This window comes from Paracholeplasma morum (genome assembly GCF_016907055.1).
GTDB lineage: Bacteria > Bacillota_I > Bacilli_A > Acholeplasmatales > UBA5453 > Paracholeplasma > Paracholeplasma morum.
In genome coordinates this window covers 1-45,944 of record NZ_JAFBBG010000012.1, presented here as the reverse complement: position 1 = coordinate 45,944, position 45,944 = coordinate 1, and the positions used below count along the sequence as shown (strand labels likewise).

Annotated in this window: 39 protein-coding genes, 1 tRNA gene and 1 other RNA gene; 33 read left to right on the top strand and 8 right to left on the bottom strand. The window is 35.8% G+C overall.

Annotated features, from left to right (window positions below):
• Positions 1–279: 279 nt before the first annotated feature.
• Positions 280–628: a transfer-messenger RNA gene (gene ssrA, locus JN09_RS06070) on the bottom strand.
• 278 nt (positions 629–906) lie between these two features.
• Here ssrA and potA point away from each other — a divergent pair.
• From potA to recN, 10 genes are all read left to right on the top strand, one after another.
• A complete protein-coding gene (gene potA, locus JN09_RS06065; RefSeq protein ID WP_204433778.1) occupies positions 907–1,965 on the top strand; it encodes a spermidine/putrescine ABC transporter ATP-binding protein in 1,059 nt (352 codons plus the stop codon).
• 1 nt (position 1,966) lies between these two features.
• Positions 1,967–2,803, top strand: coding sequence for an ABC transporter permease (locus tag JN09_RS06060; RefSeq protein WP_204433777.1), 837 nt, complete (start codon positions 1,967–1,969; stop codon positions 2,801–2,803).
• Entirely contained in the window at positions 2,800–3,585 is a 786-nt protein-coding gene (locus JN09_RS06055; protein WP_204433776.1) for an ABC transporter permease, read from the top strand. The genes JN09_RS06060 and JN09_RS06055 overlap by 4 nt, the downstream gene beginning before the upstream one ends.
• The gene (locus tag JN09_RS06050) at positions 3,585–4,658 is read left to right on the top strand and encodes an ABC transporter substrate-binding protein (RefSeq protein WP_204433775.1); all 1,074 of its coding nucleotides are present in this window, start codon (positions 3,585–3,587) and stop codon (positions 4,656–4,658) included. The genes JN09_RS06055 and JN09_RS06050 overlap by 1 nt, the downstream gene beginning before the upstream one ends.
• 128 nt (positions 4,659–4,786) lie before the next feature.
• A complete protein-coding gene (gene nusB / locus JN09_RS06045) occupies positions 4,787–5,158 on the top strand; it encodes a transcription antitermination factor NusB (RefSeq protein WP_204433774.1) in 372 nt (123 codons plus the stop codon).
• A 4-nt stretch (positions 5,159–5,162) separates the two neighbouring features.
• The gene (xseA, locus tag JN09_RS06040) at positions 5,163–6,515 is read left to right on the top strand and encodes an exodeoxyribonuclease VII large subunit (RefSeq protein WP_204433773.1); all 1,353 of its coding nucleotides are present in this window, start codon (positions 5,163–5,165) and stop codon (positions 6,513–6,515) included.
• On the top strand, positions 6,503–6,715 hold the full coding sequence (gene xseB, locus JN09_RS06035) for an exodeoxyribonuclease VII small subunit (RefSeq protein WP_204433772.1): 213 nt from the start codon (positions 6,503–6,505) through the stop codon (positions 6,713–6,715). Before xseA ends, xseB begins: the two co-directional genes overlap by 13 nt.
• Before the next feature lie 4 nt (positions 6,716–6,719).
• On the top strand, positions 6,720–8,567 hold the full coding sequence (gene dxs, locus JN09_RS06030; protein WP_204433771.1) for a 1-deoxy-D-xylulose-5-phosphate synthase: 1,848 nt from the start codon (positions 6,720–6,722) through the stop codon (positions 8,565–8,567).
• 10 nt (positions 8,568–8,577) lie between these two features.
• Positions 8,578–9,246, top strand: a complete 669-nt coding sequence (locus JN09_RS06025; protein WP_204433770.1) for a TlyA family RNA methyltransferase — start codon at positions 8,578–8,580, stop codon at positions 9,244–9,246.
• 9 nt (positions 9,247–9,255) lie between these two features.
• Positions 9,256–10,917: a DNA repair protein RecN gene (recN, locus tag JN09_RS06020; protein ID WP_204433769.1), complete on the top strand. Its 1,662-nt coding sequence runs from the start codon at positions 9,256–9,258 to the stop codon at positions 10,915–10,917.
• 20 nt (positions 10,918–10,937) lie between these two features.
• Here recN and JN09_RS06015 read toward each other — a convergent pair whose 3' ends face one another.
• A complete protein-coding gene (locus JN09_RS06015) occupies positions 10,938–11,114 on the bottom strand; it encodes a hypothetical protein (protein WP_204433768.1) in 177 nt (58 codons plus the stop codon).
• 72 nt (positions 11,115–11,186) lie between these two features.
• Between JN09_RS06015 and dinB the strand changes: the two genes are divergently transcribed.
• From dinB to JN09_RS06000, 3 genes are read left to right on the top strand one after another with little or no spacing between them, the layout of a single operon-like run.
• Positions 11,187–12,362, top strand: coding sequence for a DNA polymerase IV (gene dinB, locus JN09_RS06010; RefSeq protein ID WP_204433767.1), 1,176 nt, complete (start codon positions 11,187–11,189; stop codon positions 12,360–12,362).
• Between the two features lie 48 nt (positions 12,363–12,410).
• Complete coding sequence (locus JN09_RS06005; protein ID WP_204433762.1) at positions 12,411–14,645, top strand: ABC transporter ATP-binding protein/permease; 2,235 nt, start codon at positions 12,411–12,413, stop codon at positions 14,643–14,645.
• 8 nt (positions 14,646–14,653) lie between these two features.
• Positions 14,654–16,867, top strand: a complete 2,214-nt coding sequence (locus tag JN09_RS06000) for an ABC transporter ATP-binding protein/permease (protein ID WP_204433761.1) — start codon at positions 14,654–14,656, stop codon at positions 16,865–16,867.
• A 39-nt stretch (positions 16,868–16,906) separates the two neighbouring features.
• Here JN09_RS06000 and ispH read toward each other — a convergent pair whose 3' ends face one another.
• Positions 16,907–17,839, bottom strand: a complete 933-nt coding sequence (gene ispH / locus JN09_RS05995; RefSeq protein WP_204433760.1) for a 4-hydroxy-3-methylbut-2-enyl diphosphate reductase — start codon at positions 17,837–17,839, stop codon at positions 16,907–16,909.
• 94 nt (positions 17,840–17,933) lie between these two features.
• Between ispH and JN09_RS05990 the strand changes: the two genes are divergently transcribed.
• The 3 genes from JN09_RS05990 (at position 17,934) to JN09_RS05980 (ending at position 21,001) form a co-directional block, all read left to right on the top strand.
• Entirely contained in the window at positions 17,934–19,175 is a 1,242-nt protein-coding gene (locus JN09_RS05990) for a DEAD/DEAH box helicase (protein WP_204433756.1), read from the top strand.
• On the top strand, positions 19,175–20,062 hold the full coding sequence (locus JN09_RS05985; protein ID WP_204433754.1) for a deoxyribonuclease IV: 888 nt from the start codon (positions 19,175–19,177) through the stop codon (positions 20,060–20,062). The genes JN09_RS05990 and JN09_RS05985 overlap by 1 nt, the downstream gene beginning before the upstream one ends.
• Positions 20,063–20,128: 66 nt before the next feature.
• Positions 20,129–21,001 (top strand): DegV family protein, encoded by an 873-nt coding sequence (locus JN09_RS05980; protein ID WP_204433752.1) that lies wholly within the window; start codon positions 20,129–20,131, stop codon positions 20,999–21,001.
• A 35-nt stretch (positions 21,002–21,036) separates the two neighbouring features.
• Here JN09_RS05980 and JN09_RS05975 read toward each other — a convergent pair whose 3' ends face one another.
• Both JN09_RS05975 and JN09_RS05970 read right to left on the bottom strand, forming a co-directional pair.
• Positions 21,037–22,266, bottom strand: coding sequence for a glucose-1-phosphate adenylyltransferase (locus JN09_RS05975; RefSeq protein ID WP_204433750.1), 1,230 nt, complete (start codon positions 22,264–22,266; stop codon positions 21,037–21,039).
• A 12-nt stretch (positions 22,267–22,278) separates the two neighbouring features.
• Positions 22,279–23,703, bottom strand: a complete 1,425-nt coding sequence (locus JN09_RS05970; RefSeq protein ID WP_204433748.1) for a glycogen synthase — start codon at positions 23,701–23,703, stop codon at positions 22,279–22,281.
• A 165-nt stretch (positions 23,704–23,868) separates the two neighbouring features.
• Between JN09_RS05970 and JN09_RS05965 the strand changes: the two genes are divergently transcribed.
• The 5 genes from JN09_RS05965 to JN09_RS05945 all read left to right on the top strand — a co-directional run bounded on the left by JN09_RS05965 (position 23,869) and on the right by JN09_RS05945 (position 28,434).
• Positions 23,869–24,408 carry a DUF6568 family protein gene (locus JN09_RS05965; protein ID WP_204433746.1) on the top strand — a complete coding sequence of 180 codons (540 nt, stop codon included), beginning with the start codon at positions 23,869–23,871 and terminating at the stop codon, positions 24,406–24,408.
• Positions 24,409–24,458: 50 nt separating this feature from the next.
• Complete coding sequence (gene argS / locus JN09_RS05960) at positions 24,459–26,129, top strand: arginine--tRNA ligase (protein ID WP_204433736.1); 1,671 nt, start codon at positions 24,459–24,461, stop codon at positions 26,127–26,129.
• The gene (locus JN09_RS05955) at positions 26,129–27,160 is read left to right on the top strand and encodes a lysylphosphatidylglycerol synthase transmembrane domain-containing protein (RefSeq protein ID WP_204433734.1); all 1,032 of its coding nucleotides are present in this window, start codon (positions 26,129–26,131) and stop codon (positions 27,158–27,160) included. The genes argS and JN09_RS05955 overlap by 1 nt, the downstream gene beginning before the upstream one ends.
• A gap of 2 nt (positions 27,161–27,162) precedes the next feature.
• Complete coding sequence (gene mgs, locus JN09_RS05950; protein WP_204433732.1) at positions 27,163–28,335, top strand: alpha-monoglucosyldiacylglycerol synthase; 1,173 nt, start codon at positions 27,163–27,165, stop codon at positions 28,333–28,335.
• 12 nt (positions 28,336–28,347) lie between these two features.
• Positions 28,348–28,434, top strand: a tRNA-Leu gene (locus JN09_RS05945).
• A 184-nt stretch (positions 28,435–28,618) separates the two neighbouring features.
• On the opposite strand, the gene JN09_RS05940 is transcribed toward JN09_RS05945, so the two are convergent.
• From JN09_RS05940 to JN09_RS05930, 3 genes are read right to left on the bottom strand one after another with little or no spacing between them, the layout of a single operon-like run.
• Positions 28,619–28,828: a hypothetical protein gene (locus JN09_RS05940; RefSeq protein WP_204433730.1), complete on the bottom strand. Its 210-nt coding sequence runs from the start codon at positions 28,826–28,828 to the stop codon at positions 28,619–28,621.
• Positions 28,829–28,836: 8 nt separating this feature from the next.
• Positions 28,837–29,583 carry a TPM domain-containing protein gene (locus JN09_RS05935; RefSeq protein ID WP_204433728.1) on the bottom strand — a complete coding sequence of 249 codons (747 nt, stop codon included), beginning with the start codon at positions 29,581–29,583 and terminating at the stop codon, positions 28,837–28,839.
• 3 nt (positions 29,584–29,586) lie between these two features.
• Positions 29,587–30,177 (bottom strand): LemA family protein, encoded by a 591-nt coding sequence (locus tag JN09_RS05930; RefSeq protein WP_204433726.1) that lies wholly within the window; start codon positions 30,175–30,177, stop codon positions 29,587–29,589.
• 444 nt (positions 30,178–30,621) lie between these two features.
• Here JN09_RS05930 and JN09_RS05925 point away from each other — a divergent pair, with 444 nt between their 5' ends.
• From JN09_RS05925 to JN09_RS05870, 12 genes are all read left to right on the top strand, one after another.
• Entirely contained in the window at positions 30,622–32,052 is a 1,431-nt protein-coding gene (locus tag JN09_RS05925) for a pectate lyase family protein (RefSeq protein WP_204433724.1), read from the top strand.
• Between the two features lie 11 nt (positions 32,053–32,063).
• Complete coding sequence (locus tag JN09_RS05920) at positions 32,064–33,392, top strand: ABC transporter substrate-binding protein (RefSeq protein WP_204433722.1); 1,329 nt, start codon at positions 32,064–32,066, stop codon at positions 33,390–33,392.
• 1 nt (position 33,393) lies between these two features.
• Positions 33,394–34,275: a carbohydrate ABC transporter permease gene (locus JN09_RS05915; protein WP_204433721.1), complete on the top strand. Its 882-nt coding sequence runs from the start codon at positions 33,394–33,396 to the stop codon at positions 34,273–34,275.
• A gap of 4 nt (positions 34,276–34,279) precedes the next feature.
• Positions 34,280–35,164: a carbohydrate ABC transporter permease gene (locus JN09_RS05910; RefSeq protein ID WP_204433719.1), complete on the top strand. Its 885-nt coding sequence runs from the start codon at positions 34,280–34,282 to the stop codon at positions 35,162–35,164.
• Between the two features lie 9 nt (positions 35,165–35,173).
• Positions 35,174–36,031: a hypothetical protein gene (locus JN09_RS05905; protein WP_204433717.1), complete on the top strand. Its 858-nt coding sequence runs from the start codon at positions 35,174–35,176 to the stop codon at positions 36,029–36,031.
• Positions 36,032–36,033: 2 nt separating this feature from the next.
• Positions 36,034–37,800, top strand: coding sequence for a hypothetical protein (locus JN09_RS05900; protein WP_204433715.1), 1,767 nt, complete (start codon positions 36,034–36,036; stop codon positions 37,798–37,800).
• A gap of 10 nt (positions 37,801–37,810) precedes the next feature.
• On the top strand, positions 37,811–38,275 hold the full coding sequence (locus tag JN09_RS05895) for a hypothetical protein (protein ID WP_204433713.1): 465 nt from the start codon (positions 37,811–37,813) through the stop codon (positions 38,273–38,275).
• A 16-nt stretch (positions 38,276–38,291) separates the two neighbouring features.
• Positions 38,292–42,674 carry an InlB B-repeat-containing protein gene (locus tag JN09_RS05890; RefSeq protein ID WP_204433710.1) on the top strand — a complete coding sequence of 1,461 codons (4,383 nt, stop codon included), beginning with the start codon at positions 38,292–38,294 and terminating at the stop codon, positions 42,672–42,674.
• A 156-nt stretch (positions 42,675–42,830) separates the two neighbouring features.
• Positions 42,831–43,043, top strand: a complete 213-nt coding sequence (locus tag JN09_RS07640) for a heavy-metal-associated domain-containing protein (RefSeq protein ID WP_204433707.1) — start codon at positions 42,831–42,833, stop codon at positions 43,041–43,043.
• Between the two features lie 107 nt (positions 43,044–43,150).
• Entirely contained in the window at positions 43,151–44,899 is a 1,749-nt protein-coding gene (locus JN09_RS05880) for a heavy metal translocating P-type ATPase (RefSeq protein ID WP_204433706.1), read from the top strand.
• Positions 44,874–45,557: a Crp/Fnr family transcriptional regulator gene (locus JN09_RS05875; protein ID WP_204433705.1), complete on the top strand. Its 684-nt coding sequence runs from the start codon at positions 44,874–44,876 to the stop codon at positions 45,555–45,557. The genes JN09_RS05880 and JN09_RS05875 overlap by 26 nt, the downstream gene beginning before the upstream one ends.
• Before the next feature lie 225 nt (positions 45,558–45,782).
• Positions 45,783–45,944: transposase (locus JN09_RS05870; RefSeq protein WP_204433784.1), on the top strand; the 162-nt coding region annotated here is incomplete at its 3' end.

The window sequence follows — 45,944 nt, the reverse complement described above, 5'->3', positions numbered from 1 at the left end:
GGTCACCTTGGCTTTCAGTAGAGTGCAGAAACGTGTATGAATACACCTTTATTATAACATTATTTATTATGTTTTGTAAATATAAAATAAGTCAATTCATCCCACCACCTATAGAGGTAGGGGACTTCTTGATTGGGGTGTTAAAACGATAGTTCATCGATATATTTAATCAGTATTTTACCATAAAAACATGTAATATTATAGTTTATAAAACAAAAAAGCTTCGATATTTGAGGCGAATGCTAATTCGCTTATATATCAAAGCTTTACTTATTGAATTGGTGGAGATGAGGGGAGTCGAACCCCTGTGCAAAGCCCTAAACAATGATACTTTCTACATGTTTAGTCAATCAGTTAAATTCATCTAGGAGACATAGATTGACATATTTCTCATAGACTAACCTTGTTAATTCGTTTAGTCGCTTAAGGTGGCAGCAGCTAAATATATCTTACTGAGTTGTACCGCGTCTAAGTCGTAAGAATACTTAGAGTAGGCTCGCACTTTTTCTTAAGCAGCGAAAGCTAAATTTTGGTTTCCGGTTATTTAGAACCTCGTGTGTTTTTACTTGCACCACCAAGACATGCTTATATCATTTTCAAAACCCTGACGAATCCAGAAAACATCCCCAGCAAAAGCATTATAGTCTATTTAATCGTATAAATCAATCAAATCATGTTATTAATCCCTTGTTATTTTAGAAGGGATAAAAGTAGAAGATTATTGTTAGAAAAAAATATCTGTTACTTTTTGATTGACATCTTTTTGAATTACTATATAATAGTATTGAATTTGGTTTATAATTGCTTAACCTAAAGTTTAATTATACTAAACATAAGAAAATGTAAGCATACCACTAAGCCATTTAAAGATTTTTTGTTTAATCTTGATAAACAGTGGAGGATAACATGAAAAAAGTAATCGAATTAAAAAATGTAACCAAGGCTTTTAGTAGCCAAGTGGTACTAAAGGGGATAGATTTAGACATCTATGAAAATGAGTTTGTGACATTACTAGGTCCTTCTGGATGTGGTAAAACAACAACTTTAAGAATTATTGGTGGTTTTGAAAAACCTTCTAAAGGTGAAGTTTTATTCAATGGCGTTTCGGTGGTAGATTTACCTCCACATAAAAGACCAACGAATACGGTGTTTCAACGCTATGCTTTATTTCCACATCTTGATGTGTATGAAAACGTTGCTTTTGGACTTAGATTAAAACTGAAGAAGTCAAAGCTTTCCAGTAAAGAAAAAGAAGCAGAGATTGAACGTAAAGTATCTAAGTATCTTCAAATGGTTGGTTTAGTGGGCTATGAGAAAAGAAGCATTAATAAGCTTTCTGGTGGGCAACAACAACGTGTTGCCATCGCACGTGCGCTAATTAATGAACCAGAAGTACTATTACTAGATGAACCACTTGCTGCACTTGACTTAAAACTTAGACAAGAAATGCAATACGAACTTAAAGAGATTCAACGCAATGCAGGAATTACCTTTATCTTTGTAACTCATGATCAGGAAGAAGCGCTAACGATGAGTGATAAGATTGTTGTAATGAATGATGGTGAGATCCAACAAATAGGAACACCTGAGGATATTTATAATGAACCAATTAATAGATTTGTCGCTGGGTTCATCGGTGAATCAAACATCATTGAAGGCATTATGAAAGATGATTATCTAGTTCATTTTGATGGTAAGGATTATGTCTGTGTTGATAAAGGGTTTAAGCGAAATGAAGAAGTGGACATTGTCCTACGTCCTGAAGATTTAGATATTGTTGCACAAGGCGAAGGCTTTATTGATGGGGTGGTTGATTCGATCATCTTTAAAGGTGTTCACTATGAAATTGATGTTAAGACCAAAGACCGTTTATATACCATTCATACGATAAAGTATCACGAAGAAGGCTCTGACGTATCCATCATTTTTGACAAAGAAGATATTCATGTCATGGAGAAGTGGTAATATGTTTAGAAACCCTGTATACAAGGAGAAAAGTCCTAAAAAGAAGCTCACAATTAATTCGACTCAGTTAATGGGTATTCCTTATTATGGTGTATTGATTGCACTCATTTTAATTCCAGTAATTCTGATTGTATTCTATGCAGTTACTGAAAGGGTAAATGACCTTTTCATCACGTTTTCCTTAACTTATTTCAGACAGTTTATAAATGAACCAGCGTTCATTAAAACCATGTTTGATTCAATCAAACTTGCGGTTTATACAACGGTTGTTGCTTTAATGATTGGGTACCCTACAGCTTACTTAATCACGAAGACAAAGAAGAAAACCCAAAGCTTACTTATATTAATTTTAACTGCCCCTATGTGGGTAAATATGTTATTAAGAACACTCGCGTGGAAACAACTTTTTGAAATGTTTAATGCCGATTTACTCGGCACAGATTTCGCGATTATCACAGGGATGGTTTATGTATTCTTACCATTCATGGTGTTGCCTATTTACACCGTTTTATCAAAGATTGATCCCAAACTTTATGAAGCTGCAGATGATTTAGGGGCTTCTAAGGTAGAGACATTCTTCAAGGTGACATTACCCCTTTCAATAAGTGGGATTTTATCAGGAATCACAATGGTGTTACTTCCAGCAGCAACCACGCTAGTTATTCCTAAATACTTAGGTAAGAATCGTTATCTTATTGGTAACTTAATCGAAAATAGGTTCTTACAGTTTGGAGATTGGGGTTATGGGTCTGCAATTGCAATCATCCTTTCAGCACTCATCATGGTTCTTGTATACTTAACAAGAAAACTTGATAGAAATCCGGAGGCAAAAGAATGAAAAAACTTCATAAGCCACTGGCAAAAGGATTCATGGGGTTATTGTTAGTATTCATATACGCACCAATCGTATCCTTAATTGTATTCTCATTTAATGAAAATAAGAGTTTAACCAATTGGGGAGGTTTCTCCTTAAAATGGTATACGAAACTCTTTGATTCAACAGACATTATGACAGCAGTCGTAATGACCCTATTAATCGCAGTATTAGCGACACTGATTTCAACTGTGATTGGGACGTTTGCGGCAATTGCTTTAAGTAAGTCAAAAAAACTGGTAAAAGATATGGTTTTAACGGTTAACAACATTCCTATCGTTAACCCAGAAATTGTTACCGCAGTTGGGTTATTGTTATTGTTTGTAAGCTTTCAAATAGATAGAGGCTATACAACAATGTTATTGGCTCATATAGCGTTTTGTACCCCTTACGTCATCATTACGGTTTACCCTAAGGTTAGATCATTAGATCCTAACTTAGCAGAAGCCGCGAACGACCTTGGGGCAACCCCACTACAAGCTTTAAGAATGGTCATACTACCTGAGATTAAAGTGGCTGTGGTTGCTGCTGCCGCAATCGCATTTACGATGAGTTTTGATGACTTTGTTATTTCGTATTTTACTGCAGGTTCTGCAACCAATATTAGCATTTATTTATACACGTTAAGACGCGGTGTTGAACCGACGATCAATGCGTTATCGACCATCATCATTTTGGTCATTGGACTTTTAGTTACTTATCGGTTCTTTAAGTCAAGCGAAGAAGAGAAAAAGGAGATTGATTAATGAAAAAAATTATTGCATTATTAGCACTTGTGCTCACTGGTGCCACTTTATCAGGGTGTGGTATTGTTAGATCATTTACCTGTTCAAGCAAAGAAAAACTAGCTTTATTTAACTGGGGCGAATATATTGATCCAGACCTAATTAAAGCATTTGAAAAAGAAAATGATGTATGTGTAAACATGTCAACATTTGATTCGAATGAGTCAGCCATCACAAAGATGAAGACTCAATCGTTTGACTTAATTATTCCAAGTGATTATGCGGTTGAACAAATGGTTGAAGAAGATTTGATTGCTGAAATCGACTGGTCAAAAATCACAGATTTCGATAAAGAAACAGAATTAGCTACAGGCTTAGTTTCCATTCTGGAAAACGTAGATTTTGACATTCTAAAATATGGTGTACCTTATTTCTGGGGTAATGTTGGTGTTTTATATAATAAAGACAAAGTCTCATTAGAAACCCTAGAAGCAAAAGAGTGGGAAATATTCAACGAGGATTTAGAAGTCGCATTCTATGACTCTTCTAGAGATGGCTTTATGGTTGCCTTAAAAACATTAGGGTATTCTATGAATACTACAGTAACTTCTGAATTAGAAGAGGCAGAAGCATGGCTAACTGCTCTTGCTAAGAAGGACAATGTTGTATTCCTAACTGATGAAATCTTGGATGACATGGTTAAACTGACTTATGACATTGCTTTAACGTATAGCGGTGATGCAATCTATTTAATGAGTGAACAAGAAAAACTCGGATTCTATGTACCAAATAGCGGAACCAACGTTTGGGTAGATACCATGGTGATTCCTAAGAATGCGAAGAATGAAGATTTAGCATACAAGTTCATTAATTTCATGCTTTCTTATGATTCACAAAAAGCGAATACAGAATACGTTATGTATACAACTGTAAGAAAAGATCTATATGAAGAATTGATTGTAGAAGGCTCTGACTTCTATGATTATGTAGAGGCTTATAACGTCGTTATTCATGAGAATGATGAAGTTTATGGCTTTAATTCAACAACCAAAGCTATCATGAGCGATGCTTGGGCAAGAATAAGAGTACTTTAATAGTGGGGATGCAACTTGCATCCCTTTTCTTTTGATTTTGTTATGTTTAGAAAGCCTATATACTATGTATATTGTGCTATAGGATTTACAATGTTTATGGTAAAATAGTATAGAATTGAGGTTTTATTATGGAAAAAACAAAACATGAACTACGTGTTGAAGCAATGCATTTGCTTTATCAACAAGATTTACGCGAAGATTTAATCGTTGAACCATTTAAATTAGGGTTCGAACTATATCAAGGGGTAATGGACCACTTGAGTGAAATTGACACACTTATCAAAGACAACCTTTTCAACTATTCAATTGAAAGACTTTCTTTCGTCGACCGCGCCATTATTAGACTGGCTGTATACGAAATCAAATATACCGATACACCAAATCCGGTAGTCATCAATGAGGCAGTTAGACTTACTAAAAAGTTTTCAAACTTAGATGATGAGAAACAAAGTGCGTTTACCAATAAACTACTAGACACAATAGCCAAAAGAGTAGGGTGATTCTATGCAAGACGTTAGATATCTAACCGTCAGTGCTTTAACGAAGTATTTAAAAAACATCTTAGAGAATGATACCCATTTAAGACAAATATACATCAAAGGTGAAATCTCGAACTTGACCAAACATTCTAGAGGTCACTACTATTTCACACTTAAAGATGATAAAGCTCAAATTCGCGTAACCATGTTCGCGAATTATGTGATGAAGCTGAATTTCAACCCAAAAGATGGGGATAAAGTCAAAGTTTTAGGCGCAATGAGTTTGTATGAAGCTGGTGGGTCTTATAACATTAACTGTTTCCAAATGGAAAAAGATGGTGTTGGAGATCTCTTTTTGGCTTATGAAAAGCTTAAAAATGAACTTCAAGAAAAGGGCTATTTTGACCCATCTAAGAAAAAACCAATCCCTGCTTACCCTAAAGCCATTGGCGTAGTAACCTCACCTACGGGCGCGGCCATTAGAGACATTATTCATACAATTGAACGTAGATACCCATTAGCTAAACTTATCTTATACCCAGCGTTAGTTCAGGGTGAAGGAGCTAAACAATCGATCTCTAGCCAGATCAAAAAGGCAAATGACGATAAACTCGTTGACACTTTAATCGTTGGTAGAGGCGGTGGGTCTATTGAAGACCTTTGGGGATTCAACGAACTGGAAGTCGTGCTTGCAATTTATCAATCAGAAATTCCAGTGATATCCGCAGTTGGACATGAAACAGACTTCACTTTAAGTGATTTTGTTTCAGATTTAAGGGCACCAACCCCTACAGCAGCTGCAGAGCTTTCAACCCCAAATATCATCGATATATACGAACTGGTTAATAACTACCGAGATACGTTAACCAAGGTAATGAACTCATACATTCAAAACCAAAGTATGAGGTTAATGAACTTAGATGAACGCTTGAGCAATGCCTCACCTAAGTCCCATATCATCAAACTAAAAGAACGCTATGAAAATAATGATTACTTGTTGAAACGTAATTACTTATTACAGCTTGAACGTAAAAAAGAAAGACTAACTTACTTAGATTCCAAACTAAAATCATTTGATATATCTCATTTAATCAAGCTGAAACGTGAAAAATTAAGTCTTTTGGATGGGTCTTTATCTAGAAATGCAACTTATCTAATCGAAAAGAAAAACAACCAATTTGGATTATTGGTAGATGCTTTAAAACACTTAAACCCTTTAGCCTTAATGGATAAAGGATATACTTATACAACTAAAGATAACAAACGAATAGAGTCCGTCAATGAGTTATCCATAAACGATACACTCATTACCCGAGTTAAAGACGGACAAATCCATTCGGTTGTTACTAAGAAGGAGACACTATCATGGAAAAAATGAGTTTTGAACAAGCCATTCAAGCTTTAGAGAAAACCGTTAAGGCACTCGAAAACAAGGACATCGCTTTAGATGAAGCTGTAAAACTTTACAATGAAGGTTTAGCGCTATCTAAACTATGTTATGAGTTATTAACTGAATCTGAAAAACTAGTCGTCAAAGAAATGAAACCGGAAGGCGAATTAGACTTTAGTCTTGAATAAACCTATGGAATTAAAAGACATTAAAGACCCTGCATTCTTAAAAGAACTATCGATGAAAGAATTAGAAACCCTAGCAGAAGAGATTAGGGTCTTTTTGATAGAAAATATCTCCAAAACTGGGGGGCATTTAGCCTCTAATTTAGGTGTGGTTGAATTAACGATTGCGATGCACTACGTGTTTGACTCTCCTAAAGACCCCTTTATCTTTGATGTTGGACATCAAGCCTATACCCATAAAATCCTTACCGGTAGGGCTAAAGATTTTTCAACTTTAAGACAACATCGAGGCTTATCAGGTTACATTAATTACGATGAATCAGAACATGATTTATGGGAATCCGGTCATGCAGGGACTTCAATCTCTGCGATGCATGGGTTCTTAAAAGCTAAAGAACTCAAAGGTGAGTCTTGTGACGTCATTGCGTTAATTGGTGACGGCTCTGTTACATCAGGTATGAGCTTTGAAGCACTTAACCTCATCGGTTCAGACCCAAACCATAAAGGCATTATCATCCTTAACGATAATAATATGTCTATTTCTAAAAATGTCGGATCATTGTCTAAAGTCCTTACCTCACTTAGAGGCAATAAGTTCATTAGTAAGACAAGAAGACTATTAGAAAAAATATCCCCTAACTTTGTATATAAAGTCTATAGACGCCTAAAAAGAGTTTTTAAAGCATTCTTCCAAGCGAATAATGTCTTTGAAGATCTAGGGTATGTATACATCGGTCCAGTCAATGGAAATTCGATGAAAACAATGATTAAGACATTGAAAATGGCTAAAAAAATGAAAAAGAGCGTTGTGATTCACGCAGTTACTGAGAAGGGTAAAGGCTTTGAAGTAGCTGAAATGGACCGTAAAGGCACTTATCATGGTGTATCGCCATTTGACTTAAATACAGGTGAAATGGTTAAAAAAACTCAAGCAGGGTATGCTTCTTTTAGTGAAGTTATCAGCGAAGCAATGATAGAACTACAAAAAGAGATGAATACATTTGTAGTGATGCCAGCCATGCTTGTAGGTACTAAATTTGAAAAATTCTATAGTTTATACCCAGACCGTCTAATCGATGTTGGGATTGCAGAAGAACACGCAGCTACCATGGCAAGCGCCATGGCTAGAGAAGGTATTAATGTGTTCTTACCCCTATATGCGACATTCGCCCAACGAGCTTATGACCAAATCATGAACGACATCGCTAGATCAAACACTAAAGTCATCTTTGGTATTGACCGTGCGGGGTTTGTTGGTGACGATGGGTCAACCCACCAAGGCTTATATGACGTATCGATGTTTTATAGTATGCCTAATGTGGTAATCACCATGCCTAAGGATGCCGAAGAAGCCTTTAACTTATTAAGATACGGGTTTATGCAGGATAAGCCATTTGTCATCCGTTACCCTCGAGCAGAAACGATGTTTGACAAACAAAACTTACCTAAGTTTGAAGACATTAAACCTCTTTGGACAACGGTTCAAAAAGGTGAAGAGATTGCGTTAATCTCCTATGGTCCTGGGGTTTCTTTAATGGAAGAAGTAGCGAAAGAACTTGGCTTAAACGGAACGATCATTAATGCTAGATTCATTAAACCGATGGATTTAGAAACACTAGATGAAGTCCTTAAAACACACAAGAAACTACTGGTTTATGAAGAAGCTTATGGAAGTGGATCTTTGTATCCTCAAATTCTGAAATATATGGCTAAAATGCTGTATAAAAATGACATCAGAGGGATGTCAGTAGAAGAAATCATCCATCATGGGACTCGCCTAGATAATCAAAGGGATGCCAAACTCACCAAAGAAGATGTCATTAAAGCCATCAAAGGTTTATATGAGACTCGATAGGTATATGGTTATGGTCTTTAATAAAACCAGAAGTCAAGCTCAAGATTTAATCAAACAAGAAAAAGTCTTGGTTAATGGCGTGGTTGTAACTAAGACAGGGTATGAACTTAAAGAGGAAACTGTAACCATCATTGATGACCTCCCTTATGTTTCAAGAGGTGGATTAAAACTCAAAGATGCTATCGACAGTTTCAAGATCGATATCAAGGGTTTAGTGATGGCAGATATCGGTTCTTCTACAGGCGGATTTACGGATTGTGCCCTACAAGAAGGGGTATCGTTGGTTTATGCTTACGATGTTGGTAGTAACCAACTTCATGATTCATTAAGAAACCATCCTAAGGTCAAACTATTTGAACAAACCAACATATTAGATGTCACACTTGACCCATCAATTAGGCTTTTTACAGTGGATGTGTCGTTTACATCAGTTAAACCCATATTAACCCATATCAAAGATACACAAGGTCTTTACATTGTTTTGGTCAAACCTCAGTTCGAGGTTGGCCCAAAATACATCAAAAATGGCATTGTTACTAACCCTTTAAAGCAAAAAGAAGCTTTAAATGGTATTATCGAATATGTAAGTGCATTAGGATTCAAAATCATAGGCAGTAAGAAAAGCGACTTAAAAGGCAAAATGGGTAACCAGGAGTATTTATTAATCCTTAACAAATAGAGGTGTCGTATGCTAAAACGTTTAAAAATCGAAAACTTAGCGATTATTGAAGATTTGGAAATTGGATTTCAACAAGGCATGACTGCATTAACCGGTCAAACTGGTGCGGGTAAGTCATTGTTAATTGATTCACTCAAACTCCTATTTGGGGCTAGAGCTGACCAAGATCTCATTCGTTTCGGTAAAGAAGAAGCCATTGTTGAAGGGTTTTTTACCAATTTAAATGATAGACTTAAAATAGAACTTGAACGTCTAGGGCTGAACAGTGATGAACTGATCATTAAAAGACAAATCAACAGAGCTAATAAAAACCTGTTGTCGGTCAATCAAAAATCCATTACGCTTCAAGAACTTAGAAGACTCACCTATTTTCTAGGAGATATCCATGAACAACACGATATTACTAAACTCCTAGACCCAAAATTACAGTTATCTTTAATCGATCAAATCGCATATGAAGATATCGAACCTTTATATAACACTTTTGTGATTCAAAAAGACAAATACAACCAATCCAAGCATAAATACGAACTCGCATTAAAAGATAAACAAAAGAAAGAAACTGAACTGGAATCTTTAAAAGATCAATTCGATGAACTCACAAAAATGAAGTTAATTGAAAATGAAGAAGAAACATTAACGATTCAGATCGAAAAACTATCCCATCAAGAAAAAATCCTTAGTAACGTTAACAAAGCCTTTGAAGTATTGGATGAACTCTATCAAAAAGGCGATTTATACGAAGCAGGGGATGCCTTGGGAGAAATCAAACATTATGATCCACTTTATCTAGAGGGTTCAAATAGATTAAAAGAAATATATTATGAACTGGAAGGGTTTAGAAGTGATCTTAAAAAGAGCTTAAACATGTTCGATTATTTTAGCGACTCTGAACTCAACAGCTTAGAAGAAAGACTACATGAGATTAAGACGCTTGAAAAGAAATATGGAAAAACAGTTTCTGAATTAATAGAGTATAAGGCAGAATTAGAAGAAAAAATCCTCATTTCCGAGGATTATGAAGGCTATTTAAAGAAGCTTAAGACAGAGTCGACCGAAGCCCATAAAACGCTTATTAAAGCGGGTATGGCCCTAAGAAAAGAAAGAATGAAGTTATCCAAAGCACTTGAACAAGAATTGATAAACGAACTCAATCAACTTGACCTAGATAAAGTTAGATTCGAGATTACCTTTGAACCTTTAAAAGAAGACGTTGAACTATACGATGACGGCATTGATTTTGTCACGTTTAATATCGGACTTAATGAAGGTGAACCACTCAAACCTCTTTATAAAACAGCATCAGGTGGGGAACTCTCTAGATTTATGTTAGCGCTAAAGATTGTTTTCGCGAAGACACTTGGTTTAAACCTAGTGGTATTTGATGAAATCGATATGGGTATTTCAGGTAAAGCAGCTTCAAAAGTGGCTTTAAGAATTAAAGCACTAAGTAATCTTTTACAGGTCTTATCGATTACCCATTTACCTCAAGTAGCCTCTAAAGCGGATCATCATTATCATATTAAAAAAGAAGTTAAAGATCATAGAACTCAAACCCATCTTGAGCCCCTTTCTTATGATAGAAGGGTAGAAGTTTTAGCAGAAATGCTTTCCGGTGAACGAATCGATCTTTACGCCATCGAACATGCGAAAGCCTTACTTGTAAAATAAAAAAAGGCTTTCGCCTTTTTCTATGCTTTTTCAATCAACATGATGATTAAACCAACTACAGGTAGTAACACCATTCCAGCTAGGATAATAACAACGATGATTTTGCCCCATAAAGTTTTTAGTGGATTCTTTAGTGTAGGAACATCATAACCAGTTGATGAAGTATTCTTTTTGTTCTTTTTGTCTTTGTCTGCCATAAATTTCACCTCAACTTGAATTTTACTCAAAATCATTATAATATAAAACCACTTAAAAAGAAAGGGATTTCAATGAAAAAACCTGTTCGGATCATCTTTCATGTCGACTTAAACGCTTTTTTCGCTTCAGTCGAGATGATTGAAAACCCACAACTAAAAAATAAAGTATTCGCAGTTGGCGGTGGGCTCAACTTTTTTAGAGGTGGAATTTTGACGACAGCAAGCTATAAAGCGCGTAAGTACGGCATAAAAAGTGGGATGTCAATCACAGAGGCTTTAAACATTTATCCTAAACTCATCGTGGTTCCTAATAGGCACAACATCTACAGTAAGTACTCTAGACTCTTTATAACTTATTTAAGAGGATATACTCCTCTTGTATTACAAGCATCCATTGATGAAGCATATATGGATGTCACATCGATTACGGACATACACCCGCTTGAGTTGGCCAAGAAAATCCAAAAAGATTTAATTGAGTTATATCAACTACCTTGTTCGATTGGAATCGCCCCAACCTTATTCTTAGCGAAGATGGCATCAGACATGAAAAAACCCCTTGGAATTACTGTATTAAGGAAAAGAGACATCAAAGACAAACTTTATCCACTCAGTATTAGTGAGATGTTTGGAATAGGGAAGAAAACTCAACCAAGACTTAAGCGATTAGGCATTTTAACAATTAAGGATTTCATCGATCCGATTAATAAGGAAAAACTGTTGTCTGTAATGAGTGAAAAGAGTTATTACAGTTATTTGAGTGATTTAGAGGGTTCAAGCAATGACATCGTAGACCCAAAAAAATATGCAATACCAAAAAGCATATCCAACGAAACTACGTTCTCATTCGATACCGATGTGGAAGACATGATTCTAACCCAAATTAAAGATTTAGCGAATGAAACCTATGAACGCATGATTTCTGATGATATGCTTACAAAAACCATCGGAATCAAGATTCGTTACGAAAACTTTAAGACGGTTCAAAAATCGCATACACTATTAGAACATACTAATAGTAAAGACATAATTATGGAACAAGTTATTAATCTTTTTGAGACATTCTATTCTGGTAAGCCAGTTAGGTTAGTTGGAGTATCTTTAGGACAATTAGAACAAAAAAAACTCATCAAGGAAACATACGATCTTTTCACTTATGAAAAGATGGAGACTAAGAAAAACACACTAAATGATACGATAGAAGCCATTAATTCAAAATTTGGGAAAAATACCATTAAAAAACCTTGATAAATAGTTGACATTTGTATATTATAGAAATAATGAGGTGAACGCAAAATGATAAAGTTAGAAGGAATTTCGAAATACTATAACTCCGATGCAAACGTAGTTTTAGGATTAAGAAAAGTTAGTCTTGAACTAAAACTTGGAGAGTTTGTTGCGATTACTGGGGAGTCCGGTAGTGGTAAATCTACGCTTCTTAATGTGATTTCGGGTTTAGATAAATACGATGAAGGGGAAATGTTCGTTAATGGCGAAGAGACCTCTTATTTTAGCATTGAAGAACAGGAGCAATACCGTAAACAATATATTGGATTTGTATTCCAAAATTATAATATTATCGATTCATTTACAGTGTTAGAAAACGTAATGGCAGCCTTGATGATTCAAGGATATGACCCTAAAAAACGTAAAGCTAGAGCACTAGAACTCATCGATAAAGTGGGATTAACTTCTCATAAGAACCATAGAGCTAGTAAGTTATCAGGTGGTCAAAAACAAAGAGCCGTTATTGCAAGAGCTCTTGCTAAAGACTGTCCTATTATTGTTGCCGATGAACCAACCGGGAACTTAGATTCCAAAACAGGGTTAATGATTATGGCACTCCTTAAAGAAGTGTCTAAGGATAAACTCGTGGTGGTTGTAACACATAACTATGAACAAGCAGAACCTTATGTTACTAGAAAGATTAGATTATCCGATGGTGAGATTGTTGAAGATAAACCAATTAAGCCAAAAGAAGAGGTTAGTGCTTACGAGCCAAAACCAACCGTCAATCTTGCCTTATTAGATGTGTTAAAGCTAGCTTTTATCTCGATTTTTAGAATGCCAAAGAAAAGCATTCTCTTATTCATTACGCTTCTATTTGCATTAGTAAGTTCGGCAAGCCTTTTATCGCTGAATAATTTCATCCCCGAGTTTTTAGCGGGTGGGGGGGCTGATGGTGGTTATACATATAATAGAATATTTAACAATAACTACAAAGAACGCTTGATCGTTAAGAAAAAGGATAACTCAAAAATTACTCAAGCAGAAATAGACGAACTATATAATATCACCGGAGTTAAATCAGTCATTCATAACGATTATTTGAATGATATTGATTTTGAGATCAAAACAGCTGGAGATAGCGACTCATTCTACAGTAATTCAGTCAAGGCATTGCCTGTGAGTGCTGCTAGAGAGTCCATGCTTGCTGATGGCACTTTGCCTACGGATGATAAGACAATCGTTGTATCAGAATGGTTAGCGATGGCTTACCCAATTGGAACAGAAATTGAATTGATTACAAGGAATCTATTGTACGGAAGTAACTTCGAAGTCTATGGAAAATATAAAATGACGGTTTCAGGGGTGGCAAAATTAACCGGCAACGGAAATGTTATCGTTCATGATTCATTCCTAAACCAGTCTTTAACAAACCTATTTAATCCCAATAACATGATACCGATCTTATCGAAATATGACTCTTTTAATCTTACCTATGATAATTATCAGATAGATAGAGACTATATTTTTAGTTATTGGATTGATAATTCGATCGAAGATGACTATGTATTTTTGGGAGAATCAGCATTTTACTCACTTGCCTCATACATTTATCAGGATCAAGAACCTGATTACAGCGCCCTTAAAGACACACTCCTAGAAATTGGTTTAACTAAACGAGCATTTGAAAAAGAACCTCGTGTAGCAACAGTTAAAGTAGCCAATGAACCAACACTTCCACATGAGCGTAGAATGAATTTTGATACGTTCATTAAACTTTTTGGATATAACGACATGTATCAAGTTACATTGGTTTTAGATAATGTAGATAATTTAGCCAGTGTGAGAAGCAAAATCGATGACTCGTTGATCACTTTTCATCCAGCTTCAGCAAAAACACAACCAAATTATAGTGCAGTAGGTTTCACTACGATGACTAATTTTGTCTTTGTGGTATTAGCAATATTCATTTACATCATTTTAAACTTAGTCTTGAAATCAATCATCCAATCGAGAAAGAAAGACTTTGTCATCTTTAGATCGATTGGAGCAAGCCAAATTGACTTAAAACGCATGCTAATGCTTGAACAAGTTCTTTATGTTTCCATTGCGTTTGTCTTAATGTTTATTCCATTAGTGATTATGAATATCAAGATTGAAGAGTTTAAAGTATTAGAATACTTGAAGTTTAGATCGTATCTCCTGATCTATGGTGCATTCTTAGTAATTCTTCTTATGATTGCCCGCAAGTTCTCTATTAGATTATTTGGACGTAGTGTGATTACCACACTTAAGTCAGAGTAGGTGATGACATGATAAAAACAGCGAATTTACATAAATATTTTAATAAGCGTAAGAAAAACGAAATTCATGTCATGAACGACATTTCTATTGAACTGCCAGATTCAGGGTTAGTGGTGTTGTTTGGGCCATCAGGCTCAGGTAAAACAACCCTTCTAAATGTCATTGGTGGTCTAGATAGAGCGTCCGGTAAGATTGAACTAGATGGTGCAGTATTAGATCGATATGACATGGGTAAATGGGATAAAATCCGTAATGAGAAGATTGGGTATATCTTCCAAAACTATATGTTGTTGGAACACTTATCAATCTATGAAAACATTAGACTTGTCCTAAATATGGTTGGGATTACCGACAAAGAAGAAATCAACAAACGTGTGGAATACTTACTTGAATCGGTAGGTATGAAAAACTTCAAAAAACGTAAAGCGGGATTACTGTCTGGTGGTCAACAACAAAGGGTTGCCATCGCCAGAGCTTTAGCTAAAAATCCCAGCATCATCATCGCGGATGAACCTACGGGGAACCTTGACTCTAAAAATACTGTAGAAGTCATGAACATCATCAAGAAGATTTCTAAAACTAAGCTGGTTATCTTGGTGACACATGAACGTGATATTGCAGAGTTCTATGCCGATAGAGTCATTGAATTGTACGATGGTAAAGTCGTAAATGACCGCACAAATGAGGCAACTGGCTCACTGGATTTAAAACATGAGTCTGATATTTACTTAAAAGATTTAAACAAAGTAGAAGTCCAACAAGATGAAATTGACTATAAGTTCTATTCGGATCAACCAAGTGAAAAGTTTAAAGTCAGACTTGTCTATAAAAACGGAACTTTATACATCGACTTAGGTGATAACAACTACAAGAATGTAAAGATCTTAGATGGCAATACAACAGTTAAACTGATTGATGAACACTATAAGGCTGTTTCAAAAGAAACCGTTAATGACCTTGGAAACTATGATTTTGAATCGATCATTGATGAGACCAAGCGTAACAAGCGTCAACCTATCATTACCGTCAAGCACGCAGTTAAACTCGCATTCAATAAAATCCTTAATCAAACTAAAAAACGTCGAATGTTGTTTGTTGGATTTGCCTTAGCGGGATTCCTTTTAACGATTGCTTCAGGGCTAGTAACAAGATTAAATACAGAAATGATTAACCCTTATCAGTCATATCCGGAAAACTATGTAGAGGTCCAAAACATTAATACATGGGATAAATATAAAAAGCTTCTTGATGATCCTTATACCATCCACGTTAGATCGGCTTATTATTCTGTTCCACTTAAGTTTGAGTTTTTAGAAGTCTATCAATTAGGAGATTTTCAACGAGACATGTTCCTCTCAATTGAGTATGCAAATACAGTCTCTAATAAAGATATTGTCTATGGTAGAAACATTGAGTCACCCAATGAAGTCCTTATGGATGTCGTTCTTTTTGAAGGGTATTATACTTCAGTTACTCAAGTTACCCGCTCTTTTGGAATTAACGATTATAAAGAGGTGCTCAATAAAACGCTTTTAGTCAATGGTAAACCTTTTGAGATTGTCGGATTTACCAATAGAGGATTTGAAGTACTCATTATACAAGAAGAGGCTTTCTTGAGAGCTAGAAGTGATCTTGGGCCAACAGCTACCATTGAAGAACTTCAAAAAGATTTCTATGATACTAGTGATATGAGATTCTCCAATATCATTGTGTATTCAAGTAATCCTGAAAAATCTGTAGAAAGTTTAAACGAAACAGAAAGCACATTTAATGCTTACTATCTATTCCCTGAAAACCAAAAGGAGTATGAAGAAAGCATGCGTATGACAACGATTATCTTTACAGTGTTTATTGGAGTTATCGTAGGCATTACGTGGATAAGTCTATTTTTCGTAATGAGAGGATCATTGCTTGAAAGAGTCTCTGAAATCTCTGTTTATCGCGCACTTGGTGTTAGACGAATAGACATCCTCAAGAGCTATGTGATTGAAATCTTAATCATCACCTCAGTCTCATTTGCGATTGGATACGTATTTGGTTTCTATTATTTCACAAATATGAACAAAGCATTGATTAATGGTGATATCATCAAGTTTACACCAATTACCGTAATTCTATCACTAGTAGTAATATATGGTGGGAACCAATTAATTGGACTATTGCCAGTATTTGGATTACTAAGAAAGACACCTGCTCAAATTATGAGTAGCTATGATGCATAAAAATAAAGGCACTTAAGTTTTCGCTTAAGTGCCATTTTTTTAGCCTAAAATATCCAAATACGTGAGTTTTGAAGTAGTATCCCAAGTGGATTTGTCTTCATAATTGAATTGTCTTAAGAAACCTAGTATCTCATTGGTAACAGCAGTAGGTGTAGAAGCACCACTAGTCAGTGAGATTTTTTTTATGCCCTTAAACCATTCTGGGTTGATTTCAGAAATATCCTCAACACGGAATGATTTGATATTGCGCTCGTGTTCTGAAACAAATTGTAGCTTGTTAGAATTGGATGATAAGGTGTCTCCCACAACAATACATAACTCAACTTGAGGTTGGTCAATGACTGCTTTTTGTCTTAAAGTAGTTGCATCACAAATGTCATCATCAAAGATTAAGTCAGGGTATTTAAGTCTTAATACATCTAAGACCACATTGATGTCATATCTAGACAGGGTAGTTTGATTGGTTACAAATAACTTATGGTGTGGGTTTCTCATTTGATAGTTCATCGCATCAGTCTTGTTTGTTAAGAAAGTAATCTCTTTACTAATCCCTAATACGCCTTCTGGTTCAGGGTGGTTCTTATGACCAATATATACGATTTCGTAACCCTCTTTTAGATGATTCTTGACAGCATCATGAACTTTAGTTACATCCTTACAAGTCGCATCAATAACGTTGAGTGACTTATTTAGTGCTTTCTCTTTTACACCATCGGACACACCATGAGCGGTCATAATCACAGTACCTTGATCTACTAAATCAAGCAACTCTAAACGCGTCTTGTTAGGGGTATCTAAACTGATGACGCCAAGTGATTTAAACGCTTCAGTTATTTTTTTATTGTGAACGATTAACCCCAGCACGTAAATAGGCTTTGGGATTGATTCGTCTAGGGATGCTTTTTTTACCATGCTTAGCGCTTTAGCTACGCCATGGCAATAGCCTCTAGGTCTTAAGTCATAAACTTCCATATTATCACCAAATCTATTATAACAAGAACAATTCATAAATGCGAATGTTAGGAAAAATAGTCTTATTTTGATATAATTAAAAGAAGGTGATTTTATGTTTAAACAAGAAATAAAAAATGCAATTGAAAAACTAGGGTATCATACGTTTACACCGATTCAAAAAAGTATGTTTGATGCCTATTTGAAACACGAACACATTATTGGATTGGCTCCAACCGGCACGGGGAAGACCCATGCGTATTTGTTGCCAATCATGAATGAGATAGATCCTAATTTAAAGGCCGTTCAGGCAGTCGTTTGTGTCCCAACCAATGACTTAGTCATCCAAGTAGAAAAGATGGCTAAAACCTTAGGTTTAGAAGTGGATATCAAAGCTTATGTCTCTGGTAAAGACCGCCTAAGAGAACTGGATCAACTAACTAAAAGACAACCTCAACTGGTTATCGCTACGCCAGGGAAACTTGAAGATTATGCGATTAAAGAGAATAAATTAAAAATCCATACTGCCAACTATTTTGTCTTAGATGAAGCGGATATGATGTTAGATCTAGACTTTATCACAACTTTAGATAAAGTATTCTACTCAGTCAAGGCCTCTCACTTATGGATGTTTTCAGCAACCCTTCCAGATGGTTTAGATAAGTTTATTACTAGATACTTTGGACAGTCTTACCGAATTGATCTTAAGGACCCATCTGTACTGAATATTACCCATGGATTAATTATGACCAAAATGGAAAATAAAGACAAAGATTTTCTAGATATCATTAGTAAGATAAACCCATACATCGGAATGGTTTTTGTCTCAAAAAGAGAAACCATCGATCACGTCTATAACCTGCTTACAGAATCAGGGTATAGCGCAGTTAAAATCTCAGGAGAGACCAAAGTCAAAGAACGTAAACAAATACTAGATCAAGTAAGAAACTTGAAGTACCGTTTTATCGTATCTTCAGACATTGCTTCAAGAGGGATTGACCTTGAAGGTGTAACGCACGTTATCAACTATGAACTCCCTTATCAATTAGAATTCTACATTCACCGTTCAGGTAGAACTGGTAGAGCCAATCGCAGCGGCATCGTTTATACACTTTATACCAATGAACAAGCAAGAAAGATAGAATCTATTGAGAAAAAAGGCATTCGCTTTAAGAAATTCCAACTCACTAAAGATGATATTGTTGAAATCATTAAAAAGCCAAAAGGATTAAGTGAAGAAGAACTGGATGCCATCAAGAAAATCAAGAAACCAACTAAAGTAGCACCAAACTACAAAAAGAAAAACGCAGAGAAAATAAAAAAAGCGAAACGTATCGCTAGGTATGGAGGTAAGTAATGTTAAAAATTGGTTCACATGTTGCCCTATCAGGTAAAGACATGTATGAAGGTTCAGTTAAAGAAGCCTTATCTTACGGGGCAAACGCATTCATGGTTTATACAGGTGCACCTCAAAACACCATTAGAAAAAAGATTGAAGACATGAACATCGAAGGGGCTGAAAGGCTGATGGCAGAAGCTGGGCTATCGTTTGATAATGTTGTCGTGCATGCGCCTTACATCATCAACCTCGCGAACCCAGACCCTGAAAAGCGTCAATTTGCCGTGGATTTCTTAACAAGTGAAGTGATTAGAACTGCAAAAATGCATGTTAACCAAATTGTATTACATCCAGGTTCAGCTGTGGGTAAAGATCGAAATGAAGCTCTTCACTGGATTGCAGAAGGCATAAATCAAGTCATTTCAAACACTAAAGACTTAAACGTTAGAATTGCGATTGAAACCATGGCTGGTAAAGGCAATGAAATGGGTAAAACCTTTGAAGAGATTAGAGATATGATTAACCTCATTGAAGATAAATCTAGAGTATCTGTTTGTTTTGATACATGTCATACTAGTGATGCAGGTTACCCGATCAAAGATGATTTTAAAGGCGTTATTGAACAGTTTGATCAAATCATTGGTAAAAAATACATTAGTGTATTCCACATTAACGACTCCAAAAACCCTCAAGGTGCTCGAAAAGACAGACACGCGAATATTGGTTATGGTGAAATCGGCTTTGATAGTCTCTTAGAAGTTATTTATCACGAAGACTTTAAAGATATCCCTAAAATACTTGAAACCCCTTATATCAATGATAAAGCGCCTTATAAAGCTGAAATTGAAATGATTAGAAAGAGAGTATTTAACGAAAACTTAATTTCTGAAGTAAGCGAGAATTAAAGCATATTGAAATATAATTGAAAAATAGTATAATTAGATTACAATAATAATAAAAGGAGGCATTATATGAATAAGTATGTCATTATTACAGATTCAGCATGTGATTTAACCGATGAAGTAGCAAAGAAGTTCGATTTACAAGTTTGTCCATTGAAGTTCGTGATCGAAGGCGTTGAATACCCGGATTATTTAGATCACAGGGCAATGTCACCAGAGGATTTTTATGCAAAAGTAAGAAGTGGCTTAATGCCATCTACTGCGCAAGTCAATACAGAAGAATACATAGAGATAGCTGAACCATTCTTGAAAAAAGGCGATGATGTATTAATCATTGCGTTCTCAAGTGCACTATCTGGAACATATAACAGCGCTAGAATTGCAGTAGAACAATTGAAAGAAATGTATCCGACCCGAAAAGTGATGTTGGTCGACTCAAAAGCAGCTTCACTAGGTCAAGGATTATTAGTATACCATGCAGCAACAATGAGGGCTAATAATCACTCCATCGAAGAAGTAACAGAATTCTTAGAAGCACACAAACTTCATTTAGCTCATTGGTTTACCGTATCTGATATTCAACATTTAAAGCGTGGGGGAAGAGTAAGTGGGGCAGCAGCGTTAGTTGCTGGCATGTTAAACATTAACCCAGTCTTACACGTTTCAGATGAAGGTAAACTCATCTCAAGAATGAAGCCGATTGGACGTAAAAAAGCACTTAAGGCGTTGTTTGAAAAAATGAAAGAAACGTATGATCCAACGATCTCAAATGTTTGTTTCATTAGTCATGGAGATGACCTTAAAGATGCAATCATTTTAAAAGAAATTATTGAAAAAGAACTAGATGTCGATATTAGATTGATTAACCATATTGGACCAGTCATTGGTGCCCATTCTGGACCTAATACGATTGCATTATTCTTCTTTGCGAAACATAGATAATAAAAGCCCTCACATCATTTTGTGAGGGCTTTACTTTATCTTATGGTTGAACCAGATTTAATTTCTAATTGATCAAACTTGGCATTTCTATAAATTCTACAGTTACGTGGAATCTTCGCACCATCTGGAACGAAGCCATGTTTTTCAATGACATTAATACCAGATGATAGGACATTTGGTCTTTCTTCATTTGGTGTATAGTCTTCACCAAACCCAATAATTGCGTTTCTACCAACATAGACTTTCTTATCGAGAATGGCTTTATCAACAACCGCATTCTCACTGATAATCGTATTGTTTAGAATAACAGAATCTCTCACTACAGCGCCTTTTTCAACACGAACGCCTGGGCTTAATACACTATTGATTACTGTGCCATCGATAACAGAACCGTTAGAGATTAATGAGTTAACAATTTTCGCATTATTGCCAACTCTTACAGGTGGCATTTCTTCGCTTCGCGTATAGATCTTCCATTGATCACTATAAAGGTCCAGTCTCGGTTCTTGCATATTAAGGAGTTCGATATTGGTTTGAAGGTAGGAATCATAGGTACCTACATCGCGCCAATAACCATTAAACTCATACCCATAGACAGGGGTATTATGGTTGTTGATTAGACTTGGAATAATATGTTTACCAAAATCTAGGTTAGGGTCTTTAATGGTTTCTAAAGCATTGTATAACACTTCAGCGGAAAATACATAAATACCCATGGATGCTTGGTTAGATTTAGGTTGTTTTGGCTTTTCTTCAAACCCGATGATTCTTGAGTTTTTGTCGGTTTCCATGATTCCAAAACGGTGTGCCTCTTCGAAGGGTACTTGTTGAGTTGCAATCGTAAGTTTTGCACCTTTTTCAATGTGGAAATCAATCATCTTTTTATAGTTCATTTTATAGATATGATCGCCAGAGAGTATTAAAATGTACTTTGGGTCTCTACGCTTAACGAAATTCAAGTTTTTTAACACAGAGTCTGCAGTTCCCATATACCATTCATTATGAGGTTGAAGTAGTGTGACTTGAGAATCTCTTCTGTCTAGATCCCATGGTTTACCGGAACCGATGTGTTCGTTAAGTGAGAATGGTAAGTATTGTGTTAGGATTGCGATATCATAAATGCCTGAGTTCGCACAGTTTGAAAGTGAGAAGTCGATGATTCTAAATTTACCAGCAAATGGTACAGCCGGTTTACTGCGTTTTTCTGATAATATATCTAGTCTAGAGCCTTTTCCTCCAGCTAAAATCAATGCTAATGTTTCCATAGGGTTTCTCCTTTATGATTTAAGTATTCTTTCGTATAGTTCTAGGTATTCCTTGCCCATTTGTTCAAGCGAATGGTCTTGTTTCATTGCGTTTCTAACTAATATCTTCCAATCGTCTTGATTGTTCGCATAAAGAAGGATTGCATCTAGTAACACTTGTTTGAGTTCATGTGCATTGTAGTTTGAGAAGCTAAATCCATGACCATCCTTCGTGTATTTGTTATACGGTGTTACGGTATCTTTAAGACCACCCGTTTCTCTTACAAGCGGTAAGCATCCATAACGCATAGCCATCAATTGACCAAGCCCACAAGGCTCAAACTGACTTGGCATCATTAAGATGTCAGCACTTGCATAGAGTTGATGTGCAAGGGTGTTGTTAAACCCGATAAAACTATAGACTCTTGTACGGTATTTTTCTTGAAGTTTTCTGAAAAAGTCTTCATATAAAGGGTCACCACTACCGATAAATACGAATTTAGCAGTGCTTTCAGCTATTGCTTCTTCAAGGGTTGCCATCATTAAGTCAATTCCTTTTTGTTTTGCTAGTCTTCCGATATACGCTACAAGCGCTGTGTCAGTAGACATATCGAGGTTTAATTTTTTTAATAAGGCAAGTTTGTTCTTCTTTTTTGCAGAACTGAAATGCTTGTAGTTAAATGTTTGTTCAATCAGTGTGTCTGTTTCAGGATTATAGATTTCATAGTCAATGCCATTTAGGATTCCTGAGAAATGATTGAGTCTAGATTTTAAAGCACCATCTAGAGTAAAACCATAATACTCATATTGAACTTCCTCTCTGTAAGTAGGGCTTACAGTATTAATATGATTGGCTCTCATTATGGCTGCTTTCAAATAATTCATACGGTCAAAGTGAATGTAGGCATAATTGAACGGACGATTAATCAGCTTATGCGCATCCTTAGGAAATGACCCTTGGTATTCCAAATTATGGATGGTAAGTAGTGTTTTAATGTCTTTATAAAGTGGATTAACCCTGTAAATATCATCCAGTAAGAATGGGACTAATCCCGTCTGCCAGTCATTGATGTGAAGTAGGTCAAACTTGACTTTACTAATCGGTATGTATTCTAAGATTGCATAAGAGAAGAATAAGAACCTTTTATCATCATCATAGTAGCCGTAATAGTTGGCTCGTTTAAAGAATGTTTCATTCTCGACAAATACATAAGTAACGCCATCGTAAAATGTTTCATAGAAGTTCGCCTCGTAGACAACATCTTGGATTAAAATGTCTTTAGAACCAATCCATTTGAATGAGGACTTCTTATCGTATAAAGCATCATAAAATGGGGTTATCACAATGGCTTTCTCACCTTTTTGATTAATTATTTTTGGCAGTGCTGAAGCCATATCTGCTAAGCCGCCTGACTTAGAAAATGGGTAGGCTTCACTTGCACAAAAAAGAATATTCATAGACTCATCTCCCTTACTTCAATTATAACCCAATGAAACGGGTTACACAACTGAGTAAATAACAATTTACTTATTTTGCCCATAATTAAAACTAATCATAAAATCAATTGAATAAAAAAAATCGCTATGTTATAATAATACTAGTAATTTAAAGGAGATTCATATATGTCAAAAAAGGCTTATGCAAGACCTCAACACAAGGTTAAACCACTTACAATCATTATTGTAGTCGGTATTCTGTTTTTGTTTGCAGCATTGATCGCAGTTTTAATCCCATCAGATAAGGAAAAAATATATAAAGCTTATACAAGTGCTGGTTCACCAAACTTGCAACAAGATCACGTTTTTGAATCTATTTCAGCTTCAAAACTCATTAAAGTGATTAAATCTGAAGAACCAATCATTGTATTCTTTGGAAATCCTTCTTGCAGTGTATGTGTAACTGAAATTGGTTACTACGATATTCAATTCCAATCTTATGGGTTGAAAGAATCTATTAAGCAAATCTATTATGTTGATACTAGGACATTATCAACAAAAATGATTAAAGAACTTCAAGATACCTATAAATTTAAACTTGAAGCAACCCCTGAGTTATACTACGTTAACAATGGCGCTATCGTTCTAAATAGAGCTGATGTTACTGGAGATACTCAAGTGGCTCAAATCAAAGAATTCATGCGTTTAGTCAGTCTATCAAATTAAAAAGCACACACGTGCTTTTTTTGTATGTTATTAGAAAGTAAGGTGTTAAAATGATTCAAGCAATTAAAGACGATATTAAAACCAGTGTAATGTTAGGTTTGAATAACCCTGACATTAATGTGGTTGTAGAAGAACCCAAAAGAGGAAATGCCGATTTAGCAATACCACTTTTTGGATTAGTAAAACAATTAGGGATGTCTATGGCTGAACTCTCAAGCAAAGTATCAGCAATCCTAGAAGATAATCCTTCTATTAGTGAAACCCAATTCTTAAATGGGTTTTTAAACATTTCCATTGACCGCGTAAGATTATCTAAAGAAGTGATTGAGGAAGTATTAACAGAAAAAGAAAAGTTTGGTAATGATACGATCAACCAAACGGTATGTATAGACTACAGTGCCCCAAATATTGCGAAAAGTTTCTCAATTGGACACTTACGTTCAACCATGATTGGAAATGCCCTTAAAAACATTTATACCAAACTTGGTTATAAAGTCATCGGGATTAACCACCTTGGAGACTGGGGTACTCAATTTGGAAAGATGATTGTTGCCTACAAACTATGGGGCGATAGAAAACTTATTGAACAAAACCCAATTACAGAACTTCAAAAACTCTATGTTAAGTTCCACCAAGAATCCGAATCAAATCCAAGTTTGGAAGACGATGCAAGAGCCATCTTTAAACGCTTAGAAGATGGCGATCAAGAAATGCTAGAGTTATGGCAATATTTTAGAGATGAATCCTTAAAAGAATTTATGTCTATGTATGACTTACTTGGGGTAAGCTTTGATTCTTACGATGGAGAGTCTTTCTATAATGATAAGATGGAAGCCATCGCAGATAGATTAGATGAACTCGGATTATTAGTCGAAGACGACGGTGCAATGATTGTTCGTCTAGGGGATCAAATTCCGCCTGCTTTAATCAAACGTAGAGATGGCGCTACACTATACATCACACGTGATTTAGCCGCTTTAATGTATCGATACAATCATTATCATTTTGATAAGGTTTTATATGTTGTAGGTAACGAACAAAAACTTCACTTTGAACAATTAAAAGCTGTAACCAAATTAATGGGACATGATTTTGACATTGAACATGTGAACTTCGGATTAGTCTTGCAAGATGGTAAGAAGATGTCTACTCGTGGGGGTAACGTTGTTAAACTATACGATGTGATTAAAGAAGCGATTGAACAAGCCTTAAATGCGATTACGCTAAAAAACCCTAACATTTCTAACAAAGAAATGGTTGCGAAAGCAGTAGGGATTGGCGCAGTCATCTTTAACGACCTGAAGAACGATCGAAACTCTGAAATCGAGTTCAATCTAGACCAAATGTTGGCATTTGAAGGTCAAACCGGCCCTTACTTACAATACAGTAGTGTTAGAATTGCATCCATCTTAAAAAACCAAACTTTAAGTGAAATATCCAATTACGATATTTTTAATGAACCGCTTTACTTTGAACTCGTTAAGCTGCTTGCTTCCTTCAATCAAACCTTGAAGAAAGCAACCGAAGTAAATGGACCACATGTCATTAGCCGTTATTTATTACAGTTATCTCAGACATTCAATCAGTTTTATGGGCAACATAAAATTATTACGGAGGATGAGGCCGTTAAACAAGCTAACTTACACCTGATTTTAGCTGTTCGTACAGTATTAAATGAAGGCTTAAGATTGCTTGGAATGACTGCGCTCGATGAAATGTAATGCAAGAAACCAAGAAAACCAATATCGTTAAAAATCTTTTCTTCGTATTTATATCACTGGTTTTAGTATTAGTCGTTGTCTTTAGTCTAAACGACATAGGAGAGATTTATAACGCTTTAAAAGGGGTTAATCTTTTATATGTGTTTGTGGGTATGGGGTTGTTATTACTCTATATGATAACTACAAACTTATCCTTACACTTTATTACAACAGGGTTAGGGATTAAACTTCACATGATTGATTCTATGGCCATTGGGTCATCAGAATATTTTTTCAATGCGATTACACCATTTAGCAGCGGTGGGCAACCATTTCAAGCGTATTTCTATATGAAAAAAGGCGTCAGTGGTGATAACACCATGGCAATACTGATGTCTAATTTCATCATTTATCAAGTTGTGATGACAACCATGTCAACGATCGGACTCATTCTTTATTATGACCGTGTACGCGTGGTTTTAGATAATTATTTCTTTTTCATCTTGATTGGTTATATTATGAATTTATCCATTATGGTGTTGTTAGTTTTGATCTCAACTATTCCTCAATTCGAAAAACTTCTTAACCTAGTATTGAGAGGATTAGGGAAAATTAAATTCTTGAAAAAAACGATGGAAAAGGCTGAAAAGAAAACGGTTGCGTTCGTGACAAACTTCCAAATCTCCATGGGGCTCTTATTTAAACGTAAAAGAGTATTAATTGGTGCAAGTCTGTTAAGAATTGCGGGTTTAATCTTGTTAAATTCTATTCCTTATGTTATATTTTTAGCACTAGGTGTCAATCTATCACCAAGCGATTTAGTCTTTGTAATTGCGATGACTCTTTTCGCATCCACATTTATGCTCTGGATACCAACGCCAGGTGCAACTGGTGGAACCGAATGGGCATTCACAGTCATCTTTAGTTCCTTAATCACAGGGGCTACAGCGGTCTTAGTCACTTCGATGTTAATCTGGCGATTTGTGACTTATTACTTTGGCATGCTAGTAGGATTTGCTTCGTATATCGTTGTGCGTAAGAGAGGGATTTAGATATGAGAATTGGATTATTTACAGATGCTTATTTACCACAAATTAGTGGTGTAACAACTTCTATATATATGTTGGCTGAAGGCCTACGTTCGTTAGGTCATGAGGTTTACATTATTACAACTTCTGCTGCAAATACAGTAGAAGATCCTTACATTATTAGACTTAAAGGCATGCCAATTCCAAAGAAAGGGCTAAAGTCTTTTAGAATTGTGCCATTTACATCAGCACACATCAAAAAGATTCACGCCTTAAATTTAGACGTCATGCATGTTCATACCGAATTTTCTATTGGTTCAGTTGCTGTCCATATGAGGGATAAATATGAAATTCCAATGGTATTTACAGTACACACCATGTATGAAGAATACTTGCATTATGTGTCTAAGTTCTTAAACAAGTTCTTTAGACGCCCATTAATGCACTATTTAAAGAAACTTATGAAACGCTTTATTAGACGTGCAGATGTTACAATCACACCGACTCAAAAAGTTATGGACTTAATGAAGAGTTATAACATTGAGGGGCATTATGATATTATTCCTACTGGCATTCAATTAGATAAGTTTAAACGTGAAAACTATGAAGAGTCTAGAATTCTTGAACTGAAGAAGAGTTTAGGTATCGAAAATGACTTTGTCTATTTATTTTTAGGACGTATCTCAGCAGAGAAATCGATTGACGTATTACTAGATGCCTATTCACAAGTAGCCAAAGAACAAAAATCCAAGTTTTTAATCATCGGAGATGGCCCAGCCATGTCCCAATTAAAAGATAAAGTTAAAAAGCTTAAAATCGAAGATAGAGTTATTTTCACAGGGTTTGTAAAATGGACTGAAGTAGGACTTTACTATCAATTAGGCGATGTATTCCTTAACGCAAGCGTGACAGAAACTCAAGGCTTAACCTATATAGAAGCCCTAGCAGCGAGTATGCCAGTCATTGTTAAATATGACTCTTGCTTACTAGAAGTTATTGATGAATTTAATAATGGATTATTCTTTAGAGACAACAAAGAATTACCATTACTACTAAGACAAGTTTATGAAGTCGAATCCTTGAGAACTAAACTTAGTGAAAATGCATCGAAATCTATTGAAAAATATTCTCAAGAATGTTATTCTAGTAGTGCGCTCAAAGCTTATGAGTACGCAATTAATATGAAAAAAGCTTCATAAGAAGCTTTTCATGCCCAAGTGGTGAAATTGGTAGACGCGCTGGACTCAAAATCCAGAGGGATCAAACCCGTGCCGGTTCGAGTCCGGCCTTGGGCACCAAAACAAACATTAAAGACTCCAATATGAGTCTTTTTTTCTTGTGTGTTGTGTTTTTAAAAAAACAAAAAATAGGGATAAAACTTTATTATATAAAACCTATAATCACTGAATAGAGAGTCTAGAGTGTATAATAAAAGCCTGTCTCAAATGGGTTTGGTCCATTTTTACGAGACAGGTTTTATTTCTATTCGAACTTTTTATATATAGATAGGTCAATGTCTTCAAAGTCTACATGAGTCTTACCATCAATGATTCTGTATTGATGTCCAGCATTACTAGTGATGACATCTCCTATTTGAAGATGACTTTGTTTTTCAATATAAAAATGATGCGTATCAAATGATCTTGGATAGCTTTCAACTGTAACGAGCGTATATTTATCTTCTTTGGACATAGTTAATTCTACCTTCTTTTCTTAAATAGACCAGCACCACCAGAAGAACCTCCGCCACCTCTTATTTTAAAGAATAAACCTCCACCAATGGTTAATACTCCAAATAGAACTGCGTAGATAACAGGGTAGTTTCCGAGTATGTATAACAAGTCCCATCCATCAGGACTGTCATCTGGTGGAATATATGGCGCATTCAATAATTCATCAAAGTACTCGTCTAAATTATAATCGATTGGCGTCATGTCATATACTAGCGTATACACACGGTTCAGTAATTCAAAATTGAGATGCACAACAGTCATATCAGCGATGCCATAGTATTCATCGCTAAAAAGGATTTTAAGCGTGTTATTCATGTATATTGGTGTGAATAGATATTCAAGATGGTAACCCACCTCATATCCATAACCTACAAGCTCTCTTGACTCAATATCATCAATATAGGTTTGTTTATAGAATAACATTACTAATAACCCTTTATCATTTTTACCAATACCCCATTTACGGTAAAGCGCTGTTTTATCGACTTTGAGCATTTCATCATCATTCTCAATTAGAAATGTTGCGTATACGATTTGGACTTCACCAAGTTCCTCGTATAAATAACGATTATAAGATGCAATCTCAACTTCAGTATAGGTCATTAAAGCATCAGCATAATCGTTAACATAAAAATTCTTTGTGGGTTCGGGTAAGTTGTCTTTTTTACATCCCAAAAGCACTAATATTATTAATAGGCTAATGACTTTCTTCATAAACTAGTTAAAACTTATATCTGGAATGTCGGTCTTACCATCGTCTATCTTCCAGTATTCTTTTTCTTTTTCAAAACCAAAGATGGATCTATATACTAATCCAGGGAATCGTTTAGAAGTCTTATTATATTCCTTTACGGCATCATTATAGTCGTCACGAGCAGTCTTTAACATAGACTCTAGAACATAGATGGTATCCATTAAGCCTTCAAATGAATCTGCAGTCACTAGATTCGGGTTATTCTCAATCGCAAACAATAATTCCGTTACTGCGACTGCTTCTAAAGCATCCGCTTCAGCTAAGGCTTCAACATCATTATTAGCTAACGCTGCTGCATAGGCAGTACGGGCTTCAATGATCTTATTATAAATCGCAAGTTCGTGTTGTTGTAGACCATTAACGGTTGCTACTATTTGGGTAATGGTATTGTGACGTTGCTCAAAGTTACTGAACACAGTCGCATAGTTGTCTTCAATGGTTTCATCTTTATCGATGAAACGGTTATAGAACACAATGGTTTGTATGCCTATTATTAAAACAATTAAAACAACAATCCCCAAAACAGATAAAATAATACTTTTTTGTCTATTCATAATTACCCTCCTAGATTTTTGCAATTATTATATACCCAGAGCGTTCATATATCAAATAAATATAGTCTTTAGGAGTGTAATTTTTATAGATTGACTAGTTTATGTAAATAAGACTGTGTATTTAACCATAAAATGAAAGATAAGACCAATGAATTTTTTTTTTTGTGTTTTCGTCTCGTATAGTTACTAAAGGTATCATCTAGTGTGGATAAATATTTAAACATCAACCACTGTGAAAATTGGTGGTTTTTTACTTTTTGTCTCAGAAATTTATAACTAATGGTTTATTCATTCATTTCTTTCCGATTCGTTCTTAAATTGGATCTCTTTTTGATAAAACATCGTCCTTATTAATAGTTATGTAAGCGTTGACATTTTTGGTTAACTCATGGTATAATTTAATAGAAATAAACAGTGTTCAATATAATAAACGATGGAGATAACATGAAAAGACTTTCACTGGTATTTGTATTATGTTTAGTATCTATGATGGCCTCTTGTACTAAACCCACTGTAACTGACAAACCCGATACAACCATACCAAATGATAAACCTGTTATTGATTATTCTAGGTTTCAAAACCCATTTGGTTTTTCTTCGTTGGTTATTACAGATCGTTCTAGTTATAAGAATGATATAGAAGTTGTTACTAATGAAATTGAGTTTCTAGATGCTTTAATGAATGAAGAAGTCATGATAATCAAATTAATGAATGATTTATCCTTAGGGTCAAAGGAGTTAAGCATAAAGCTAGAAGAAGTTGGAAAAACACTAAACGATTATAAGAATGTCTATAGAGCCCATAGAAATACCCCACTGACACATCCAACTTTAATGGAAAGTGGTATAGGTGAAGTAAGACTGCTTAATCGATCTGACTTAGTGATTTACTCAGAATCGGGTATTAAGATTAAACATGCAGCTTTTCTTATTGAAGATTCTAATAACCTGGTATTCAGAAACATTCATTTTTCTGAGTTATGGGAATGGGATGAAACCTCAACAGGTGGATATAAACGAAATGACTGGGACTATTTTGGTCTAAAGAATGTTAATGGCATATGGTTTGATCATTTAACATTTGACCAAGCTTATGATGGCATTATTGATTTAAGAGAACATTCTAAAAATGTAACGCTATCTTGGTCAAAACTTAATTTCAATCCAAATGACTTTATTAGTACACAAATCCATTACCTTGAAGAGAATAGAAGTACGCATCCATACTATGATTCATTAAGAAATGAAGGGATTTCAAAAGAAGACTTAGAACTATTCATGAGTTTTCAAAAGAAGGGCTTCAATTTAGGTAACACTACAGATGGTGAAGGCTTCGAAGACATTACGATGACGTTTCATCATTTAGAAGTGTTTAATCTAATGGATAGAATGCCGAGAATCAGAAAAGGGGATGCGCATCTATATCACATGATATTAGATAATACGCGCATACACGAGTTAAGGCTTAAACTGAATAGCCCAAATCTATCATTTGTTAATCAAGGGTTAGTAAGTACCGAAGAAGGGTCTATCTTACTTGAAAACTCAATCTATATGTTTGTTTCAACGCCAATAAAGAATCATCAAGATAGTAACCCTGATCTAAAGTACACAGGGGCCTATCAAGTGACAAACTCAGAATTGATTACTGCCAATAGAACCTATTTCGGCTCTAGTGAAGATAAGAACTCTCTATGGGTTCATAATGGCAGTAATTACTTGCCTTATCAAATGAGAAACTATAAGGCAATACCTTATAAGTATCTCTTAGAAGACATCTATTATTTGAAAGACACATTTAAAAGCTTTCCAACAGGTGCACAAACCATCGAAACCTTTGATTGGTTATCAATTAACACAAATTTAAGTCAATGAGGAGAATTCACATGAAAAAAGTAGTATCTGTTTTATTAGTCTTAATCACAGTCGTAGTTTTATCAGCATGTGGAAAGAAAACAGCTGATAATGAAATCACATTTGGTTGGTGGGGAACCTCTGATCGAAACGTGGCTACCTATAGAGCCATTGAACTCTTTGAAGAAAAATACCCACAATATAAAGTCAAAGGTGAACAGTCCACATGGAATGGTTACCAACAAGCATTAAACAACAAACTTAACCGCGGTACTGAAGCTGATGTATTCCAAGTAAACTATAACTGGATTTATTCTATGTATGGTAAAGACTATTTCATGGATATTACGGAACTTGGAATCGACTTAAGTAAATACCCAACCGACGAACATAAACCACTTACTGTAGATGGAAAAGTTCTAGGACTATCTGTTTCTGAAACAGGCTATATCTTCTATTTGAATCAAAAAGTCTATGAAGATGCAGGGGTTTCCTTTGAAGGTGACAGAATCATCCCAGAAACATGGGAAGAACTCATGGTTGCTGGAGAAACGATTCAAGCACATAACAGTTCACATTATGCACTGGGTAGATTAGATGCTCAACAAGTAGCAATCTTAATGTTTTCATACTTAGCCCAAAAAACAGGCAAAAATGTGATTAATGAGAATAATCAACTTAACTTCACACAAGCAGAACTTGTAGATGGGTTTAATTTCATCTCGGATTTAAGAAGTACAGGCGTACTCATTCCATCGAATGCGATCGATACTCACATTGATGGTCCAACCAATCCAAACTGGACTCAACAAAAATATGGCGGTATCTTACAATGGAATACAGCAATCTCTGAATACCAAAACACCTTACCTAGTGATGCTAATCTTGTTATGGCTGGGATGTTTCAACAAGCCTCAGGGGAATCACTAGGCATGTATAAGAAAGTATCGATGGCTTATGCAGTTTCTAAGAGAGTAGAAGGCAGTAAAGAAAAACAAGAAGCTGTTAAGACATTTATCGAGTTTATGACTACTGACCCAGAAGCAGTAGCCATTTTGGGAGTTGACCGTGGGGTTTCTTCTAATACAGATACACAAACTGCGCTAAAAGCTGTGTCTGATGCAGACTACTCTAACTCATTAGAATGGAAAGGGCATGAGGTTGTTCAATCGATGTATAACCATCAACTAGAAGAATCCATTAACCTATACATTCACCCTTATTATGAACACAATACCTTTAGAGCCATTTATGAAGGTCCAATTGAATCCTTCTTGCTCAATAACATCAATGCAACAGAAGCAGCATCGAGAATCATTTCTAAGTTTAATGCAGAACTGAAACGCATTATGGAGGATTAGTATGGTAGGTGAAAAGAAATGGGTACCATACGTTTTATTAATTCCTTGGTTAGTTGGGTTTATCGTATTTAAGGTATATCCTTTTATAAGCGCATTTGTCATGAGCTTATATGAGAAAAGAGGGAGAATCTCTACCTTTGTAGGACTTAAGAACTTTAAACTCATTATGGATACATCCACTTACCTTGGGGAGGAATTTGTAAATTCACTTAAAGTTACGTTCATCTATGTGTTTGTCACAGTACCACTCATATTAATTGTGTCATTGTTAGTGGCATACCTCTTAAGTTTAAAGATGAAAGGCGTTGGGTTCTTTAGGACCGCATTTTACATGCCAACCGTCTTAGGTGCGAACGTCGCAGTAATCATCTTGTGGCGTTATATCTTTGAATACAACGGTCTAATCAATTCAGGTTTAAAACTACTTGGGATTTCACCAATATCGTTTTTAGGTACTGCGGGTGGAGCGATGATGTCGGTAGTATTACTGAGAGTTTGGCAGTTCGGTTCAACGATGTTAATCTTCTTAAATGCTTTAGTCAATGTACCTGAGACCTTATATGAGGCAGCAACCATTGATGGGGCAGGTAAGTTTAAACAGTTTATGAAAGTAACCATCCCGATGATTACCCCTATTATTTTATTCAATGGGGTCATGCGTTTGGTAGAAGCCTTTCAGGTGTTTAATGGCCCAATGCTTATTACGAATGGTGGACCTGAAGGGTCAACCAATGTGTTAAATAAACTCATATATGACATCGCCTTTAAAGGTGGAGACTTAAACGTTGGTAGTGCGATGTCATGGGTATTGTTTGTAATTATCATGGTATTTACTGTATTGATCTTTAGATCGAGTAAATACTGGGTTCACTATCAGGACTAAGCCTATGAGAAAACAAACTAAGAAAAGAATCATTGCGTTTTTCAAATACGCAATCATTGTTGGGGTTGCATTTATCATGTTATACCCACTTTTATGGATCATAGGGGCATCTTTTAATGAAGGTGCGAATACAAAGTTTAGTTTCTGGCCAAACGATTTCACCTTAATCGGATGGAAAGAATCGCTAACAGCCCCAGGTTGGGGTAGCGTTAAAGGGTATTCGTTACTAAAAGCCCTTTGGAATACGATGCAGTATGTTATTCCCCATGTAATATTTGGAACACTTTCAACCCTCATTACTGCATATGTCTTAACGCGTATGCACTTTAAAGGGAAGAAGTTGGTGTTTGCGTTAGTCATTGGTACACTTTTAATGCCAAATACGATTTTTAGAATCCCAATGTATGCCTTCTGGACTAGCCCTGGGATTGCTGCTATATGGGAGAATAACTCAGTACCATTTATGGGGTTCTTACCACTATGGGCAGGATCGATGTTTGCAGTAAATTCATTTTCAATATTCATGTTCATTCAGTTTTTTAGAACCATCCCACGCGACCTAGATGAAGCCGCGTACATGGATGGTGCCAATAAACTGCAAGTATTATGGTATGTATTAATGCCAGTACTAAAACCAATAGTCATTACAGTCGCTTTATTGTTATTCATTGCGGAGTTCAATGATTTCCAAGGGCCACTCATTTACATTACCAATGCTGAGTTTTTCCCATTAGCCAAAGTATTACCTTTATTAGGGTTAGATTCCACCAATACGTATGCACACGTGTATGCACGTTCGATTGTATCGGTAAGCATTTTAATTCTCGTATTTTTCGTGGCACAAAAATACTTTGTTGGTAACAACGCAGATTCAGCCATTAAAGGTTAGGAGGTTAGTATGAAGAAAAAGCTTCTTGCAGTATTAGTTTTGATGATACTCTTTTTGGCTGGATGCCAAAAGAAACCAGATGTGCCTGTTGTTCTAGATCACGCATGTAAGAATACACCACTTTCTGAAGGATGTTACATCCCAAGCGATGATTTAGAGTTTGTATCTCCGGTTAAAGAAGAATACTTAATCACGGAAGATTTTGAAACAGAACGATTAGGGCAATTACCTAGAAACTGGTTATTGTATAGAAATGAAGAGTATAAGACCGATGGGGTTAAAGCTTCTGTGGTTTCAAAGGATTCTAATCAGTATGTGGAGTTATTCTCAGACGGATTAAAAGCGCCAATGTATCCACAATCAGCGCCAAATCCAACATTCATCTTTTCAACTAAGTTCAATTTAGATACTTCAAAGAAAGGCGTTGCCTATATGGATATCTTAATCCCAAGTGATAAACCAACAGATTCAATCTCATTTGGTGTATCTACTGGTGCAGTTAATACCATTCAAGCGGTTATTAATGCAGATTTGAAAGTGAACATTAAAGTCGGTGGACCATTCTTTTATTACTCAGGTACCGCCGATGGTGGGGATACCCACAGTACAAGTTACACATTAGAAAAAGATACTTGGTATACGTTTAAGTTCGAATGGGACAAAGACTTAGATTTTCTTGCGGCATACTTAGAAGATGAAGGCACTTTCTTACCGCTTTATAGTGGGATATTCCATATTTCAAATAGAGTTAATGCTTTACCCACAGGAGAGATTTTAGTTCCTAACGTGTTTAAAGTAACGATGCCTAGAAACTATAAGAATAGTTATGCCTATATCGATAATGTCATCATTGAAAGGAGACCATAGATATGAAAAAACTACTAATCATATTATTACTTATTACATCCAGTCTATGGGTTTCTTCAAATGTGATTGGAAAGACGGATAGCATTATTTATACTGAACAAGATTACAACAGATTATCCTCAGTCATCCATTATGTTGAAAATGTCTTAAAGTATGGGCATGAGTATAACGAAGACACAAACTTACTACCAGACGCGATCAATACACTTACTGGTGAACCAGCTAAATGGGTATTTCCAAATAGAGCTTCAGTGCCTTATGCCAATTTAGCCAATCAACAAAACTTTTTTAGAACGTTAGTCGCATTATCGAAAGTGACTAACAGTGATAAATATAAAAATGAAGCGGTAGGTATTCTAGAGGAGTTCATGGACAATTATCAATCTGATAATGGCTTATTCCAATGGGGTGGTCATAGAGCAATTAACCTTGATACCCTTGAAGTCCAAAGCTTTGAAGGGCCAAATGGGCCTCATGAACTAAAAAACATGATGCCTTACTATGAGTTGATGTTAGAAGTGAATGAAGAAGCAACCCTGAAGTTTATGAGACAACTCTGGACTGCACATTTCTATTGGGATTCAACCGATATGAACCGTCACGGCAGTTATTCAACTGCTTATAACGTAAATGTGTTTGGTCAAACGATTCCTCTGGATGTCATTCAAATGGATGAAAACAATAATCCAATTATTCCTGCAGATTCACCAGGGCTATTGCCATTTGTTAACTCAGCAACAGACTTAGCTTATGCCGCATTTACACTTTCTAATCATACATCAGACCCAGTGCCTGCGGACTGGGCAAAATACTTAATGCGTCAATATAACCTAGCGTCTAATCCAGTGACAGGGATGACAGTTTATCAATACAAATCAACCCTAGTTACAAAATCTCAAATAGAGTGTGCTGATCCAGCTTATACCAATTCAGGGTGTGGGGATAGAGTTGCACGTCAATTCAGAGATTTTGGAGAGATTGCTAGAGAAGCCAATGTCGCATGGAAAAATACACAAGCAGTATATGTCGATAATATCTTAATGTTATTAGAGGCTGCCGATAAATATGGTGTAACAGAGTTCGTTGATTGGGCAAGAACATATATCGAAGGCTATTTGAAATATGCCTATATCAGAGTAGATGGTAGAAATAAAATCATTCCAATGTTTATCGATGGAACAGTTACTTATGGCTATATCGTTCCTGAAGTAGGGTATTTTGGACCATCCAAAATGAGACTTGATTATGTTGATATGCCAACCACTTACTTACTTCCAATTCTAAGAACCATTCTTCAAACAATAGATAAAGAGAATCAACAAGATTTATGGGGTTATTTTAGAGATATCGTCTACACATTTGGGTTAGGGGATATTGGAGAATTAGGTGGAGCTAAGCCTAATCTAAACCTGGATACCTCAATTGATGACCCATATGCCTTAATGGCAATGGTAGAACTTTACGATTACACGAAGAACGAAGCTTATTTAGAAGTTGCTAGAACCATTGGTAATAATATTGTTGAAGCGAAGTTCCACAGAGGATTCTTTGTAGAATCCGAAGTAATGCTTTACAGTAGACTTGACCAACCTGATACACTTGCACTATTAACACTTGATGCGGTGATTAGAGGCATATCTTTAGATGAGATGCCTTTCTACTTAGCAGATAGTGGATATATTCATGGATACCTTCTTTCAAACGACGGTGTCGTTGAAGACAGAAGCTACACACAAAACATGGTCTACACGAAGACCATATACGATTAGGGGTGTCTGTATGAGAAAACTATATGGATTACTAGTATTAAGCTTTTTAGCAATAACATTAGTTGGTTGTCAAAAATCCAATGCTAGTGCAACAGCAGATAATGAACTAGATAACACATACCTTTTATTGATTGAAGCAGAAGACTTATCAGGAATGTCTTCAAAAACTAAGACGACCATTACTGAGGATGGCAGTCTAGGTCTTCCAACTTCTTATAAAGGGGTATCAATTACATATGAATCTCGCAATAAAGAGATTATTAGCGATAGTGGGGTTGTCACAAGACCAAATACATGCTGGATTGAATCCCGTGATCAACAAGGCCAAGTAAATGAAGAGTTTATTGGGCTTAATGATAACTGGCCGGTTGTAATAGATGTCGTATTAAGCCTAAATGGTCAAACAAGAAGGGCTAAATTGTTATTTGTTGTGGCACCAAGAGAAGGCTTTACTTGTAGTAATTATAAAGGGTAATAAATAGGGAGGAAATATGAAAAGAGTCATTAATTTATTCGCATTGATCACCCTTGGATTGATACTTGTGGCGTGTGCTAAGACGACTTACACCGTTACATTTGAATCCAATGGAGGTACTGAAATCACTGAAGTCAAAGTAGAGAAAGACAAACTTTTAAATAAGCCAGTTGACCCTACTAGACCAGGATTCGTTTTTGGAGGTTGGTATAAGGATTCTGATTTAACTGACCGTTTTATATTCGAAACTGATAAAATCACCGAAAACACTACACTTTATGCTATGTGGGCTGTTTCGGATATTGCATTAGTGAATCAAGTTTACGATTGGTTATCTTTAGGAGATTTAACCGGATTAACGAATCAATCTCCAAGAATCATTTTCCCAGCCACTCGTGATTCTGTTTCCATTACATGGGCGATTGACAAGACAGATTACATTAAGGCAAATGGGTTAATTACTCAACCTGAACATGAAGTAGGGGACCAAGTAGTAACACTTACAGCAACCCTAACTAAGAATGATGCTAGTCGTACAAAGACATTTACAGCAACCGTTCTAGCCTTACCAAGTCTAAGTGAAACCACACCTTTAATTAGTGAAGACTTTAAAGGTTATACAGATGGTAATATCATTGGTCAATCAGGCTTATGGGCACCAGTATCAGCCAAATCAGGAAACTCACAATTCACTGTAGTTTCCACTCAATCACTTGAAATTCCTAAAGGCTCTAAAGCCTTAAAGATTGAAGCTTTTAGTGAACTTCAAATTGAAGCGCCGATTACACATTCCTATGATTTTGTCGTATTTGAAGTCGATTTAATGCAGTCTAGCTCTTCAAATGCTTCAGCAATCAATATTCAATCCTCTTCATCAAGCCCAGTCGTAGCGTTCGGGTTAGATGGTGCTAATCTATTCTATAGAACCGATAACGGCACATTAATGAAGACTGAAATTGAAGTTAACAAATGGTATACGTTAAGAGTTGAAGTAGACCTAGTTAATAAGACCATTGAAGCGTTCTATTATGAAGATGGACAACTTGTCTCCTTATCTATGGGTAAGGTTACTTACACAGGGTCTACCCCACTTCAAAGTCTATTCATTAGAAGTGGATCTTCAAACACAGAATTCTTAAAACAACCAGCTTACATATCTAACTTGGTAGCTAACCGTATTGAAGCATTACCAAGACCAGTAGAAGTTAAGAAACTTGGTCATGTCACTGACCTTCGCGAGACGGTTTCGATTGAAGAAGGTAGTACATTCTCATTAGATACACCAAAAATCCATAACTACTATGGTATGAGAGACCTACTTGTATTAGATACTGACTATACACTTACAGTTACTAATCCAGTTGATACTGCTGTTGCTGGTGACTATGATGTAGTTTATACGTTTACCAATAAACATAATGCATTAGACGTTAAGAGTGTTACCCAAACGGTAACTGTGTACTCTAAGGCACAACCAAACGTGATTAATAGTGTGGTTTCTAGTGAAGCAAACTATTTAGTTCAAGAGTCTGATATCACGATTACACTCGTTCAACCTTTAGGTAAACTCTATTACTTGCTAAGTAACAGTGAAACAGCAGATGCGCTTCAAATTAAAGCAGGAGAATCCGTGGATGTGATTACTCAAACTGTCACATTAACAGATTTATCTGTAGAGGGCTTTGAATACATTCATGTGATTGTAGAACTTAATGGTGATTCAAACATCATTAACCATAAAATTCTTAAAGAAGCCGTTATAGAGATTAATACAACTGAAGCATTCGCATCTGTATTCTCAGTAACCGCAACAGAAATTAAAGAGACCTATGCTTTAACAGCGGATATCGATTTAACAGGTATCACTTGGGCAGATGGTAATACATCGTTTAAGGGGAAGTTCTATGGGAATGGGCATAAGATTTCTAATCTAACCATGACTAAGACTGGGGATAAATACGGTGGATTATTCGCTAGAATTAATGGCGGTATGGTTAGAGATTTAGTACTGGATAACATCCATGTGACCTCAAATGACCGCGGTGGTATATTAGTGGGTCGTGTAGAAAATACAAGTTCAGTCATTGAAAACATCGTAATTACTAATTCATCCATCACAGCTGCTAACTCGAATGGTGTTGGTGGCGTCATTGGATTAGTATCCAAAGAAACAAGACTTTCAAACGTTTCTATAATGGATTCTATAGTTACAGCATCTGGCGTTAAGAATGTTGGTGCTGTGGTCGGTAGAGTCGATGGCGGTGAGCTAATCGCAACAGACATATTCGTCCTAGGCGTAACCGTTAAATCAACTGTTCTTGATGCCCTTGATATCGCGGCTGGTGGATTAGTAGGCTATGTAAGAGATAGTAACGCCTCTATCGTTACAGCTAACCGTATCGTAATCGTTGATACGACAATTGAAGCACAAATCGGTGGCGCACTCATTGGATACATAAAATCAACTGATACACTAAAGCCGACAGTAACCGTTACTAACGCTTATTTGGATGTCTCATTTAATCATGAAACCAAGGTATCAACAGGCTTAATTGGTAGAGTTAGTAATGAGACAGATAAGATTTCAACAACTTCCATATTTGGCGTGATTGAAAATCAAGTTACACATGCACAAGCTCAAGCATTTACGAATACAACCACACCTACTAATTTAGAATGGTGGACAACCAACTTATCAGAGTTTACAAGTTCTAATTTATGGACGATTGATCAAAACTTCGTATTCGTTCTTAATAATTATTTAGAAAACTCATTACCTCTTATCGATGTTACAGTCATCTATAACATCGAAGAGCCAAATGAAGTCGTTTCAATTAGACAAGGAAAATCATTTGATTTTGTAGCACCATCCATTGGTGGTTATGTATTCAAAGGTTTCTTCTTAGATGAAAACTTAACAGTAGCATTACCTCTGGATTATGTGGTAGAAGCGGCGGATACGATTTATGCTAAATATGAAACAGCCCCTGCTTCAGTGGTTAGTTTTATAACCAACATTCAAGAAGTATTGGTGGATAATCAAGCCGTTAACTACGGAGGATTAGCAACTAAACCAGTCGTGCCTAATCAAATGATTGGTGAGTTCGTGATGGAGGCTCAATCATGGACATTAGACGGTGAACCATTTGATTTTTCTACTCCTATCTTAGAGAATGTTGAACTGGTTGCTGTATGGACTAAGGTAAAATACACAGTCAAATTCACTGGTGGTGAAGATGTCGTAGTCGAATATGGTGATAAGGTTGATAGACCATTGGAAGATCCTACACATTACTTCGCGGAAGTACTATTTGCTGAATGGCGTAAAGATGGAGTTGCCTATGATTTTGAATCTGCAGTCACTTCAAATATCACCTTAGTGCCTCATTTCTCAGCTCCAACAGGCGATATTAAGATCTCTACACCAGAAATGTTTCATCATATGGCTACTGTGGAATCAACCTATAGCTATGTATTAGAAAATAATCTAGACTTTACAGGGTTTGAATGGACCTATGTCAATACGTCATTTAAAGGCTCATTGGATGGAAAAGGCTATGAGATATCAAATCTAACACTCATAGGAACCACTTATTCTGCAGTATTCCCAAGAGCGAATGGCGCAGTCATTTCAAATCTTGTACTAGACAATGTTTCTGTTACAGGAACAGGTAGAGCAGGTATTTTAGTTGGTAGAATTGAAAACAATGAAACAACAATTCAAAATATCGTGATTAAAAACTCAAGTGTCACTGGAAATGAATCCAATGGTGTTGGTGGGTTAGTAGGTCAAATATCTAAGAGTAGTAGTCTATTCAATATTGTTATCTCAGAAACCAATGTTCATAATGCCCTTAATAACGTAGGCGGACTAGTGGGTAGATTAGATAGTGGCGCGGTTGTAATCGCGGATGATATCTTTATCAGTGGCGTATCTGTTAAATCAGATGGCACTGGTACAAGTGATGTTGCCGCATCTGCATTAGTCGGGTATGTCGCAAACGCCGCAGATACAGTATTCAGCGGTGTTCGTGTGGTTGTTGTTGATACAGTCGTTGATGGTAATGTAACGGCTGCATTTGTTGGTTATAACCGTTACCCTGGTACAGCGGAATTAATGGATGCATACTTTGAAGTTACATTCGTTAATAATGAGCGTTCCGGTTTAATTGGTTACAACAGAGATCAAACTGTTGTATTAGACCAATCAAGTATTTTTGGTAGTTTCACCAATAATACACACCATAGCAACGCGCTAGCTTTGACCAACGAAGCCGTTCCTACAGATGCAACTTGGTGGGAAACAAACTTAAATAACATATTTACTTCTGATTTATATATAATCTCAAGTAATGGCGAAATAACTCGTGACGTTTTAGTAGACAATTTAGTTTACTAGACCGATACATTAATCCCCTTATCATACGATCCCCTTTTTATGAAGTATGATTAAGGGGATTTTTTCTAATGAGTAATAACTAACAATAAACTTGATTTATGTCAAGGATCAAATCACCAACCTAGACTATACTTTAGGCATAAAGGAGTGATTATTGTGGAAAAAACAGTATTACAATTAGAAACGCTAACTTGCCCATCGTGCGTTAGAAGAATTGAAGGGACACTATCTAAGACTGCTGGTGTGAGTAACGCTACAGTCAAGTTTAATGCATCCAAAGTTGAAGTCGAACACGAATCAGGCATTGATAAGGGTCACATTACAGACATTGTCACTAAGCTTGGGTACAAAGTGTTATCAACAAAATAATGAAACAGGTTCTTAAACACAGTTACACATATATAATAAGTCTGCTGTTTCTAGTATCATTTGTGTTGAATGAAGTGGCCAAAAGCCACTTCATATCAATAGTAGTCATGTCGTTATTAACGTTACTAGCTGGGGTGCACATTTTTAAGAAAGCCTTAATTGATATTAAATACCGAATTGTTGGTATCGACTTGTTGGTATCTATAGCTGTAATAGCAGCATTTATTATCGGAGACTACTTTGAAGCAGCAGCAGTCACTTATCTATTTACCATTGGACACATCCTTGAGAAAAATTCACTAGAAAAAACAAGAAGTGCTTTGAAAACGCTCATGGATTTGAAACCAACTACAGGTAGAAGGCTCAACGAAAATGTAGAAGAAATAATACCATTTAACCAAATTAAACCAGGAGACGTCTTACTTGTTAAGCCGGGTGAGAAGATTCCAGTTGATGGTATTATTTTAGAAGGAGAAGTTTACATCGATGAACAAATGATGACCGGTGAATCTATGCCTGTATTTAAACAGGTTAATGAAATCGTTTATGGATCAACCTTACTACAATCAGGCTATATTAAAATGAAGACGACACATGTAGGTGAAGAGACAACGCTATCTAGAATCATTCATATGGTAGAAGAAGCGCAAGATAAAAAAGCCAAGACTGAGAAGTTTATGGATACTTTCTCTAAGTACTATACGCCTGTAATCGTCTTATTCGCGATTATTATGTCCGTTGTTACAAAGGATATTAGATTAGCAGTAACAATTCTTGTAATAGCTTGTCCTGGTGCATTGGTAATCGCAACCCCAGTTTCATTCGTCGCGGGTATTGGCAATGCAGCTAAAAAAGGGATTCTTTTCAAAGGAGGAGACTCCATAGAGCGTTTATCTAAAACCAGTATGGTGTTCTTTGATAAGACAGGAACGCTCACTGAAGGAAGACCAGTAGTGACTCGATTTAAGAGTTATGGATTGGATGAAGATGAAGTCTTGAGAATCGCTGCTATTGGGGAATCCTACAGCGAACACCCATTATCTAAAGCGATCATCGACTATGCAGTAAAGCATGGTTTAGATATAAATGATAAACCAACAGACCCAAACATGATTATTGGAAAAGGCATCACGTTTAGGTATAATAACAGTAAGTATTCAATAGGGAATGACACTTGGATAAAAGCAAATGACATTGTCCAAAAGGATATCCATACATTTATGGATTTAGGGTTATCTACCATATTACTAGCAGATGAATATAGTGTTCTTGGTATTTTTGGAATTGAAGATCAAATAAGACATCATTCTAAATCCATGATATTAGAACTGAGGACACTCGGTATTAAGAAAACAATGATGTTAACAGGGGATAACGAACGCGTAGCAAAAGCCGTTTCGGAATCGATTAATATAGATGACTACAGGGCTTCTATATTTCCAGAAGAGAAAGCTGAAATCATAAAGCAACATGCAGGAGAGCATACTTTGTTTGTTGGTGATGGAATCAATGATGCGATTGCATTAACTTACGCGGATGCTTCAGTTGCTATCGGTGGATTTGGTAAAGATCTAGCAATGGAAACGGCAGATGTTGTTTTAATGTCTGAAGACATTTCTAAGTTGCCTGAGGCAATTAGAATTAGTCGAAAAGTAAAATCAAATATGGTTCAGAATATTACCTTTGCACTTCTAGTTGTGCTGGTATTAATGACAGGTGTCCTATTTAAGAAAGTATCAATGTCAATAGGCATGCTTGTACATGAATTATCTGTATTACTCGTATTACTGAACGCAATGAGGCTTTTAAAGTATAATTTAGGGGGTCAGCATGGAAAAGGACACAAACGCTACTAGCTGCATTAAAACAGTTCCGATTTTTAAGAACTTAACAGATAAAGAGTTAGATCAAGTCATCATGATATCCACACATCAACGCCTAGATAAAGGAAATTTTTTATTCAACGCTGGTGATGACTTAAGCAGTCTTTATGTAGTTCACAGAGGAAAAATCAAAATCACGCGTTATAGTGAAGATGGTAAGGAACAAATTATTCGCATACTATCTCATGGTGATTTTCTTGGAGAACTCTCTTTGTTCTCAAACAGGCAAGTTTCTACCTACGCAGAAGCGATTGAACCCAGTATCATTTGCATGGTTGAGCATGACGGGTTAAAAGATTTAATGGCCAAAAGTCCAACTCTATCATTTAAAATGATGAATGAACTATCCAAACGTCTAGAAAGTGCAGAGGCTCTAATTGAACAGAGTAATCTCTATAGTGCGATTGCGAAAGTATCTAAACTACTACTAGATTTAGAAAAAGATTCTTACGTTAGATTTCAAACTACAAAAGTTAACCTTTCATCAAGTATCGGTATTACGCCTGAGACATTTAGTAGAAAACTATCAGAACTTAAAGAATATGGGTTTATTGACATCATCAATAATAAAACCATTTATGTCAGAGATAAAACCCGCTTACAAAACATTATCAATCCAGATCAGCTTTGATGAAAGAATGTACCCAAATTCTCTATTGGGTACATTTTTTGTCGTTTTTATGATATGATAAAACTAGGTTAAATCCTTTAACAATCTAATCAATAAGTCCCCTTCCTCTATAGGTAGCGGGATGAATTGATTTTTTTGTTTTTTTATGTGGAATATTATATATAAAATATGGTATAATATAAATATAATAAACATTCGGTATAATTACGGAAAGAAGGCTATATAATGTTAAAATTAGACACAAATTTACATTCAGTCTTTATGTTGTGGTATCACTTGATTTTAGTCACTAAATATAGACGTGAAGTCTTTACAGATGACATCTCTAATCGTGCTAAAGAGATTTTTGAAAATATAGCTACTAATTATCATATTACCTTAATTGAG

What these genes read in the sequence shown, in the direction of transcription:
- potA (WP_204433778.1), top strand. Translation starts at nt 907, where the DNA reads ATGAAAAAAGTAATCGAATTAAAAAATGTAACCAAGGCTTTTAGTAGC.
- JN09_RS06060 (WP_204433777.1), top strand. Translation starts at nt 1,967, where the DNA reads ATGTTTAGAAACCCTGTATACAAGGAGAAAAGTCCTAAAAAGAAGCTC.
- JN09_RS06055 (WP_204433776.1), top strand. Translation starts at nt 2,800, where the DNA reads ATGAAAAAACTTCATAAGCCACTGGCAAAAGGATTCATGGGGTTATTG.
- JN09_RS06050 (WP_204433775.1), top strand. Translation starts at nt 3,585, where the DNA reads ATGAAAAAAATTATTGCATTATTAGCACTTGTGCTCACTGGTGCCACT.
- nusB (WP_204433774.1), top strand. Translation starts at nt 4,787, where the DNA reads ATGGAAAAAACAAAACATGAACTACGTGTTGAAGCAATGCATTTGCTT.
- xseA (WP_204433773.1), top strand. Translation starts at nt 5,163, where the DNA reads ATGCAAGACGTTAGATATCTAACCGTCAGTGCTTTAACGAAGTATTTA.
- xseB (WP_204433772.1), top strand. Translation starts at nt 6,503, where the DNA reads ATGGAAAAAATGAGTTTTGAACAAGCCATTCAAGCTTTAGAGAAAACC.
- dxs (WP_204433771.1), top strand. Translation starts at nt 6,720, where the DNA reads ATGGAATTAAAAGACATTAAAGACCCTGCATTCTTAAAAGAACTATCG.
- JN09_RS06025 (WP_204433770.1), top strand. Translation starts at nt 8,578, where the DNA reads ATGGTCTTTAATAAAACCAGAAGTCAAGCTCAAGATTTAATCAAACAA.
- recN (WP_204433769.1), top strand. Translation starts at nt 9,256, where the DNA reads ATGCTAAAACGTTTAAAAATCGAAAACTTAGCGATTATTGAAGATTTG.
- JN09_RS06015 (WP_204433768.1), bottom strand. Translation starts at nt 11,114, where the DNA reads ATGGCAGACAAAGACAAAAAGAACAAAAAGAATACTTCATCAACTGGT.
- dinB (WP_204433767.1), top strand. Translation starts at nt 11,187, where the DNA reads ATGAAAAAACCTGTTCGGATCATCTTTCATGTCGACTTAAACGCTTTT.
- JN09_RS06005 (WP_204433762.1), top strand. Translation starts at nt 12,411, where the DNA reads ATGATAAAGTTAGAAGGAATTTCGAAATACTATAACTCCGATGCAAAC.
- JN09_RS06000 (WP_204433761.1), top strand. Translation starts at nt 14,654, where the DNA reads ATGATAAAAACAGCGAATTTACATAAATATTTTAATAAGCGTAAGAAA.
- ispH (WP_204433760.1), bottom strand. Translation starts at nt 17,839, where the DNA reads ATGGAAGTTTATGACTTAAGACCTAGAGGCTATTGCCATGGCGTAGCT.
- JN09_RS05990 (WP_204433756.1), top strand. Translation starts at nt 17,934, where the DNA reads ATGTTTAAACAAGAAATAAAAAATGCAATTGAAAAACTAGGGTATCAT.
- JN09_RS05985 (WP_204433754.1), top strand. Translation starts at nt 19,175, where the DNA reads ATGTTAAAAATTGGTTCACATGTTGCCCTATCAGGTAAAGACATGTAT.
- JN09_RS05980 (WP_204433752.1), top strand. Translation starts at nt 20,129, where the DNA reads ATGAATAAGTATGTCATTATTACAGATTCAGCATGTGATTTAACCGAT.
- JN09_RS05975 (WP_204433750.1), bottom strand. Translation starts at nt 22,266, where the DNA reads ATGGAAACATTAGCATTGATTTTAGCTGGAGGAAAAGGCTCTAGACTA.
- JN09_RS05970 (WP_204433748.1), bottom strand. Translation starts at nt 23,703, where the DNA reads ATGAATATTCTTTTTTGTGCAAGTGAAGCCTACCCATTTTCTAAGTCA.
- JN09_RS05965 (WP_204433746.1), top strand. Translation starts at nt 23,869, where the DNA reads ATGTCAAAAAAGGCTTATGCAAGACCTCAACACAAGGTTAAACCACTT.
- argS (WP_204433736.1), top strand. Translation starts at nt 24,459, where the DNA reads ATGATTCAAGCAATTAAAGACGATATTAAAACCAGTGTAATGTTAGGT.
- JN09_RS05955 (WP_204433734.1), top strand. Translation starts at nt 26,129, where the DNA reads ATGCAAGAAACCAAGAAAACCAATATCGTTAAAAATCTTTTCTTCGTA.
- mgs (WP_204433732.1), top strand. Translation starts at nt 27,163, where the DNA reads ATGAGAATTGGATTATTTACAGATGCTTATTTACCACAAATTAGTGGT.
- JN09_RS05940 (WP_204433730.1), bottom strand. Translation starts at nt 28,828, where the DNA reads ATGTCCAAAGAAGATAAATATACGCTCGTTACAGTTGAAAGCTATCCA.
- JN09_RS05935 (WP_204433728.1), bottom strand. Translation starts at nt 29,583, where the DNA reads ATGAAGAAAGTCATTAGCCTATTAATAATATTAGTGCTTTTGGGATGT.
- JN09_RS05930 (WP_204433726.1), bottom strand. Translation starts at nt 30,177, where the DNA reads ATGAATAGACAAAAAAGTATTATTTTATCTGTTTTGGGGATTGTTGTT.
- JN09_RS05925 (WP_204433724.1), top strand. Translation starts at nt 30,622, where the DNA reads ATGAAAAGACTTTCACTGGTATTTGTATTATGTTTAGTATCTATGATG.
- JN09_RS05920 (WP_204433722.1), top strand. Translation starts at nt 32,064, where the DNA reads ATGAAAAAAGTAGTATCTGTTTTATTAGTCTTAATCACAGTCGTAGTT.
- JN09_RS05915 (WP_204433721.1), top strand. Translation starts at nt 33,394, where the DNA reads ATGGTAGGTGAAAAGAAATGGGTACCATACGTTTTATTAATTCCTTGG.
- JN09_RS05910 (WP_204433719.1), top strand. Translation starts at nt 34,280, where the DNA reads ATGAGAAAACAAACTAAGAAAAGAATCATTGCGTTTTTCAAATACGCA.
- JN09_RS05905 (WP_204433717.1), top strand. Translation starts at nt 35,174, where the DNA reads ATGAAGAAAAAGCTTCTTGCAGTATTAGTTTTGATGATACTCTTTTTG.
- JN09_RS05900 (WP_204433715.1), top strand. Translation starts at nt 36,034, where the DNA reads ATGAAAAAACTACTAATCATATTATTACTTATTACATCCAGTCTATGG.
- JN09_RS05895 (WP_204433713.1), top strand. Translation starts at nt 37,811, where the DNA reads ATGAGAAAACTATATGGATTACTAGTATTAAGCTTTTTAGCAATAACA.
- JN09_RS05890 (WP_204433710.1), top strand. Translation starts at nt 38,292, where the DNA reads ATGAAAAGAGTCATTAATTTATTCGCATTGATCACCCTTGGATTGATA.
- JN09_RS05880 (WP_204433706.1), top strand. Translation starts at nt 43,151, where the DNA reads ATGTCGTTATTAACGTTACTAGCTGGGGTGCACATTTTTAAGAAAGCC.
- JN09_RS05875 (WP_204433705.1), top strand. Translation starts at nt 44,874, where the DNA reads ATGGAAAAGGACACAAACGCTACTAGCTGCATTAAAACAGTTCCGATT.